The sequence below is a fragment of the Mycobacterium szulgai genome (assembly GCF_002116635.1).
GTDB lineage: Bacteria > Actinomycetota > Actinomycetes > Mycobacteriales > Mycobacteriaceae > Mycobacterium > Mycobacterium szulgai.
Window position 1 is genome coordinate 1 of record NZ_LQPW01000137.1, and the last position, 57,671, is coordinate 57,671.

A 57,671-nucleotide genomic window follows, 5' to 3' on the forward strand; every position below is an offset into this window, starting at 1 on the left:
CCTACAACGAACACACCGCCTGGGCACACCGCAGGACAGCCGCTGCTTGACGACTTACGAACCTGGGATGTCTAGTCGGGCGACGATGCGGGCCGAGACGGCCCGAGGTGGGGGTACCCCCAGCCGCGTAGCGGCGAGGGGGCAAGCCCGACAATCCAGCCCAGTCGGGCGCTAAAAGCCTTCGAGCCTGCACTCAGCGCTGGATTTCGGCGATTTAGCGCGGTGGACGCAGACTCGACGCACCGGCGACCGCACCGGCGACCCACTGGCCGCCAACCGGCCGCACACTGGCCAACCGGCGAGTACATCGGGAACACCCGCCCGTGCCAGCTAATATCGCTTGAGTGTCCGACGGCGAACAAGCCAAACCACGACGACGCCGCGGCCGGCGCCGCGGTCGTGGCGGCGCGGGTTCAGCCCAAAAACATACCGACACCCAACCGGCCGCGGACGCAGCTCCGGCCACCGCAACACCTGCCAATGCAACACCCGCCACCGTGAAGCCGCGCCGCGCGCGCTCGCGCCGCGGGCCCGAACGGATGCGAACCGTACACGAGACCTCGGCTGGCGGGCTGGTCATCGACGGTATCGACGGGCCGCGAGACGCCCAGGTCGCGGCGCTGATCGGGCGCGTGGACCGGCGCGGACGGATGCTGTGGTCGCTGCCTAAGGGCCACATCGAGCAGGGCGAGACGGCCGAGCAAACCGCCATCCGTGAGGTCGCCGAAGAAACGGGTATTCGCGGCAGCGTGCTGGCTGTACTCGGGCGCATCGACTACTGGTTCGTCACCGACGGCCGCCGGGTGCACAAGACAGTGCACCACTACTTGATGCGCTTCCTGGGCGGCGAGTTGTCCGACGAGGACCTCGAAGTCGCCGAGGTGGCCTGGGTCCCCATCCATGAACTCCCCGCCCGGCTCGCCTACGCCGACGAGCGCCGCCTCGCCGAAGTGGCCGACGAACTCATCGACAAGCTGCAGACCGACGGCCCGGCCGCGCTTCCGCCGCTGCCGCCGAGCCAACCGCGCCGCCGGCCGCAGACGCATTCCCGCACCCGCCACGCCGAGGGACCCGCATCGGGCTCGACGAACGGTCACGGGCCGGGGTCGTGACCGGGCTGCGAGTTCGGTGGGCCGGTTTATGGCGGTTGGCCGCGGTAATCGGCATGCTGGCCGGTTTCTCCGTGGTGTGCACCGCCCCGCCCGCCGCGGCCGGTGAGCCAAGCGCGACACCATTCGTCCAGGTCCGCATCGATCAGGTCACCCCCGACGTCGTCACCACCAGCAGCGAACCCGTGGTCACCGTCAGCGGCATGGTGACCAACATCGGCGACCGCCCGGTCCGCGACGTGATGGTCCGCCTTGAGCACGCCGCGGCGGTCACCTCGTCGGCGGCGTTGCGCACGTCGCTGGACGGCAGCACCGACCAGTACGAGGCGGCCGCCGATTTCCTCACGGTGGCTCCCGAACTACAGCGCGGGCAGCAGGCCGGCTTCACGTTGTCGGCGCCGCTGCGCTCGCTGTCCAAGCCGTCGCTGGCCGTCGACCAACCGGGGATCTACCCGGTTCTGGTCAACGTGAACGGAACACCCGACTACGGCGCGCCGGCCCGGCTGGACAACGCGCGGTTCCTGCTGCCGGTGGTCGGGGTGCCGCCCGACAAGGCAGGTAGCTTCGACACCGCCGTCGCACCCGAGACGACGAAGCCGGTGTGGATCACCATGCTCTGGCCGCTGGCCGACAAGCCCCGGCTGGCCCCGGGTGTACCCGGGGGCACCATCCCGGTCCGGCTGGTAGACGACGAGCTGGCCAACTCGCTGGCCAACGGCGGCCGGCTGGACACCCTGCTGGCCGCCGCCGAACTCGCCACCAGCCGCGACGTCGACCCCGACGGCGCCGTGGGGCGCGCGCTGTGCCTGGCCGTCGACCCCGATCTGCTGGTCACGGTCAACGCGATGACCGCCGGTTACGTCGTATCCAACTCCCCCGACGGCGCCGCTCAACTGCCGGGCACGCCCACCCATCCGGGCACCGGCCAAGCCGCGGCAGGTGTGTGGCTCAACCGGCTGCGCGCGCTGGCGCATCGGACCTGCGTGGCGCCGCTGCCCTATGCGCAGGCCGATCTGGACGCACTGCAGCGCGTCAACGATCCGCGGCTCAGCTCCATCGCCACGATCAGCACCAGCGACATTGTCGACCGCATCCTCGACGTCAGCTCCACCCGCGGCGCAACCCTGCTACCCGACGGCCCGCTGACCGTGCCCGCGGTCAACCTGCTCAGCGCCAACGAGAGCATGGTCGCGATCGCGGCCGCCGACTACACCACCCAGGACCCCACCGACCCTGGCATAGCCGGTCCCGACACCTCGCCGCGACGGCTGTCTCCGCAAGTGGTCCGGGTGCCGTTCGATCCGGCCGTCGGCGCCGCCCTGGCCGCGGCGGGGACCAACCCGATCATGCCCACCTATCTGGACTCCGCCCTATCGGTCCGGATCACCCACGACTCGGCCACCGCACGCCGCCAGGACGCCGTCGGGGCCATGATGTGGCGCAGCCTGACGCCCGACGCCGCACCGCGCACCCAGATCCTGATGCCACCGGGCACCTGGAATCTGCAGGGCGACGACGCGCAGGTGATCCTGACCGCGCTGGCCACCACCATCCGGTCCGGTCTGGCCGTACCGCGGCCGCTACCGGCGGTGATCGCCGACGGCAACGCTCGCACCGACCCGCCTACCCTGCCCGGGGACTATGACAGCGCACGCGGCCGGTTCAACGACGATGTCACCGCCCAGATCGCCGCCCAGAACGGGCGGCTGTGGAAGCTCACCTCGGCACTGACCGCCGACGAACGAACCGGGCTGACCGGCGTGCAGTACACCGCGCCGCTGCGCGAGGACATGCTGCGCGCGCTGAGCCAATCGGTACCGCCGGACACCCGCAACGGGTTGGCCCAGCAGCGCCTGTCGGTCGTCGGCACCACGATCAACGATTTCTTCGGCGCGGTGACGATCGTCAACCCGGGCGGTTCCTACACCCTGGCCACCGAGCACAGTCCGCTTCCGCTGGCGCTGCACAACGGCCTCGCCGTACCGATCAAGGTCAAGCTGCAGGTCGACGCTCCGCCCGGGATGACGGTCACCGACGTCGGCCAGATCGAGCTGCCGCCGGGCTACCTGCCGCTGCGGGTGCCGGTCGAAGTGAACTTCACCCAGCGGGTGGCCATCGACGTGGCACTCAAAACGCCGGACGGTACGGCGCTGGGTGCGCCGGTGCGGCTATCGGTGCACTCCAACGCCTACGGCAAGGTGCTGTTCGCGATCACGCTTTCAGCCGCGGCGGTGCTGGTGGCACTGGCCGGCCGACGGCTGTGGCACCGGTTCCGCGGCCAGCCCGACCGCGCCGACCTGGATCGCCCCGACCCGCCGCACGCCCGCCACGCCGAGCAGCCCCGGCCCATCGAGAGTCGGGTCAGCGAAGAGCACCGCGTATGAAACCGGCTCCGCGGCGGGTGCAACCACAGCGCTCGCCGCCGGTCCGGATCCCCGCCCGGCCACCCGGACCCGTCGCACCGCAACGCAAACCCGAGCTGTCGGACGCCGCGCTGGTGTCGCGGTCGTGGGGAATGGCATTTGCGACGCTGATCAGCCGCCTCACCGGCTTTGCCCGGATCGTGCTGCTGGCCGCGATGCTGGGTGCGGCGCTGGCCAGCTCGTTCTCGGTGGCCAATCAGCTGCCTAACCTGGTTGCCGCGCTGGTCCTGGAAGCCACGTTCACCGCGATCTTCGTGCCGGTGCTGGCCCGCGCCGAGCAGGACGACGCCGACGGCGGCGCGGCGTTCGTGCGCCGGCTGGTCACCCTGGCCACTACCTTGCTGCTGGCGGCGACGGCGCTGTCGGTGCTGGCCGCGCCGCTGCTGGTGCGGTTGATGCTGGGCCGCAGCCCGCAGGTCAACGAGCCGCTGACGATCGCCTTCGCCTACCTGCTGCTGCCACAGGTGCTGGCGTATGGGTTGTCGTCGGTCTTGATGGCAATCCTGAACACCCGCAACGTGTTCGGGCCGCCGGCGTGGGCGCCCGTGGTCAACAACGTGGTCGCGATCGCGACGCTGGGTGTGTACCTGGCCGTTCCCGGCAAGCTCTCGATCGACCCGGTCGAGATGGGCAATCCCAAGCTGCTGGTGCTCGGGATCGGCACCACTTTGGGCGTGTTCGCGCAGACCGCGGTGCTGCTGGTCGCGATCGGCCGGGAGCGCATCAGCCTGCGCCCGCTGTGGGGAATCGACCAGCGACTCAAGCGATTCGGGGCGATGGCCGCCGCGATGGTGCTCTATGTGCTGATCAGCCAGGTGGGCCTGGTCGTCGGCAATCAGATCGCCAGCACCGCAGCGGCATCCGGTCCGGCGATCTACAACTACACCTGGCTGGTGCTGATGCTGCCGTTCGGCATGATCGGCGTGACGGTGCTCACGGTGGTAATGCCGCGGCTGAGCCGCAACGCCGCGGCCAACGACACCGGCGCCGTGCTCGCCGACCTGTCGCTGGCCACCCGGCTCACCATGATCACCCTGATTCCGACGGTGGCGTTGATGACGGTCGGCGGGCGTGCGATCGGCAGCGCGCTGTTCGCCTACGGCCATTTCGGTGACGTCGACGCCGGGTACCTGGGCGCGGCGATCGCGCTGTCGGCATTCACATTGATCCCCTACGCCCTGGTGCTGTTGCAGCTGCGGGTGTTCTACGCCCGGGAGCAACCGTGGACCCCGATCGCGATCATCGTCGTCATCACCGCCGTCAAGATCGCCGGCTCGGTGCTGGCGCCACATCTGACGAGTGACCGCGAACTCGTCGCCGGCTATCTCGGACTGGCCAACGGGCTGGGCTTTCTGGCCGGCGCGATCGTCGGCTACCTGCTGTTGCGCCGTGCGCTGCGGCCCAAAGGTGGCCAGCTGATCCGCGTAGCCGAGGTACGCACCATCCTGGTGACGACCGCCGCGTCGCTATCGGCCGGCCTGGTCGCCTACCTGGCTGACCGGCTGCTGGGTCTGAGCGCGCTGACGGCCCACGGCGGCGGGATGGGTTCGTTGCTGCGGCTGCTGTTGCTGACAGCGATCATGGCGCCGATCCTGGTCGCGGTCATGCTGCGCGCGCAGGTACCCGAGGCGCAGGCGGCGCTCGCCGTCATCAAGGCTCGGATCGGCCGCCGGTCCCCGCCCAGCAAGGCCGCTGTGCCGGATGGATCGTCTCGCGGGAACCCGGTCACGTACCCTGAGCAGAGAAATTCGTCCCTGCCGGGGGCAAACACGGTCCCGAAGCCGATCCGGCGCCGACCTCCGGTAGCCAACGCCGGGATAGCGAAAGGACCGGAGGTGACCGACCGCCCACTGGACAGCGCTTCATCGCACTCCGGCCCTGAGCAGCCGCGGCCCGTTGCTGACGACTTCCAGCCCGACATTCCGCCCGATCGCCAACGGGGTCCGGCCTCACGTTCACCCGAGCAGCTCAACGGCGATTTCGCTCCCGACCCCCGGGGGCCCATCCCGTTTGACGCCCCGCGCGAGCGCGGACCCGAACCACCCAAGGACGACGTCAGCCTGGTCCCCGGCGGCCGCATCGCCAACGGCCGCTACCGGCTGCTGATCAGCCATGGCGGCACCCCGCCGTTGCAGTTCTGGCAAGCGCTGGACACCGCGCTGGACCGCCAGGTGGCGCTCACCTTCGTCGACCCGGACGGCACTCTGCCCGACGACGTGTTGCAGGAAATCCTGTCCCGCACCCTACGGCTCAGCCGGATCGACAAGCCCGGCATCGCGCGGGTCCTCGACGTCATGCACACCGGCGCCGGCGGCCTGGTCGTCGCCGAGTGGATCCGCGGCGGTTCGTTGCAGGAGGTCGCCGACACCTCCCCATCGCCGGTGGGTGCGATTCGGGCGATGCAGTCGCTGGCCGCGGCGGCCGATGCCGCCCACCGGGCCGGCGTCGCCTTGTCGATCGACCATCCCAGCCGGGTGCGCGTGAGCATCGACGGCGATGTGGTGCTGGCCTACCCGGCGACCATGCCCGACGCCAACCCGCAGGACGACATCCGCGGGATCGGCGCCGCGCTGTATGCCCTGTTGGTCAACCGCTGGCCGTTGCCGGAGTCAGGAACGCGCAGTGGCTTGGCACCGGCCGAACGCGATAGCGCCGGCAACCCCATCGAACCCACCGTCGTCGACCGCGACATCCCGTTCCAGATTTCCGCGGTCGCGGTGCGCTCGGTTCAAGAGGACGGCGGGATACGCAGCGCGTCGACGCTGCTGAACCTGCTGCAGCAGGCCACCGCGGTGGCCGACCGAACCGAAATCATCGGGCCGATCGACGAACCCCCGGCGCCGGCGGTCCCGCGCGAGCAGTCGGTCCGTAATCCTGCTTTGTTCGGCAGCCGCCGGCGCAACCTGATCATCGGCATCAGCGCGGCCGCCGCGGTCATCCTGGTCGCACTGCTGGTGCTGGCGTCGGTCCTCAACAAAATGTTCGACCTGGGCAACGGCCTCAACAAAGACCAACTCGGCCTCACCGCGCCCAGCTCGTCGACGTCGGGGTCACCCGGCACCTCCGCGCCGGCCGGCAACATCGTCAAGCCCACCAAGGCCACCGTCTTCTCCCCTGACGGGGAGGCCGACAACCCCGGCGACGCCGGGAACGCGATCGACGGCAACCCGGGCAGCGTATGGCAGACCGACACCTACACCGACGCCGTCCCGTTCCCCAGCTTCAAGAACGGGGTCGGGTTGATGCTGCAGCTGCCCAAACCGACCGTCGTCGGCGCGGTCAACATCGACATCTCCAGCACCGGAACAAAGGTGGAGATCCGCTCGTCGGCCAGCCCGAACCCGTCGAAGCTCAGCGACACCACCGTGCTGACTCCGGCCACCGCCCTCAAGCCCGGGCACAACACAATCCCGGTCAAGACCTCGTCGCAGACGTCTAATCTGCTGGTCTGGATTTCCACGCTGGGCACCACCGACGGCAAGAGCCGCGCCGACCTCTCCGAAATCACCGTTCAAGCAGCATCCTGAAGCGTGCGTACGGGTGAAGTGCCCGGCGGTGCCCGATTGGTTACTGTCCGGCGGTGGGTTTCGGGAGGGAACGCAGCGACGCGGAGTTACTGGCAGCCCATGTAGCCGGCGAACGCGACGCGTTCGGCCAGTTGTTCCTTCGTCATCACCGGCAGCTGTACCGCCTGGCCCGGCTCAGCAGCCGAACCCGGGAAGACGCAGACGATGCATTGCAAGAGGCCATGTTGGCGGCGCACCGCTACGCCGGCTCGTTTCGCCACGACGCGGCAGTCGGCAGTTGGCTGCACCGCATAGTGGTCAACGCCTGCCTGGACCGGCTGCGGCGGATCAAGGCGCAACCGACCACGCCGCTCGAGGATGTCTATCCGGTTCCCGATCGCACTGCCCAGGTTGAGACGGCCATTCTGGTGCAGCGAGCCCTGATGCGACTGCCCGTCGAGCAGCGGGCAACCGTGGTCGCCGTCGACATGCAGGGCTATTCGATCGCCGATACCGCCGCGCTGCTCGGGGTGCCCGAGGGAACGGTCAAAAGCCGATGCGCTCGCGGCAGGGCCCGTCTTGCTCAGCTACTCGGCTACCTGAACACCGGCGCGGCTTGCACCTGACGTTGTACGAGATCAGCGGGCATGGCGCTGGGCGTTAGGAGTTCAGATCCGCCACACTGGGGCTGATGAGCGCAGCCGACGACGAAGCGGATCCCCTGACGGTCGAACTCGTGGCCGACCTGCAGGCCGGCCTACTCGATAACGACACCGCCGCTCGGGTGCGCAATCGAATCCGCACCGACCCTCAGGCCGAAGCAACCCTGCGCGCCCTGCAACAGGTGCGCCACGATCTCGCCGCGGTAGGCGAGAGCCCGGCGCCGGACCCACCCCCCGACGTCGCTGAGCGGGTCTCCGCCGCGCTGACGTCCTTCGAGGCCGGCGCTGCCCACGCCGCCCGTCCCCGCATCCGTCCCGCCCGCGTCGTCGCCGCGGTCGCCGGATTGTGCGCGGTGGCCGCGGCGATCGGCTTCGGCACCCGGGCCTTGCTCAACGAGCCGGCGTCGCGGGCACCCAGCACACTCGCCACCGCACAACACATCACGGTGTCCACGCCTCCGCCCACGATTCCGCTGTCGAACACCGAGATCCTCGGGCTGCTCCACCGCCCGCCCGATTACGGCCCGTTGAGCAGCCCGGCGCTGCGCGCATCCTGCCTGAGCGGCCTGGGCTATCCCGCGGCCACTCAGGTGCTGGCCGCGCGCCCGATCGACATCAACGCGCGTCCCGGAGTGCTGCTGGTCTTGCCTGGTGACACACCCGGTGACTTGGCCGTGTATGCGGTGGCGTTGAATTGCAGCGCCGCCGACACCGGCTTGTTGGCCAGCACCACGGTCCCCCGCTCGTAATGTGGTGCAAGATGCCGGCGGGAACACCCACGCCTACCCTGGCGTTCGTAGACGTACATCCCGCACCTGAAAGGCCCGCATGACCGCCGACTCCGCCGCCAAAGACACCGTCCACGAGGTAATCGTCATCGGGTCCGGCCCCGCCGGCTACACCGCCGCCCTCTATACCGCCCGCGCCCAGCTGGCGCCGTTGGTCTTCGAGGGAACCTCGTTCGGCGGCGCCCTGATGACCACCACCGAGGTGGAGAACTACCCGGGATTCCGCGACGGCATCACCGGTCCAGAACTGATGGACCAGATGCGCGAGCAAGCGCTGCGATTCGGCGCTGATCTGCGGATGGAAGACGTCGAGTCGGTATCGCTGGAGGGCCCGATCAAATCGGTGGTCACCGCCGAGGGCGAGACCCATTACGCCCGCGCGGTCATCCTGGCTATGGGTGCGGCGGCGCGCTATCTGCATGTGCCCGGGGAGCAGGAACTACTCGGCCGCGGCGTGAGCTCGTGTGCCACCTGTGACGGGTTCTTCTTCCGCGACCAGGACATCGCGGTGATCGGTGGCGGCGACTCGGCAATGGAGGAGGCCACCTTCCTGACTCGGTTTGCCCGCAGCGTGACCCTGGTGCACCGCCGCGAGGAGTTCCGCGCTTCCAAGATCATGCTCAACCGCGCCGAGGCCAACGAGAAGATCACCATCCTCACCAACAAGGCGGTGGTCGCGGTGGACGGCGACACCACCGTCACCGGATTGCAGCTGCGCGACACGCTCACCGGCGAGGAAACCACCCTGCCGGTCACCGGTGTGTTCGTCGCCATCGGGCACGAACCCCGTTCGGAGTTGGTGCGCGACGTGATCGACGTCGACCCCGACGGGTACGTTCTGGTGCAAGGACGCACCACCGGCACGTCGCTGCAGGGCGTGTTCGCCGCCGGCGACCTGGTCGACCGGACCTACCGCCAGGCCGTGACGGCCGCGGGCAGTGGCTGCGCCGCTGCCATCGACGCCGAGCGTTGGCTGGCCGAGCACGAAACGTCCGGGGAAGCCGACAGTACCGACACGTTGATTGGAGCACAGCGATGACCGAATCCGAAAAGCCCGGCGGCACAATCGAAGTTTCCGACGCATCGTTCTCCACTGACGTCCTATCCAGCAATAAGCCTGTGCTGGTTGACTTTTGGGCAACGTGGTGCGGACCCTGCAAGATGGTTGCCCCCGTGCTCGAGGAGATCGCCGTCGAGCGCGGCGCCAACCTCACCGTCGCCAAGCTCGACGTGGACGCCAACCCCGAGACCGCCCGCGACTTCCAGGTCGTCTCGATACCGACCATGATCCTGTTCAAGGACGGCCAACCGGTGAAGCGCATCGTCGGAGCCAAAGGCAAGGCGGCGTTGCTGCGCGAGCTCTCCGACGTAGTTCCCGACCTCGCCTGAGTCCTTGATGGCGCCGGATCAGGCTCGCGGTTAGCCTGGCGTTTTCCCGATATCGGCGAGGATCTGCGACAATACCGATTAGCTGTCGTGAATTTGTCAGCGAAGTCAGTGAGTCCCGGAGGGCCCTTGGTATGCCGAGTCCGCGCCGCGAAGAAGGCGACGCGCTGCGCTGTGGTGACCGCAGCGCCGCTGTGACCGAGATCCGGGCCGCGCTGTCCGCACTGGGAATGCTGGACAATCCAGACGAGGACCTGAGCACCGGCCGGCACGTCGCCGTCGAGTTGTTCGATGAAGAACTCGACCAGGCGGTTCGGGCCTTTCAGCAGCATCGGGGCCTGCTGGTGGACGGCATTGTCGGTGAAGCCACCTACCGCGCATTGAAGGAAGCGTCCTACCGGCTGGGCGCCCGCACGCTGTACCACCAATTCGGTGCACCGCTCTACGGCGACGACGTGGCCACGCTGCAAGCCCGCCTGCAAGACCTCGGCTTCTACACCGGGCTGGTCGACGGCCACTTCGGGCTGCAAACCCACAACGCGCTGATGTCATACCAACGCGAATACGGGCTGTCCGCCGACGGTATCTGTGGGCCAGAAACGTTGCGCTCCTTGTATTTTCTGAGTTCCCGGGTCAGCGGGGGCTCGCCGCACGCGATTCGCGAGGAGGAGCTGGTCCGCAGTTCCGGTCCGAAACTTTCTGGTAAACGGATCATCATCGATCCGGGCCGTGGCGGCAGCGACCACGGGCTGATCACGCATGGGCCGGCCGGGCCCATCAGCGAAGCAGACGTCTTGTGGGACTTGGCAAGTCGGCTCGAAGGCCGGATGACCGCTATCGGCATGGAGACCTTTCTGTCGCGGCCCACCAACCGCAGCCCGTCCGACGCCGAACGTGCGGCCACCGCTAACGCCGTCGGCGCCGACCTGATGATCAGCCTGCGCTGCGAAACCCAGGCCAGCCCTTCGGCCAACGGCGTGGCCTCCTTCCACTTCGGCAACTCGCACGGCTCGGTCTCCACCATCGGCCGCAATTTGGCCGACTTCATTCAACGAGAAGTGGTGGCACGCACCGGGTTACGCGATTGTCGCGTTCATGGGCGGACGTGGGATCTGTTGCGACTGACCAGAATGCCTACCGTTCAGGTTGACGTCGGTTACATCACCAACCCGCGCGACCGCGGGATGCTGGTATCCACACAGACCCGTGACGCCATTGCCGAGGGCATCCTTGCCGCGGTCAAGCGGCTTTATCTGTTGGGCAAGAACGACCGCCCCACCGGCACATTCACTTTCGCCGAATTGCTGGCCCACGAATTGTCGGTCGAACGCGCCAGCAGGCTCAGCGGTTCCTAGTCCGCGATGGCCCCGGCTTCGTTGGCTTGCAAAGTATTACCGACCGAAGACGCCGCGCCCACCGGCTGCTGTAGTTGAGCGTTCTCCAGCAGACGTTCCAGGGCGGCTTCGACTTCTGCCTTCCACCCCAGCCCCTTGTCCAGCTCCAGCCGCAGCCGCGGGAAGTACCGATGTGGCGCCACCACAACGAAACCCGCGTCGATCAAGAAGTCCGCGTCGATGATGCAGTGCTCGACCGAACAATCGCCGAGCGATTCCAGTACCGGCCGAACGTCGGGGTCTGCCACCGACGGATCCTGCAACTCGGTAGCAGCCGCCGTGCGGCCGAATGCTTCCAGCGCCCGGACACCGCGGCGAACCAACTCATCGATGACGCGGGCAATGAGGCTGTGTGGCAGATCGTCGGCAGCTTGCCCGCGCTCGATGCCCATCGAAGTCAGCAACACCGCGTCCGCGGACACCGGCCCGGTTGGAAAGCGACGCGCCCGGGGTACCGCGCGAGGCGGCGCGTAGAGCACATACCCCAAACACGATGGCTCGACCTGGCTGCGCTCGTCGGGTACCGGTTTGGAAACCGCCCAAGCGACCTGCCCGCAGGATCCCCACTCCAGCATGACCATCGACAGCCACGCCTCTTTTTCGAATTCGGGATCGGCCAAGTGATCCTCTTTGCCAAGGGTGGCGGGATCGACCTCCCAGAAGACGCAACGGCGCGCATGCTTGGGAAGCTGCTCAAAGGCTTCGAGTCGCAGCGCTGTGATACGAGCTGACACTAGTCTCCTGGCCTCCGTGCGGTACTGGAACCCGGATCTCCCCCGGGCTGATGTGCACCAGCAGCCTCTCTAGGATAGGAGAGTTGGTCGCGATCGGGCCAGTGTTGGACTAGCCACATTGCCGCCGGCCCGGTCGCGCTGCCGAACCCGGCCCCAGCGAATTTTCCAAGCCGGTCTATTGGCCGCGCGGCCCTCGAAATGACTTGATGCACATCGGGTCTCCGTCGGATCGCAATACCGGTGGCAAACCTCGCGCCAACCGGGCGCCGTTGCAGTGTCACAGTGACGTAATTACAGCGTATGTCCGGTCAGGCCGTCGCCGAGCCGTTTCAGGACTTCCCCGCGGTCATCACTTCGATGATCCGTTGCAGATCGTCGACCGAGCCGAACTCGACCACAATCTTGCCCTTGCGTTTGCCAAGGCTGACCGTCACCCGGGTGTCGAACGCATTTGACAGTCGTTCGGCAACGTCTTGCAGGCCGGGCATCTGAATCGGCTTTCGTCGCGGCGCCGTCGGCGTGGCGCCTCCACGATCGGCCTCGTGGTTAGCCAGCGTGACCGCCTCTTCGGTGGCGCGCACCGAAAGGCCTTCGGCGACAATACGGCTGGCCAACTCCTCCTGCGCCTCGGCGCCGGCTTCCAACGACAACAAAGCGCGGGCGTGGCCGGCGGAAAGGACCCCGGCGGCAACCCGGCGCTGGACCGGGATTGGCAGTTTGAGCAACCGGATCATGTTGGTGATGAGCGGTCGCGACCGGCCGATGCGGGCGGCGAGTTCGTCATGGGTGACCCCGAACTCGTCGAGCAGTTGTTGATAGGCGGCTGCCTCTTCCAAGGGGTTCAGCTGTACCCGGTGGATGTTCTCGAGCAAGGCGTCGCGCAGTAGATTGTCATCGCCCGTTTCCCGAACGATGGCCGGGATGGTGGCCAAACCCGCTTCCTGCGCGGCCCGCCAACGACGCTCCCCCATCACGATCTGATAGCGCGCCCCGCTTGCGGATCGATCGACCGCCCGCACCACGATCGGTTGCAAGAGGCCGAACTCGCGGATCGAGTGGACCAACTCCGAGAGCGCCTCTTCGTCGAACACCTGGCGCGGTTGGCGAGGGTTGGCCTCGATATCGCCGGGCGCAATCTCGCGGTACACCGCGCCCATTGCGGTGGCATCGGGCAGCGGCCCGCCGAGTACAACGTCGGCAGCCGCGGCTCCCATCCGCGGGCCGAACGTCGCCGGCCCGTCACCCTCGGCCGGACCGGTCGGGATCAGCGACGCCAGTCCCCTGCCCAGCCCGCCCTTCCTGCTGCGTGACGGGTTCGTCATTGTGGTCCCCTCCCGGCTGGTCGATCGCGTTGAGCCAGTTCGCGGCTGGCGTCGAGATAGCTCATCGCGCCCCGCGAACCGGGATCGTAATCGATGATCGTCATGCTGTAGCCCGGCGCCTCTGACACCTTGACGCTGCGCGGAATAACGGTGCGCAGCACCTTATCGCCGAAGTACCGGCGCACCTCCTCGGCCACCTGATCGGCGAGCTTCGTCCGGCCGTCGTACATGGTGAGGATGACGGTGGTGACGTCGAGTTGAGGATTGAGATGTGCCTTCACCATCTCGATGTTTCGCATCAGCTGTGACACACCCTCAAGGGCGTAGTACTCGCACTGGATCGGAATCAGCACCTCCGGGGCGGCTACCAATGCATTGATGGTGAGCAGTCCGAGTGACGGCGGGCAGTCCACGAACACGTAGTCGAAGTCGAAGTTCTCGAGCTCGGCCAAGGCGGTGCGGAGACGGTTCTCGCGCGCGACCATGCTGACTAATTCGATCTCGGCGCCGGCCAGGTCGATTGTGGCCGGCACACAGAACAGCCGCTCGCTGTGCGGGCTGCGTCGCAACGCCTGCTGCAACGAGACCTCGCCGAGGAGCACCTCATACGACGACGGCGTGCCCGACTTCCGGTCGGTGATACCCAACGCTGTGCTTGCGTTGCCCTGTGGATCCAGGTCGATGACGAGTGTCTTGAGTCCCTGCACGGCAAGGGCGGCAGCCAGGTTCACCGCCGTGGTCGTCTTGCCCACGCCGCCCTTCTGGTTCGCGACGGTGAAGACCCGCCGCTGCCGCGGCCGCTGCAATGGTTCGTGGGTGGTGTGCAGCACCCGCATCGCACGTTCGGCGGCGGCCCCGATCGGGGTGTCCAATTCGGTCGATGTTTCACGTGAAACATTCACCGTGGGATTGTGCGCCGTCCCGGGCGCCGACGCCACTCCGCCCGGTGTCGGTGCGGTCACACGCACCGGCTGCTGCACGGACCTTGGCGGGGGTGTTGGACCGCCTCCCGTAACGGCTGGCACGTGTCCGACCGTGGGCGCAAAGCCGACGGCGGCTGTTGCGGCGGCAGGGCCAGGTATCGATGTCATGCCGTACCCCTGTTCCCCGACGGCGCCGGTTTGTGTCGCGTCTGCCGTCCGCGCCGGGCTACCACCACGGTTGCGGGCGGATGCAAATAGTTCGCGCCACATGTCACCACCCTGACATCCACGGCCCCCGAAGCGGCCATCACACGCCGGTGTTCCCGGACTTCGTCGGGAGCGCGCTCCCCCTTCATCGCAAGCATTCGCCCGTCGTGCCTTAGCAACGGCATACTCCACTTCGTCACTTTGTCCAATGCGGCCACGGCCCGCGACACTGCGGCGTCCCTGCCGCCGATCTGCTCCCGGACTCGCGGATCCTCGGCCCGGCCGCGGACCACGTCAACCGCCAGACCGAGCTCGGTCACCGCCTCTTGCAAGAACTCGCTGCGCCGCAGCAGCGGCTCCAACAGAACTATCCGGAGATCCGGTCGGGCGATCGCCAAGGGGATGCCGGGGAGGCCGGCGCCGCTGCCGATGTCCACTACCCGCTCGCCCTCGTCGAGCAGCTCGCCAATCGCAGCACAGTTCAATAGGTGGCGCTCCCATAGCCGGTCAACTTCCCGGGGTCCGAGAAGGCCGCGCTCTACCCCCGGACCCGCCAGCAATTCGGTGTATCGCTGTGCCAAGTCGAGTTGTGGTCCGAACACCGCGGCAGCCGCATCGGGCACGGCGGGGGCATTCTCGCCCACACCCACCCGATCGCAACTCCCGCCATGTTTCACGTGAAACATCCTCCGCTCGTCCGGGTTCGCGACCCACGTGAACTACACAGCTGTAACTCCGCGTGACCTCATCAGCGCTCGGTCACGACCGGATCACAAGCTAGTCACGAAGGACGACTACGCGGCGCGACGGCTCAGCACCCTCGCTCTCGCTATGCACACCGGGCACTGCGGCAACCGCGTCATGGACGATCTTGCGCTCAAACGGCGTCATCGGCGACAGCTCCTCGCGCTCGCCGGTCTCGGCGACCCGCCGCGCGACCTTGTCGCCCAACGCCGCGAGCTCCTCGCGCCGCCGCCGGCGCCAGCTCGCGATGTCGAGCATCAGCCTGCTGCGCACGCCGGTCTTCTGATGTACCGCCAAGCGGGTGAGTTCTTGGAGAGCGTCGAGTACCTCTCCCCCGCGGCCCACCAATTTGTTCAGGTCGTTACTGCCGTCAATGCTCACTACCGCACGACTGCCTTCGACATCGAGGTCGATGTCGCCGTCGAAGTCGAGCAGATCCAGCAGCTCTTCCAGATAGTCGCCGGCGATCTCGCCTTCGGCCACTAACCGCTCTTCCAAGTCGTCGCCCTCGTCCGAATCCGCCGCACCGGCATCGGCCGCGGCGGTGTCGTCGCCGGCTTCCGGAGTCTCTGCTTCACCGTCGAGATCGTTTTTCAGTTCGGTGGTGTCGGCCTCGGTCATAGCTTTCTCCCCTCATCCACGGGTCGGTAGGTCGCGGTATTCGCGATGTTCTTCTGGGGCGCGGTACGACTAACCCCGGTAAGGCTGTGACGCGCTGTTCAACGTTTGCGCTTCTTCGGTCGGGCTCCGGGCCGCGGGGTGCGGTTGACGGCACTGCTATTACTCGCACCCGGACTCGGCTTTTCGGACTCGGTCGCCTGTGCCGCGGAATCGGCTGACTCCGGTTGCGCCTCGCCGTCGCTCTCGGCGGCGGAGCCATCGCCGTTCGCCGGTGCCGGCTTGGTAGCTCGCTTCGGCTTGACCCCCGGAGCCGGCGCGTTAGCCGCCCGGCGTTGGATGGCTTCCTGCTTCTTGGCTTCTTCCTCTTTTTCGATCATGCCGAACACGTAGTGCTGCTGACCGAACGTCCAGATGTTGTTGGAGAACCAGTACAAGATGATCGCCAGCGGCAGGAACGGCCCGCCCACCACCACACCCAACGGGAACACATACAGCGCCAGTTTGTTCATCATCGCGGTCTGCGGATTGGCCGCCGCCTCCGGACTCTGCCGGGCAATCGACGCGCGACTGTTGAAGTAGGTTGCGATGCCGGCCAGGACCATTACCGGCACCCCGACCGCGATCACCGCGGGCCGGCTGAAATCCACAAATGCGTCCAGCCCGCCGCGCTGCGTCATCGACGCACCGATCGGCGCCCCGAACAAGTTGGCGTCCAGGAAGTGCCCCACATCGGCCGGGGTGAAGGCGTAGTTGCCCGTGAGGCGGTTCTGCACCACCGACATTTGCTGCTGACCGATGCCCCCGGTGGTCCGGTTGAACGAACGCAACACGTGATACAGCCCAAGGAAAACCGGGATCTGCGCAAGCATCGGCAGGCACCCGAGGATCGGGTTGAAGCCGTGTTCGCGCTGCAGCTTCTGCATCTCCAGCGCCATGCGCTGACGGTCCTTGCCGTACTTCTTTTGCAGCGCCTTGATTTGCGGTTGCAGTTCCTGCATCTGCCGGGTGGTGCGGATCTGGCGCACGAACGGCTTGTACAGCAGCGCCCGCAGGGTGAAGACGAGGAACATCACCGACAATGCCCAGGCGAAGAAATTCGACGGCCCCAGCAGCAGCGCGAACAGCTTGTACCAAAGCAGCATGATCCAGGACACCGGGTAGTACACGAAGTCAAGGCTGAAAAAATCAAACAAGAGACTTGCTCTCCCCTCGCAGCGCTGGGCTGTCCCAGCTGGCGTCTTCACGGTCGTCCCGGTCCGCAACAGTCCCGGCAGCGTGCCCGTCGGCCCGGCACTCATGGCGCTCGCGGCGCTCCGGTATCGGGTCCCATCCTCCCCGATGCCACGGTCCGCACTTGCCCAGCCGGACAAAGGTCAGCCAACTCCCCCGGATCAACCCGTACTCGGTGAGGGCATCGACGGCGTACTGACTACAGGTCGGAATGAAGCGGCACGACGCCGGGCGCAGCGGTGAGATCATGTGCCGGTAAAGCTGGATCAGAAAGATCAACCCACGCGCGATCTTCCGGCCGGCGACCCGGACCACGCTCCCAGGGTTTCCCGCCGAGGCCATCACCGCTCGCTGCCCGCCAGTTCGAAAGCGCGCCGCAAGCCGCTTCGTAATTGTTGTTCCAGCCATGCCGAGGACACGTGCCGGCTGCTGGGCAGCGCGCGGATCACCACCTGATCGCGCGGATGCAGCGAGTCCAACATGGGGCGGGCAACGTGCCGCAACCGACGGGCGACCCGATGGCGTTCGACGGCGGACCCCACCGGCTTGGCAATGATCAGACCGACCCGCGGGCCCCGACCCTTGTTGAGATTTTCCTCGCGCTCGCTGCCGCGCCGGACATGGACGATGACGTCAGGTTGCACCGTACGCATCCCGTACTTCACCGTCGCGTCAAACTCGGTGGACCGCCTCATGCGGTTGCGTGCACAAAGCACCGCTAAGAAACCCGTGTTGCGATCAGGCAGTTAAAGCGCGGCGACCCTTACGGCGCCGACCGGAGACGATGGCCCGCCCGGCACGGGTGCGCATCCGCAACCGAAAACCATGAACGCGGGCTCGGCGCCGGTTGTTCGGCTGGAAGGTCCGCTTGCCCTTGGCCACAACGTTCTCCTCGGTGTGTCTGGCATAACCATCCGGCCGCCGCATAACGCTTGGCAACTCGCCGGTCGGAGGTGGTCTCGCAAACTGGCCGGCGCGGTCCCCTGATAACTTCACCCGGGTCGCAGCCGCATCGCCGACTTTCGGGCGACTGTTTGAGGGTACTGACGAGGCTTGTCCTGGTCAAACCTCGCCCACATCAAGCGCCTTAGCCGCCCAACGAAAAAGAACCCAGTCGAATACAAAACAACGGTTGGCAGCCGCACCGAAAACTGTTAGCTTCGGGCGGGTGTAGTTTGCAAGCCGCTTCGGATTTGGATCGGCTGTCGACAATGAAGCGAGGATGGCGGATCGACTAGCTGCCCAGACAACCAGGTGGTTGTCTCCAGCCACGGAGATCGCAAGCCGTTGCCGGTAGGCTGCGGCACGTTTTCCGACCGACCCTTTCCACATCTGTGGATAACCATGTGGACAGTTGCTTCGTCGTCGTCGAGCGAGAAATCAGGGAGATGCGTCGTTGACCGATGACCCCGGTTCCGCTTTTGCCACAGTATGGAGCGCGGTCGTCTCCGAACTCAACGGGGAGTCCAGCAACGGCGCCACCCTAACCACTCCACTGACTCCTCAGCAAAGAGCATGGCTCAACCTCGTCCAACCACTCACGATCGTCGAGGGGTTTGCTCTGCTGTCGGTTCCCAGCAGCTTCGTCCAAAACGAAATCGAACGTCATCTGCGCACTCCGATCACCGATGCGCTGAGCCGTCGGCTCGGCCATGAGATCCAGCTCGGGGTACGCATCGCTCCACCCCAATCCGACGACGACAACGCACTCCCCCAAGACAGCACCTTCGCGCCGTCGGACACCTTCACGACAACCGACGCCTTCTCCCCGCCCGACGAAAACGGATCGGATAAGGACGCCGACGAAGCCGACGAGGTCGGCGGACAGCCGGCTTGGCCGACGTATTTCACCGAGCGGCCGTCGAACAACGACTCCGCGACAGCCGGCGGCACCAGCCTCAACCGTCGCTACACCTTCGACACCTTCGTAATCGGCGCCTCCAACCGGTTCGCCCACGCGGCCACCCTGGCGATCGCCGAAGCGCCGGCGCGTGCGTACAACCCACTTTTCATCTGGGGTGAATCCGGTCTCGGCAAGACCCATCTGCTGCACGCGGCGGGTAACTACGCCCAGCGGCTATTCCCCGGCATGCGGGTCAAGTACGTCTCCACCGAGGAATTCACCAACGACTTCATCAACTCGCTGCGCGACGACCGCAAGGTCGCCTTCAAGCGCAGCTACCGCGACGTCGACGTCCTGCTGGTCGATGACATTCAGTTCATCGAAGGCAAGGAAGGTATCCAGGAGGAGTTCTTCCATACCTTCAATACGTTGCACAACGCCAACAAGCAGATCGTCATCTCCTCAGACCGCCCGCCCAAACAGCTCGCCACCCTCGAGGACCGGCTACGTACCCGCTTCGAGTGGGGTCTGATCACCGACGTACAGCCGCCCGAGCTGGAGACCCGCATCGCCATCCTGCGCAAGAAAGCACAGATGGAACGTCTCGCGGTGCCCGACGATGTCTTGGAACTCATCGCGTCCAGCATCGAACGCAACATCCGCGAACTCGAGGGTGCCCTCATCCGGGTCACCGCGTTCGCCTCGCTGAACAAGACGCCGATCGACAAGGCGCTGGCCGAGATCGTGCTGCGCGACCTCATCGCCGACGCCAGCACCATGCAGATCAGCGCGGCGACCATCATGGCTGCAACCGCCGAATACTTCGACACCACCGTCGAAGAGTTACGCGGCCCCGGCAAGACCCGGGCGCTGGCCCAGTCACGACAGATCGCAATGTATTTGTGCCGCGAACTCACCGATCTTTCGCTGCCCAAGATCGGCCAGGCCTTCGGCCGCGATCACACCACCGTCATGTACGCCCAGCGCAAGATTCTGTCCGAGATGGCCGAGCGTCGCGAGGTCTTCGATCACGTCAAAGAGCTCACCACTCGCATCCGGCAGCGCTCCAAGCGCTGACCCAAGCACCTTCCCACGCCTTCCAGCGCACGTTCTCGCTCATCTTTTTTCAAAAAACTTCTCTCCCGCATGTCACACCAGCCACACCGCCGCGTTGTGCGCAGCCCTGTGTACAGAGCACGCAGAATCACGTGGAAGCTTTGCGCTTCCGTGCACACATGTGATTCATCCCCACTGGCCCAACACGCACCACACAACTGTCCAGGCTGTCATCCACAACCCCGTCCGGTCACCTAGCAGCGCCGAGACGCGCCTGTCCCCAGAATCCACACCCCTTAATACTGTTATTGAGATCTCTTCGTTGTTTCTTCTTTGCAAAACGGCGCTGGGGACACCGCATGCACAGTGCGTTTAGTGAGCCCGGCTGACGGTGCTTGTCAGCGTGAGTGATTAGCTTTCAACTTGGCGCGAGAAGCTCTACGGTTGGTGTTCGACTGCCGTTACGGTCGTCGATGCGCTGGCGGGGGCGCTGGCCGATCGCTTTGACGGATTTCGAACTCACTGTTAGGTGAAGGGACGCAATGGACGCGGCTACGACCCGAGCTGGTCTCACCGACTTGAAGTTTCGTTTGGTGCGAGAGTCCTTTGCCGATGCGGTGTCGTGGGTGGCGAAGAATCTGCCCACCAGGCCCGCGGTGCCGGTGCTCTCCGGAGTGCTGCTGACCGGTTCGGACGAGGGCCTGACGATTTCCGGCTTCGACTACGAGGTGTCGGCCGAAGTACAAGTCCCTGCCGAAATCGCCTCTCCGGGAAGTGTTTTGGTGTCCGGACGGTTGTTGTCGGACATCACCCGGGCGTTGCCCAACAAACCCGTCGACTTCTACGTTGACGGCAACCGCGTCGCGTTGACCTGCGGCAGCGCCCGGTTTTCGCTGCCGACAATGGCCGTTGAGGATTACCCGACGCTGCCCTCGCTGCCCGAGGAGACCGGGTCGTTACCGGCGGAGTTGTTCGCCGAGGCGATCGGCCAGGTCGCCATCGCGGCCGGGCGCGACGACACGTTGCCCATGCTGACCGGCATTCGTGTCGAAATATCCGGGGAGACGGTGGTTTTGGCGGCCACCGACAGATTCCGGCTGGCGGTCCGCGAGCTGACCTGGACTGCGCTGTCACCCGACATCGAGGCCTCGGTTCTGGTGCCGGCCAAGACACTCGCGGAGGCAGCCAAAGCCGGCACCGACGGCGGCGACGTTCGGTTGTCCTTGGGATCTGGACCGGGCGTCGGCAAAGAAGGCCTACTTGGCATCACCGGCAACGGCAAGCGCAGCACCACCCGGCTTCTCGACGCCGAGTTCCCGAAGTTTCGACAGTTGTTGCCGGCCGAACACACCGCGGTGGCCAGCATTGACGTCGCCCAGCTGACCGAAGCGATCAAGCTGGTTGCCCTGGTGGCCGACCGCGGCGCACAGGTGCGAATGGAGTTCGCCGACGGCATGCTGCGGCTGTCGGCCGGCGCCGACGATGTGGGGCGTGCCGAAGAGGACCTCGCGGTGGACTACGCCGGTGAACCGTTGACCATCGCGTTCAATCCCACATATCTGACCGACGGGCTGGGCTCGCTACATTCCGAGCGGGTGTCGTTCGGTTTCACCACTCCGGGCAAGCCGGCGTTGCTGCGCCCCGCGTCAGCCGAGGATTCGGTGCCCACCGGCAGCGGCCCGTTCCCCGCGGTGCCCACGGACTACGTTTATCTGTTGATGCCGGTTCGGTTGCCCGGATAGGTGTATGTACGGCATTTAGGACTGCGCGATTTCCGGTCCTGGGCCCACGCCGACCTCGAACTACCTGCGGGGCGGACGGTGTTCGTCGGCCGGAATGGCTTCGGCAAAACGAATCTTCTTGAGGCGCTGTGGTATTCGACGACATTGAGTTCGCATCGGGTTGGTACTGACGCGCCGTTGATTCGCGCGGGTGCCGAGCGTGCTGTGATCTCGACCATCGTTGTCAACGAGGGTCGCGAATGCGCGGTCGACCTGGAGATCGCGGCGGGGCGGGCCAACAAAGCCCGGTTGAACCGGTCACCGGTGCGTAGCACCCGCGAGGTAGTCGGGGTGCTACGCGCGGTGTTGTTTGCTCCGGAGGATCTGGCATTGGTTCGCGGAGATCCCTCTGATCGGCGCCGCTATCTCGATGATCTGGCGACGGTGCGCCGCCCGACGATCGCCGGGGTGCGCGCTGATTACGACAAGGTCCTGAGGCAGCGCACGGCGCTGCTGAAGTCCGTGTCCGGCGCGCGCTACCGCGGCGACCGCGGGGCGTTGGAAACACTCGACGTTTGGGACAGCCGGCTGGCTCAGCATGGGGCCGAATTAATGGCCGCACGTATCGATTTGGTGAATCAGCTGGCACCCGAAGTGGAGAAGGCTTATCAGGTGCTGGCGCCGGAATCACGCGCGGCCGCCATCGCGTATCGCGCCAGCACGGACATTGCAGGTGCTGGAACCGACCGCGAACTGCTGGAGGCAGCGTTGTTGACCGCGCTGGCCGCCCGGCGCGACGCCGAGCTGGAACGCGGAGTGTGTCTGGTCGGTCCCCACCGTGACGATCTGGAATTACGGCTGGGTGATCAACCCGCGAAAGGTTTTGCCAGCCATGGGGAATCCTGGTCCATGGCGGTAGCGCTGCGGTTGGCGGCCTACGAGTTGTTACGTGCCGACGGCAGCGACCCGGTGTTATTACTCGACGATGTGTTCGCCGAGTTGGACACCAAGCGTCGGCGTGCGCTGGCGACGGTCGCCGAATCGGCCGAGCAGGTATTGGTGACCGCCGCGGTGTTAGAGGATATTCCCGAAGGCTGGGACGCACGACGGGTGCACGTCGAGCTGCGGGACGGCGAATCCGGGCGGGTTTCGGAGGTGCGGCAATGACAGACAACAAAGACGTCGGCCAGAACCCGGGTGAGGCGAACGAGCTGCGCGGCATCGACTTGGTGAGACGCACGCTCGAAGAAGCCCGCGCCGCGGCCAGAGCCCGCGGCATGGATGCCGGCCGAGGTCGGGCGGGGCCCGGGGCACCCCGCCGCGTCGCGGGCCAGCGCCGCAGTTGGTCTGGACCTGGACCTGACGCTCGTGATCCGCAACCTCTGGGCCGGCTGGCGCGGGATATGGCAAAAAAGCGTGGCTGGTCCACGCACGTTGCCGAGGGCATGGTGTTCGGCCAGTGGGGAACGGTCGTCGGGCAGCAGATCGCCGACCATGCCATCCCGACCGCCCTCAACGACGGGGTGCTCAGTGTGACGGCCGAATCGACGGCGTGGGCCACGCAGTTGCGTATCATCCAAGCCCAGCTGCTGGCCCGCATCGCTGCCGCCGTTGGCAACGGTGTGGTCACGTCGCTGAAAATCACCGGTCCGGTCACCCCGTCCTGGCGCAAAGGGCCGCGGCACATCGCCGGCCGAGGGCCCCGCGACACCTACGGCTAGAACCTTAAAACGGGTTGAACGGGCCCGGAACGAGGGACGTCTCAGAGCCACGAGGACGAATCAGAGCCGTTTCTCGAACGTCCGGACGCGACTGGAATGAAGAAATCAAGCGCACGGCGCAATCAGATAGGTGGAAACGCGCCCACAAAATCGGTGCTGACGGTCGATCACGGTAGAGTGGTGTGATGCGACCGCTGCGGTGACTGAACCGCTCGCATGCAACCCCAAGGAGAGCATTCCGAACGTGGCTGCCCAAAAGAAGAAGGCACAAGACGAATACGGCGCTTCGGCGATCACCGTTCTTGAAGGCCTCGAGGCCGTCCGCAAACGCCCGGGCATGTACATCGGGTCCACCGGCGAGCGTGGTTTACACCACCTCGTCTGGGAGGTGGTCGACAACTCGGTAGACGAGGCCATGGCCGGCTACGCAAACCAAGTCGATGTGCGCCTACTCGACGACGGCAGCGTCGAAGTCGCCGACAACGGGCGAGGCATCCCGGTCGCCATGCACGCTACCGGTGCCCCAACCGTCGACGTGGTGATGACCCAACTGCACGCCGGCGGCAAATTCGGCGGCGAGAACAGTGGCTACAACGTCAGTGGTGGTCTGCACGGCGTCGGGGTGTCGGTGGTGAACGCGCTGTCGACCCGGCTCGAGGTCGACATCAAGCGTGACGGCCACGAGTGGTCGCAGTTCTACGACAAGGCCGTGCCGGGCACGCTCAAACAGGGTGAAGCCACTAAGAAGACCGGAACGACGATTAGGTTCTGGGCCGACCCGGACATCTTCGAGACCACCGAATACGACTTCGAGACCGTGGCACGCCGGCTGCAGGAAATGGCATTCCTGAACAAGGGCTTGACCATCAACCTCACCGACGAGCGAGTTGCCCAGGACGAGGTTGTCGACGAGGTCGTCAGCGACACCGCCGAGGCACCCAAGTCCGCCGAAGAAAAGGCGGCCGAATCCAAAGGGCCGCATAAGGTTAAGCACCGCACTTTCCATTACCCCGGCGGGCTGATCGACTTCGTCAAGCACATCAACCGGACCAAGAGCCCGATCCAGCAGAGTGTCGTCGCCTTCGACGGCAAGGGTGAAGGGCACGAGGTCGAGATCGCGATGCAGTGGAACGGCGGCTATTCGGAGTCGGTGCACACCTTCGCCAACACCATCAACACCCACGAGGGCGGCACCCACGAAGAAGGGTTCCGCAGCGCACTGACATCGGTGGTGAACAAGTACGCCAAAGACAAGAAGCTGCTCAAGGAGAAGGACGCCAACCTCACCGGCGACGACATTCGCGAGGGCCTGGCCGCGGTCATCTCGGTGAAAGTTGCCGAACCGCAGTTCGAGGGCCAGACCAAGACCAAACTGGGTAACACCGAGGTCAAGTCGTTCGTACAGAAGGTCTGCAACGAACAGCTGACCCACTGGTTCGAGGCCAACCCGTCGGAAGCCAAAACCGTCGTGAACAAGGCGGTCTCGTCGGCACAGGCGCGTATCGCCGCCCGCAAGGCACGAGAGTTGGTGCGTCGCAAGAGCGCTACCGATCTCGGTGGGCTGCCCGGCAAGCTGGCCGACTGCCGCTCCACCGATCCGCGCAAGTCGGAATTGTATGTGGTGGAAGGGGACTCGGCCGGCGGCTCCGCCAAGAGCGGCCGCGACTCGATGTTTCAGGCGATACTTCCGTTGCGCGGCAAGATCATCAACGTCGAGAAGGCCCGCATCGACCGGGTGCTGAAGAACACCGAAGTCCAGGCGATCATCACCGCGCTGGGTACCGGAATTCACGACGAGTTCGACCTCGCCAAACTGCGCTACCACAAGATCGTGCTGATGGCCGACGCCGACGTTGACGGCCAACACATCTCGACGCTGTTGTTGACGTTGTTGTTCCGGTTCATGCGCCCGCTCATCGAGAACGGGCACGTCTTCCTGGCGCAGCCGCCGCTGTACAAACTGAAGTGGCAACGCACCGAGCCGGAATTCGCTTACTCCGACCGCGAACGCGACGGTCTGCTAGAGGCGGGGCTGAAGTCCGGCAAGAAGATCAACAAAGAAGACGGCATTCAGCGCTACAAAGGTCTGGGCGAGATGGACGCGAAGGAGTTGTGGGAGACCACGATGGATCCGTCGGTGCGAGTGCTGCGCCAGGTCACCCTCGACGACGCCGCCTCGGCCGATGAGCTGTTCTCCATTCTGATGGGTGAGGACGTGGACGCGCGCCGCAGCTTTATCACCCGTAATGCCAAGGACGTTCGCTTCCTAGACGTTTAACCAGTCCGCCTTCGATCAAAACGAGGAATAGATGACTGACACGACGTTGCCGCCTGGTGACGACTCGGTCGACCGCATCGAACCGGTTGACATTCAGCAGGAAATGCAGCGCAGCTACATCGATTACGCGATGAGCGTGATCGTCGGGCGGGCGTTGCCTGAAGTGCGCGACGGGCTCAAGCCGGTGCACCGCCGGGTGCTGTATGCCATGTACGACTCCGGGTTCCGCCCGGACCGCAGCCACGCCAAGTCGGCGCGCTCGGTCGCTGAGACGATGGGTAACTACCACCCGCACGGCGACGCGTCGATCTACGACACCTTGGTACGCATGGCCCAGCCGTGGTCGCTGCGTTATCCGTTGGTCGACGGGCAGGGCAACTTCGGCTCGCCGGGCAACGACCCACCAGCCGCCATGAGATATACCGAGGCCCGGCTGACTCCGCTAGCCATGGAGATGTTACGCGAAATCGACGAGGAGACAGTCGATTTCATCCCGAACTACGACGGCCGGGTACAGGAACCGACGGTACTGCCCAGCCGGTTCCCCAACCTGTTGGCAAATGGGTCCGGCGGCATCGCGGTCGGCATGGCGACCAACATCCCGCCACACAACCTGCGCGAGCTCGCCGAAGCGGTGTTCTGGTGCCTGGAGAACCACGACGCCGACGAAGAGGCGACATTGGCCGCCGTCATGGAGCGGGTCAAGGGTCCTGACTTTCCGACCTCCGGGTTGATCGTCGGGTCGCAAGGCATCGCCGATGCTTACAAGACTGGCCGCGGCTCCATCCGGATGCGCGGAGTCGTTGAGGTAGAAGAAGATTCGCGCGGCCGCACCTCGCTGGTGATCACCGAGCTGCCGTATCAGGTCAATCACGACAACTTCATCACCTCGATTGCCGAGCAGGTTCGCGACGGCAAGCTGGCCGGCATTTCCAACATCGAGGATCAGTCCAGCGACCGAGTCGGCTTGCGCATCGTCGTCGAGATCAAGCGCGACGCGGTGGCAAAGGTTGTGCTGAACAACCTCTACAAGCACACCCAGCTGCAGACAAGTTTCGGCGCCAACATGCTGTCGATCGTCGACGGGGTACCGCGCACGCTGCGCCTCGACCAGATGATCCGCTACTACGTCGCACATCAACTCGACGTCATTGTCCGGCGTACTACCTACCGGTTGCGAAAAGCCAACGAGCGGGCCCACATCCTGCGCGGTCTGGTCAAAGCGCTCGACGCACTCGACGAAGTGATCGCCCTGATCCGGGCGTCGGAAACCGTCGACATCGCCCGACAGGGCCTGATCGAGCTGCTCGACATCGACGAGATTCAGGCGCAGGCCATCCTCGACATGCAGTTGCGGCGGCTGGCCGCCCTGGAGCGCCAGCGCATCGTCGACGACCTGGCCAAGATCGAGGCCGAGATCGCCGATCTGGAAGACATCCTGGCCAAGCCGGAGCGGCAGCGGAAGATCGTGCGCGACGAACTCGCCGAGATCGTCGAAAAGCACGGCGACGACCGTCGTACCCGGATCATCGCGGCCGACGGCGATGTCAGTGACGAGGACCTCATCGCGCGCGAGGACGTGGTCGTCACCATCACCGAAACCGGCTATGCCAAGCGCACCAAGACCGATCTGTACCGCAGCCAAAAGCGCGGCGGTAAGGGTGTGCAGGGCGCCGGCCTCAAGCAGGACGACATCGTCCGGCACTTCTTCGTCTGCTCCACCCACGACTGGATCCTGTTCTTCACCACACAGGGCCGGGTGTATCGGGCCAAGGCCTACGAATTGCCGGAAGCACTGAGAACGGCGCGGGGTCAGCACGTGGCCAACCTGCTGGCCTTCCAACCCGAGGAGCGCATCGCCCAGGTCATCCAGATCAAGAGCTATGAGGATGCGCCCTATCTGGTGCTGGCCACTCAGAACGGTCTGGTCAAGAAGTCCAAGCTGACCGATTTCGACTCGAACCGCTCCGGCGGAATCGTGGCCATCAACCTGCGCGGCGAAGACGAGCTGGTGGGCGCGGTGCTGTGTTCGGCCGAGGAGGACCTGCTACTGGTCTCGGCCAATGGGCAGTCCATCAGGTTCTCGGCGACCGACGATGCGCTGCGGCCGATGGGCCGCGCCACCTCCGGCGTGCAGGGCATGCGGTTCAACGCCGACGACCGGCTGCTGTCGCTGAACGTGGTGCGCGAAGGCACCTACCTGCTGGTCGCCACGTCCGGCGGGTACGCCAAGCGCACCGCCATCGAGGAGTACCCGGTCCAGAACCGCGGCGGCAAGGGCGTATTGACGGTCATGTACGACCGGCGGCGGGGCCGGCTGGTCGGGGCGTTGATCGTCGATGACGACAGCGAGCTGTACGCGATCACCTCTGGCGGCGGCGTCATCCGTACCGCGGCGCGCCAGGTCCGCAAGGCCGGACGGCAGACCAAGGGCGTCCGGTTGATGAACCTGGGTGAGGGCGACACATTGTTAGCCATCGCACGCAATGCCGAGGAAAGCGCCGAGGAAAACGTCGACGGCGAGGACGAGTCCAGTAGCTAACCGGCGACGGGAAAACCCGGGCAACTAGACTCAGCCACTTGAGTACATACGTTAGGAGCCCGGGGTGACTTCACCGAACGAGGCGGGCGCCCCAAATCGGGGCGACAACCCGAATGGGGATGGCTCGGTCGATCGTGCCGGTGCACACCGGGCCGCGACCGGCCCCGGCCGCATACCCGATGCCGCAGACTCACCGCCGTGGCAGCGCGGTGGTGCCCGGCCGGCTCAACAACCGCAACGTCAAGCCGCCGATCCACCCACCGATGTGCGGGCGACGTCCAGCATCGATGCCCGGCTGAACCGTTTCATTTCGGGCACGTCGACACCGGCGGCCAGCCAACCAGGACCGCCGGCTAAGCAGGAACCCGAGGCCGTGCCGGCGCGCAGCGAAAACCCGCCGGCTGAGGCCTATGCCAGCGAATTGCCCGACCTGTCCGGACCCATGCCGCGCGCGTCGGCACCACGGAAGGCGGAGACGGCGACGGCATCGGGCGGGGGCCGAACCGCGACCGCCGAAGCCCGCGAGGGCCGCGAATCCCGGGTTCAGGTGTCGTCCCGGCGTGCGCGGGGGCCGGTGCGGGCCAGCATGCAGATTCGGCGGATCGATCCGTGGAGCACGCTGAAGGTCTCGCTGTTGCTCTCGGTTGCGTTGTTCTTCGTCTGGATGATCGCCGTGGCGTTCCTTTACCTGGTGCTGGGCGGCATGGGTGTGTGGTCCAAGCTGAACAGCAACGTCGGCGACCTGCTGAACAACACCAGCGGCAGCAGCGGCGAACTGGTCTCCAGCGGCACCATTTTCGGCGGCGCGGTGCTGATCGGCTTGGTCAACATCGTGTTGATGACGGCGATGGCCACCATCGCCGCGTTCGTCTACAACCTGACGACTGATCTGATCGGCGGTATCGAAGTGACACTGGCCGACCGCGACTAGCGTTTTGGGAGTCGGGCGGCGATTGCGGTAATCTCGTCGCTCGGCCGTAAGCCATTACGGGCCTATAGCTCAGGCGGTTAGAGCGCTTCGCTGATAACGAAGAGGTCGGAGGTTCGAGTCCTCCTAGGCCCACGACCATGAACCCGTTGAGACGTCGCGTCAAGATTGCATTGCCGCTGGCAGCGATCGCTGCGGTGGCGCTGGTAGTGCGATCGCGGCGCGACGTCGAAGTTTGGCACATGGCCGAAGACGCACCCTCGGATCCCATCGTGAATCACCCAGAGGGGCCTTAGCTCAGTTGGTAGAGCACCGCCTTTGCAAGGCGGGTGTCAGGGGTTCGATTCCCCTAGGCTCCACAACTCCGAAATTTTCGGTGCGCGGCTCGCGCTAACCCGGTGTCCCGTCTATGCCCGGTGCACCGGCCGTCCCGCCGATGCCAGCGATCCCGTTAATGGCAGTCCCGGTACCGCTGGAGAAGCCCAGACCGAACTTGCCGCCCTTCCCACCGGCGCCGGACCCGCCTCCCGTGCCGGCTGTCCCGCCGCCGCCCGCAGAACCGTGTGCGCCGGATTGGCTGAAAAGACCTCCAGACCCGCCGACGCCGCCGACACCAGCCACGCCGCCGTCGCCCCCGTTGCCACCGGCTCCGCCGTTGCCGCCGTAGCCGCCGTTGCCCCCTGTGGCTGCGCCGGTGGCGCTTGGAGCATTGCCGTTGCCGCCGTTGCCGCCGTCACCACCCACACCACCAGCACCGCCGCCGCCCCCGGCTCCGCCGTTGCCGCCCAGACCGCCGGCACCACCGGTCCCGAACAGGTGCGAAGCGGAGCCGCCGGCGCCACCCGCTCCGCCAGCACCACCGCCCCCGCCGAACCCGCCGTCAGCGCCTAGGCCGCCGCGACCAGCAGCACCGCCGATCCCCTGGGCGTCTCCTTTGGCGGTGCCACCGAGACCGCCGTCGCCACCGGAACCGCCATTGCCCCCGGACCCGCCGGAGCCGCCATCGCCACCGGCCCCGCCTTGCCCGCCGTTGCCGGATAGCAAGCCGCCGGCGCCCCCGTGACCTCCGGTACCACCCATGCCGCCGCTTCCGCCCAACGCACCGGCCCCGCCGCCACCACCCGAACCGCCCTTACCCCCGATTGCAAAGGTGCCGTCGCCTTCCCCGGCATCTCCGCCGTTACCGCCGTTGCCCCCGGGGATCGCGCCACCGGCGCCGTTGCCGCCGGAACCGCCGGCGCCGTCGCTAGTTGGACTCGCGGCGCCGCCGTTGCCCACGCCGCCCTTCCCACCGTCCCCACCGAAGCCGCCGGAACCTCCGTCCCCGCCGTTGCCTCCCAGCCCAATACCGGTATGACCGGCTGTAAAGCCGCCCGTTCCACCGCTGCCGCCGGTGCCGCCCGTTCCGTCTGGACCGCCGTTACCGCCCGTAGCGCCGGCACCGGCCGCAGCCGTAACGTTGTCGACGCTCAGGATCTGGTTGTTGCCGTTTCCGCCGACCAGACCGTGGGGCCCTGCGGTTGGGTTGATGGCGTTCACCCCGGCCAGGCCGGTGCCACCTTTACCGCCTGCGCCGCCGTCGCCAACCAGCCCGACGGCATTGCCGCCGTTACCGCCAGCGCCGGGGTTGCCGCCGTTGACGCCCGCCATCGCGGCCCCGCCGATGCCGCCCCCGCCGCCGTTGCCGTTGAGCCATCCGCCCGCACCGCCATTGCCGCCGGCCGCGCCGGCTCCACCAACTCCGCCGAGGCCGCCATTGCCCCACAACCCGGCGGCGCCCCCCGCGCCACCGGCAACGCCAACGGCCGTACTGTCCCCACCCTTACCGCCGTTGCCGTAGAGGATGCCGCCGGCTCCGCCTTGCTGGCCCACTCCGGCGATGGTCTGCCCGTCTGCACCATTACCTATCAACGGGCGACCAAACAGTGTCTGGGTGGGCGCATTTATCGCGCCGAGTAGGTTCTGTTCCACGGTCTGCAGCGGCGAGGCGCTAGCGGCTTCAGCGCTGGCATACGAGCCGGCGCCGGCGACCAAGTTCTGCAGAAACCGCTCACCATAGGCCGCAGCCTTGGCGCTCAACGCCTGATATTCCTGGCCGTGCGCACCGAACAACGTCGCGATCCGCGCGGATACTTCGTCGGTGCCGGCGGCCAGCACGCCCGTGGTGGGCAACGCCGCAATTGTGTTGGCTGCCTTGATCATTGAATCGACAGCGGCGAAATCCGAAGCTGCCCCCAGCAGGGCCTGCGGGGTAACGCTGATAAATGACATTCCGCACCTCCGCAAGAGCTGTGCTCCACGGCTACCGTCCGGTCGCCGGTGGTGTCAGCAGGAACGCATCGTAAGCCTATCCTGGTGCGGAATCGTTGCGTTTGCGCAAACTTTGCCCGGCCGGCTCAAACCCGGTAGCAGTTCAGCACTTCGGCGTCCGCGGGCCACGCGGCCACAACGATTACGGACGCGGCTGCACCTCGACGCTCGGCGGCAGCGGCGATGGGTCCTTACGAACCGAGCGCCGCACGATGCTGAAGGCGATGGCGCCGCCGCCCACCACGGCAACGGCGGCTCCGGCGATCACCCACGGCCGTTTACTGCGGCGCTGCTTGCGCCGCGCATCCTGAATCACCTGCGGCAAGCTGGCCACCACTTCCTGCGCGGCGGCCAGCTCAGCGGCGATGGTGTCCTGGGCGGCCGCGATCTCGCGCGCCAACCGGCCTTCGCGGTAGCGGCGGCGCAGCTCGGATGCGGTGGAATGCGCGGACTGAACGCTGAGCCCGACCACGCCCCGGGTGACATCCACCGGTCCCACCGCCGAGTAGGTCAGGCCGCGGGTCAGTCGCTCCCGTGGGGTCAACCGGGTTTCCGCCTTAGCGCTCATCTGCCGCCTTTCGCTCTGGTCAATTACCTAGCACACCATAAAGACGCCCGCGTGCCTATGGTGCGAACGCCGCACCCGGTGTGGTCGCGTCCAGAGGTAATGGCAGACTGTGATCCCGTGACTAACAGCCCCATTCAGACCGCAACCGCCACGCTGCACACCAATCGCGGAGACATCAAGGTCGCCCTGTTCGGAAACCACGCGCCCAAGACCGTCGCCAACTTCGTGGGCCTGGCGCAGGGCACCAAGGAGTACTCGACCCAGAACGCGTCGGGCGGCCCCTCGGGTCCGTTCTACGACGGTGCGGTCTTTCACCGGGTGATCCGGGGCTTCATGATTCAGGGCGGCGACCCGACTGGCACCGGCCGCGGCGGCCCGGGCTACAAGTTCGCCGACGAGTTCCACCCCGAGTTGCAGTTCGACCGGCCCTACCTGCTCGCGATGGCCAACGCCGGCCCGGGCACCAACGGCTCGCAGTTCTTCATCACCGTCGGTCCGACCCCCCACCTGAACCGGCGCCACACCATCTTCGGTGAGGTCACCGACGCGGATTCGCAGCGCGTCGTCGAAAGCATTTCCTCTACCGCCACCGATGGCAATGACCGGCCGACTGAGCCGGTGGTCATCGAATCGATCACGATTTCCTAGGCAAGCTTCACCGCTTAGTACCCCCGGCATAGCCGGCGTCGGTGAGGGCATCGAGCACTTGCAACGGATCGGTACCCAGATCCCATCGGGACAGGATGAACAGTCCCCCGCCCACCGTTTCGATCTCGAGCAAGCGGACCGTGCGCCCATGGCGGCGGAACTCGGTGATCCGGATGATCTTGATTTGACGCCGTTGCAATAACTGCGTCCGCAGCCACCCGCCGATGGCCAAACCATTGGGCGTAATTGCCAGCTTCGGTCGGGCGCGCCACGATGCGCCGGCAAACAAGATCAGACCCAGTGCGGCAATTCCGGCCAGCACGCGCCCGGGCGGGTCTGTGACTAGAGTCACAGCGGCGATAGCCATCACAACACCGACGGCGCCGCAACCAGCGATTCCCGCCGCAGGGGGCGCCCACTCAGTTTGCTGCATGCGCTATCTAGACCCTCCCACCACTGCGGATACAACTATCCACAGACGCTATCAACAGTGGGGATAAATCACACGCGTGTGATTGGGTGGCCCAAAGGTTGCTGGCGCAGTAACAATCCGACCGCAAGATGAATTCATTACGCCCGCGTCAACCGTCAGTGCCACCGCATCGTGAGCAACAATCCGGTGATCATGAAAGCGAACGCGATCGCGTAGTTCCATGGGCCGAGTTCGGCCATCCAATGCAAGGCCGTCGGGGCATTGCTGCCGACCGCCGCCAGCTGAAACACCATCAGCCAGACGAGCCCGATCAGCATCAGACCGATGAACAGGGCGACGAACCACACACTCGAGGGTCCGGCCTTGACTTTCACCGGCGTGCGGCTGACCGCGCCGACGGTGAAATCATTCTTCTTACGGACCTTGGACTTGGGCATCTGCTACCTCTGGTTACGGTTGCTGCTGGCGGTATAGCTTGGCTACGAGACTAACCCAACCGGCCCGCCTACCAGGAAACGGAGACACCGTGCGCAACCCGGCAAACGACAAGCGCCGCTCGCCGTGGCGCTTCGGCGTCCCCCTGGTGTGCGTGCTGGCCGGGCTGCTGTTGGCCGCGACGCACGGGGTGTCCGGCGGCGCCGAAATCCGCCGCAGCGATGCACCGCGCCTGGTGGACCTGGTTCGTCAGGCGCAGTCGTCGGTCAGCCGGCTCAACGCCCAGCGCGAAGCACTGACCAAGAAGATCGACGCCACACACGGCCGGTCGTCTGACACCGAATTGGCGGCCATGTTGAGACGATCCGCCGAGCTGGCCGGCGAGGCGGATATGAACCCGGTGCACGGACCCGGCCTGGTAGTGCGCCTTGATGACGCACAACGCGACGCAAACGGCCGCTTCCCGCGCGACGCCTCCCCCGACGACCTGGTGGTACATCAGCAGGACATCGACGGCGTCATGAATGCGTTGTGGAGTGCGGGCGCCGAGGCGATTCAGATGCAGGATCAGCGCATCATCGCCACCTCGGTGGTGCGTTGCGTCGGCAACACGCTGTTGCTGAACGGCCGTACCTACAGCCCGCCGTACACGATTACCGCCATCGGCAACGCCGGCGCCATGCAAAGCGCACTCGCCGCGTCGCCACTGGTCACGCTCTACAAGCAGTACGTGGTCCGCTTCGGGCTGGGCTATCGCGAAGAGGTCAAGTCCGACGTACAGATCGCCGGCCACTCCGGGCCCGTCCAGCTGCACTTCGCCAAGCCTGCAGGGCCCATCGGATACTGAGGGCGCTAATCCGTGACGGTACCCTGTCACGATGCGGATCCTCGTCGTCGACAACTACGACAGTTTCGTGTTCAACCTGGTGCAATACCTTGGCCAGCTGGGCGTCGAGGCCGACGTGTGGCGCAACGACGACAACCGGCTCGCCGATGAGGCCGCCGTCGCCACCCAGTTCGACGGCGTTCTGCTCAGCCCGGGTCCGGGCACGCCGGAGCGTGCGGGCGCATCGATCAACCTGGTCCGCGCCTGCGCGACGGCGCGCACGCCACTGCTCGGGGTCTGCCTGGGACATCAGGCAATCGGGGTGGCCTTCGGCGCCACCGTGGACCGCGCGCCGGAGTTGCTGCACGGCAAGACCAGCAGCGTCCATCACACGAATGTCGGTGTGTTGCACGGACTTCCGGATCCATTCACGGCAACCCGGTACCATTCGCTGACGATCCTGCCGGAGTCGTTACCGGCCGAACTCGAGGTCACCGCCCACACCCGCAGCGGTGTGATCATGGCCGTGCAGCACACCACACTGCCTATCCACGGTGTCCAGTTCCATCCCGAATCCATCCTCACCGAGGGTGGACATCGGATGCTGGCGAACTGGCTCGCGTACTGCGGATGGGCGCGCGACGACACGCTGGTGCGCCGGCTGGAAAACGAAGTCCTCACGGCGGTTCGGCCACACATTCCGGCCCCGACGGGCCCGGCCGGGGCTACTGACCGAACTTCAGCGTGATGATGCCGTCGCGGTTCACTCCGGAACCGGCCGGCGGGTTCTGGTAGACGATCCTGTTGTGCTGGGAGCCGCCGGCGTCCACGTCCGCGCCTTTGTCCAGCACCCCGGTCCAGCCCAGCGCGCGTAACCGCGGCTCGGCATCGGTCCAGAACATGCCGGACAGATCGGGCATCACGAACTGGTTGCCCTTGGAAACCTGCAGTTCGATCACCGAATCGACCGGAACCATGGTGCCGGCCGGCGGGTTGGTGCCGATCACGTCGCCGGCCGGTTTGGGGCTATCCACCGACGCCTGGCTGAACTTGGTGAAGCCGTAGACGTTGAGATTGTTCTGCGCCATTTCGACGGTCTGGCCCGCGACATCGGGGATCTGCTTGGTCTCCGGTCCAGAGCCGACGATGATCGTGATGACGTTGGTGATCGCCGAGGTCTGATTGGCCGGTGGGTTGGTGCCGATCACCTTGCCCGCCAATTCCGGGGTCGACGGCGAATTGGCCTGCTTGAATTTGCCGAATCCCGCCGCGGTGAGCTTCTTGACAGCCTCGGCGTAGGTCAGTGACGAGACGTCGGGCAGCTCGCGCTGCTCGGGCCCGGTGGAGACGTTGATCGTGATCTCGTCGCCCGCGCCCACCGACGAGTTGGCGCCCGGGTCGGTGCCGATGACGTGGTCAGGCGGAATGGTCGAGTCCGGCTTCTGCAACGTCCGGGTCTTGAAGCCCTTGTTCTGCAGGGCGGCGATCGCGTCGGCCGACGCCTGCCCGCGCACGTCGGGCACCTGGATGTTGCGGGTGTTGCCGCCGAAGGTGTTGATGGCGATGAAGACGGCGACGGTCAGGACCGCCAAAATCGCGACCACGGCGACCCACCGGCCCACCGAACCGACGTTGCGATCGCGGCTACCGTCGTCATACGGCTGCCGGGGCAGCGGATCGGTGCGCGGGCCACTGAGGCTTCCGCCCGACGAAGACAACATCGAGCGCCGCTCGGCGCCAGTGAGCACCTTGGGCGCCTCGGGCGGCTCGCCGCTGTGCACCCGAATCAGGTCGGCGCGCATCTCCGCGGCAGTCTGGTAACGGTTCTCCGGGTTTTTGGCCAGCGCCTTGAGCACGACGGCGTCCAGATCGGCCGAGATGCCCTCGTGGCGTTCCGACGGCGGGATCGGGTCTTCCCGTACGTGCTGGTAGGCCACCGATACCGGCGAATCACCGGTGAATGGCGGCTCGCCGGTCAGAACCTCGTAGAGCACGCAGCCCAGCGAATAGACATCCGAGCGTGCGTCGACTGGGTCGCCGCGGGCCTGCTCCGGGGACAGATACTGGGCCGTCCCGATCACTGCCGCGGTTTGGGTGACGCTGTTGCCGCTGTCAGCGATCGCGCGTGCAATGCCGAAGTCCATCACCTTGACCGCGTTGGTGGTGCTGATCATGATGTTGGCCGGCTTGACGTCGCGGTGGATGATGCCGTTCTGGTGGCTGAAGTTCAGCGCCTGACAGGCGTCGGCGATTACCTCGATCGCGCGTTTTGGGGGCATCGGGCCCTCGGTGTGCACGATGTCGCGCAAGGTGACGCCGTTGACGTATTCCATGACGATGTAGGGCAATGGCCCGGCGGGCGTCTCGGCTTCACCGGTGTCGTAAACCGCCACGATCGCGGGGTGGTTCAAGGCCGCGGCGTTTTGTGCCTCACGCCGGAAGCGCAGATAGAAGCTCGGATCGCGGGCCAAGTCGGCACGCAGCACTTTGACCGCGACGTCGCGATGCAGTCGCTGGTCGCGGGCGAGGTGAACTTCGGACATGCCCCCGAAACCGAGGATGTCGCCCAGCTCATAGCGGTCGGACAGGTGCCGAGGGGTGGTCATCGCGTTATCTCGTATCGGGCCAGCGACGCGGGATGCTGCAGTGTCAGTGGGGCGTCGGCCGGGCTCAGCTTCTGACGTCCAGGAATACCCGCTTCTTCGCCATCCGTCCAATTGAACGCCGGGCCCTGTCCCGACGGCGTCTTTGTCGCCGGAGGACCACCGGTATCGGTGACCGTCGGCGGCTGTTGTTGTTGCGGGTTGTCGGCGCCGGAATTGATGACGATCAGCACGGCGATGATGATCGCCAGCGCACCCAGCACCCCGGCCGCCCACAGCAGAGCGCGCTGCCCCGACGAAAAGGTGCGTCGCGCTGGCGGCGGCCGCCGGCCCGTCGTCGCCGGGCGCGACCGGCGTTGCGGTGGCGTCCGGCTGGGCGTCGCGGCGACCCGAGCCGGGGTGGCCGAGGGGATGGCGGCCGGGGCGGCCCGGCCGGCCGGTGGGCTCTGGCTGGGCCTGGGCGGCCGGCGTCCGGCCCGCACCGCGGCTACCGCGTCGGCGAACGGTCCACCACTGCGATACCGCTGAGCGGGATTCTTGACCAGCGTGATCTCGATGAGCTCGCGCACGTTAGGTGGCAGGTCCGGCGGCAGCGGCGGCGGGGGCTCCTTGATGTGCTTCATCGCAACCGTCAAAGCACCGTCGCCGGTGAACGGCCGCTTGCCCGAAACCACTTCGTACCCAACGACTCCCAGCGAGTAGACGTCGCTGGCCGGGCTCGCGTCCTGGCCCAGCGCCTGCTCGGGTGCGATGTATTGCGCGGTGCCCATCACCATGCCGGTCTGGGTTACCGGTGCGGCGTCGACGGCCTTGGCGATCCCGAAGTCGGTGATCTTGACCTGGCCGGTGGGGGTGATCAGGATGTTGCCGGGTTTGACGTCGCGGTGCACCAGGCCGGCGGCGTGCGCAACTTGCAGCGCGCGGCCCGTCTGCTCGAGCATGTCCAGCGCGTGCCGCAATGACAGCCGGCCGGTGCGTTTGAGGACTGAGTTCAGCGGTTCACCGTTAACCAGCTCCATCACCAGGTAAGCGGTGCGGCCCTCGCCGTCCATCTGGCTTTCGCCGTAGTCGTGCACGCTGGCGATACCCGGGTGGTTGAGCATCGCGGTGGTACGCGCCTCCGCGCGGAATCGTTCGATGAACTCGGGGTCCGAGGAGAACTCGTTCTTGAGCACCTTGACGGCAACCCGCCGGCCCAGCCGGCTGTCCACAGCTTCCCAGACCTGGCCCATGCCGCCGGTGGCGATGAGCCGCTGCAGGCGGTACCTGCCCGACAGCGTCACTCCAACTCTCGGACTCATGCACCCCCCTGCAGTGCGGCTTCGATGACGGCCCGCCCGATCGGCGCGGCGAGCGCACCCCCGGTCGCGGAGAGGCGATCGCCCCCGTTCTCCACCAGCACCGCGACGGCAACCTTCGGGGCCTGCGCGGGCGCGAAGGCGATGTACCACGCATGCGGTGGGGTATGGCGGGGGTCGGTGCCGTGCTCTGCGGTACCAGTCTTGGATGCGATCTGCACGCCGGGGATGGCCCCTTTCTGCTGTGCGACTTTCTCGGCGCCGACCATCAGCTCTGTTAGCTTAGCGGCGACCTGCGGCGACACCGCGCGGCGCTGCTGATATGGAGCGGTGGTGCTGATGTTGGCCAAATCCGGTCCCTTGAGGCTATCGATCAGGTAAGGCCGCATCGCAATCCCGCCGTTGGCGATGGTCGCGGCTATCTCCGCGTTTTGCAGCGGAGTCAATGCGACGTCCTTCTGTCCGATACTGGACATACCCAATGCGGCGGCGTCCGGGATGCGTCCGACTGTCGATTCGGCGACCTGCAGCGGGATGGGGCTGGGTGAGGTGTCCATACCGAATGCCTGCGCCATGCTGCGCAGCGCGTCGGCTCCGGTGAGGATGCCGAGCTGGACGAACGCCGTATTGCACGATTTGGCGAAGGCTTCGCTCAGCGACACGGTCGGATTGGCCCCGCACGGCTTGCCGCCATAGTTTTCCAGCATGGCGGTGCTGTTGGGCAGCGGAATTGTTGCTGCCGCGGTCAGCTGCTCGGTGTCGTTGGCACCGGCCGCCAGGGCGGCCGCGGTGGTGATCACCTTGAAAGTGGAGCCGGGTGGGTAGGTCTCGGAGATGGCGCGGTTGATCAGCGGGTTGTCCGGGTTGTCGCGCAGTGCCTGCCAGGCTTGTGCCTGCACGTCAGGATTGTGGGACGCCAGCAGGTTGGGATCGTAGGACGGCGAGGACACCATCGCCAGGATCTTGCCGGTGGACGGCTCTAGCGCGACCACCGCGCCCTTGCAGGGCGGACCGCCGCAGCCCTGCTGCATCGCGTCCCAGCCGGCCTGCTGGATGCGGGGGACGATCGTGGTGTCGACATTGCCACCGCGTGGGTCGCGACCGGTGAAGAAGTCAGCCAGCCGGCGGCCGAACAGACGCTCATCGGACCCGTTCAGCACCGGATCCTCGGCCCGTTCCAGCCCAGCGCTGGAATAGCGCAGCGAATAGAAGCCTGTCACCGGGGCATACACCGCGGGGTTGGGATAAACCCGCAGAAAACGGTAATGACTGTCGGTGGCCATCGAATAGGCCAGCAGCTGACCGCCGGCGGTGATCTGCCCGCGCTGACGGGAGTACTCGTCGAGCAGGACCCGCTGATTGCGGGGGTCCGCACGTAGCCCGTCAGCCGTGAAGACCTGCGTATAAGTGGCGTTGAGCAGCAGCAACACGATCAACGCCATCACGGTCACCGAGATCCGGCGCAGCGAGGCGTTCATACCTTCTGGATCACCTCGGTGCCGGCCGCCGCGATCGGCGACGTATTTCGTGGTCGGGTGCGCAATGGGCGCCGGGCACTGTCGGAGATGCGGGCCAGGATGGCCAGCAGCACATAGTTGGCCAGCAGCGACGATCCGCCGTAGGACATCCAGGGTGTGGTCAGCCCGGTCAGCGGGATCAGCTGGGTGACGCCGCCGACCACGATGAACAGCTGAATGGCCAGCGTCGATGCCAGGCCGGCGGCCAGCAGCTTGCCGAAGCTGTCACGGCTCGCGATCGCGGTGCGCATCCCCCGCACGATGACGATCGTGTAGAGCATGAGAATTGCTGCCAGCCCCACCAATCCGAGTTCCTCGCCGAATGCGGCGATGATGAAATCCGTCGATGCCGCCGGCACGGTATCGGGCTGGCCGTTGCCCAGCCCGGTGCCGAAGATGCCGCCGGTGGCGAAGCTGAACAGCGATTGCACGCTTTGATAGCCGGCGCCGTCCGGGTCAGCGAACGGATCCAGCCAGGTCTGCACCCGCACCCGGACATGGGCGAATAGGTAGTACGCCACCACACTTCCCGCAGCGAACAACACCAAGCCGATGAGGACCCAGCTGAATCGCTGCGTGGCCAGGTAAACCACCACCAGAAACGATGCGTACAGCAATAGCGACGTACCGAGGTCCTTCTCGAAGACCATCACGCCCACCGAGATCACCCAGGCCGCCAGGACCGGCGCGAGGTCGCGGGGGCGGGGCAGCGTCATGCCCATCAGGTGCTTGCCGACGCTGGTGAACAGGCCGCGCTTGGTCACCAGCACGGCTGAGAAGAAGATCAGCAGCAGAATCTTGGAGAACTCGGCGGGCTGAATTGAGAAGCCGGGCAAGCGAATCCAGATCTTGGCGCCGTTCTGTTCGGACAGCGACCGCGGCAACAGCGCGGGGATGGCGAGGAACACCAGGCCGGTCAGGCCGCAGATGTAGCCGTACCGGGCGAGCTGGCGGTGGTCCTTGAGGAACGTCACCACCAGCGCGAAAGCGGCGACGCCGACCAGCGTCCACAACATCTGCTGGTTCGCGCTGGGATGACCGTGCCGGCCTACCTCGGTGTCGACCAGGTCGAGCCGGTGGATCATCACCAGGCCGAGCCCGTTGAGCAGGGCCACCACCGGCAGCAGCAGCGGATCGGTGTACGGAGCAAAACGTCTGATAGCCAGGTGCGCGAATCCGAACAGCGTCAAGAAGGCCAACCCGTAGCTGAACAGGTCCCAGTGCAAGCCGCGCTCCTGGTTGGCCTCAACGATCAGCAGCGCCGCAATGGTGATCACCGCCGCGAAGCACAACAGCAGCAACTCTGCGTTGCGCCGCGTCGGCAGCGGAGGTGTCACCGTTACCGGTGGCTGCAGCTGCGTGGTCATGCCGCCGCCCGGCAATCAATGCCCGGCTGCGGTGGGGGTGGGGGAAGCGCGGTGACTGTCGACGAACTAGTGGTGGGCGACGTCGTGGGTGACGTAGGCGAGGCCGGGGAGGTGGTGCTGGGGCTCGGGCCCGAAGCGGTTGGGGTTCCGCTGGAAGAGGGGGTTGGAGTAGTGGTGGACGCTGGCGAAGAGGACGGGCTGGGAGTCTGCGGGCCGGTGGTCGCCGGGGCGGTTGTTTCGGGCGGCGACGTGGCCCGCGGCGCCGGACAGGGCGGCAATAGAGAGTTGGCGGCCAATTCCCGCAACTGCCCAATGGCGTCATCCAGGGTGCCGGTCGGAAGCCCGGCCTGAACCTGTGCGCGTTCCGGCGGACGCAGATCCTCCAGCTTCATCAGGTGGCAGTCCAGGTGGCCTCCGGATTGGCCGTAGCTGACCTGCGACAGCTCGTTGCGTGCGTTGAGGCAGCCCAGCAGGTAGGGCTCGTGCAGCGACATGCCTAAGAGCGAACCCTGAATGCCGCGCATGATTGCGACCGTGCCGTTGTATTCGGCGACGTAGTAGTTGTTGCGGATGACCGTGCGCCCGATGAATAGTCCGGCGACCACGACGAGCACCACCAGGGCAACCACCAGCCCGATTCGCCGCCGCGACCACCGGGGCCGGCTGAACGTCTCGATCTGTGGCGGGACGCGTTTGGCGACTTCTTTGCGGGGGCTGATGGCCGAGGCCCGACCCGCAGCGGTGTTGGGCAGCGTCAGTTGGTCGTCGTCACCGGAGACCGCGCCGGCCAGGATCGGTTGCGTCTGGCCGTACTCGTAGTCGACGACGTCGGCGACCACCACGGTGACGTTGTCCGGGCCGCCACCGCGCAGCGCCAATTCGATCAGACGGTAAGCGCTTTCGGCCACGTCCGGAATCTGTAGCGCCTCGGCGATGGTCTCGTCGCTCACCGGGTCGGACAGCCCGTCGGAACACAACAGGTAGCGATCGCCGGCGCGCGCTTCGCGCATGGTCAGCGTGGGTTCGACTTCGTGGCCGGTCAGCGCCCGCATGATCAACGACCGCTGCGGATGGCTGTGCGCTTCTTCGGCGGTGATTCTGCCCTCGTCGACCAGGGTTTGGACGAAGGTGTCGTCCTTGGTGATCTGGGTGAGCTCGCCGTCGCGCATCAGGTAGCCGCGCGAGTCCCCGATGTGTACGAGGCCAAGCCGGTTGCCCGCGAACAGGATCGCGGTGAGCGTGGTCCCCATGCCCTCGAGATCGGGTTCCATCTCGACCTGAGCGGCGATGGCCGAATTGCCGGCGCGGACGGCGGCGTCGAGCTTGGCCAGCAGATCTCCGCCGGGCTCGTCGTCATCGAGATGGGCCAGGGCCGCGATCACCAACTGGGAGGCCACCTCGCCGGCGGCGTGACCGCCCATCCCGTCGGCGAGGGCCAACAGGCGCGCGCCGGCATAGACAGAGTCTTCGTTGTTCGCACGTACCAAGCCGCGGTCGCTGCGGGCGGCGTAGCGCAAAACTAGGGTCACGGGCGCCGCTCTCCCCCGCTAGCGGGGGATGCCCCCACCGCATCGCTGCGTCCCCCGCAAGCGGGTGGTACACCCACCGCATCGTCGCCAGCGCGGGTCACGGGCGCAACTCGATTGCTGTCTTGCCGATTCGAACCGGCGTGCCTATCGGAACTCGTACCGCAGTCGTCACCTTCGCCCTGTCAAGGTAAGTGCCGTTGGTCGATCCTAAGTCCTCGACGTACCATTCCGAGCCGCGCTGAGACAGCCTGGCGTGCCGCGTCGAGGCGTAATCGTCGGTCAATACCAACGTCGAGTCGTCAGCGCGTCCAATCAACACCGGCTGCCCGCTTAGCGTGATGCGGGCGCCGGTGAGCGCCCCTTCGGTTACCACCAGATAGCGCGCCACGTCGCGGCTCCGGCGCGACGGCAATAGCGTGCCGCGCAGAGCCAGCCCGCGGCGCACCATGACGGCCCCGGTCGGTGCGTAGATATCGGTACGCAAAATCCGTAGCACCGACCAGATGAAGATCCACAACAGCATTAGAAATCCGGCGCGCGTCAGCTGCAGTACCAACCCCTGCATCTGGCGTCCTTTCCGTCCTGGCGCTGTCCACCCCGCGCCCGTCACGAGCGAGCACATCAGCAAAGTCACGATACTTTGATGGTGATCGACGTGGCGTCAAGCCCGGCAGCTTTGAGCCCAGCGGGTTCAGTGAATCCGGACGATGATCTCGGAATGGCCCAAGCGGATCACATCGCCATCAGCCAATTGCCACTCCTGCACCGGCGCGTTATTGACCGTGGTGCCGTTGGTGGAATTCAAGTCCGATAGCAGCGCGACCTGCCCATCCCAGCGGATTTCGAGGTGACGGCGTGAGACGCCGGTGTCGGGCAACCGGAACTGCGCGTCCTGCCCGCGCCCGACGATGTTGGAGCCGTCGCGCAACTGATAGGTGCGACCGCTGCCGTCGTCGAGCTGGAGGGTGACCGAAAGTGCCGAGGACCCGTAGCCGCCCTGCCCGTAGCCGCCGTAGCCACCGCCCTGGCCGTACTCGGGCGCCGGCGGCTGACCGTAATCGGGTGCGGCCGACTGACCGTAGTCGTAGTCACTGCGGGCCGGCTCCGCATATCCGCCCTGCGGAGCGTATCCGCCGGGCGCCGCGGTTTCGGCGTATTGGGTGTAGTCGCCGCCCTGGCCGTAGTCCTGGCGACCGTATCCCCCGCCACCCTGCTGGTAGCCCTGGTCGTACCCGCCGCCCTGATCCGGGTAGGACGGCTGCGGCTCCGGAGCTGCCGGGGGCGCCGCATAGCTCTGTTCCTGGCGCGCCGGCTCGCGGCCGTAGTCGCCGTAACCGCCGCCGTAGCCGGGCTGGCCACCGCCTTGCGGGGCGCCCTGTGGAGATCCTTGTGGCGAGCCTTGGGGAGAGCCTTGGGGAGAGCCGTAGCCACCGCCTTGGCGGTAGCCCTGGTCATAACCCTGGTCGTAGCCTTGTCCGCCATACCCGGGCGGCGGCCCCGCGGGCGGTCGTTGTTCATACGACGGCTGGTAGCCACCCTGCTGGCCTGGGTCTTGGTAGCCGCGCTGGTCGGAGTAGCCACCTTGATCGGGGTAGCCGCCCCGTTGATCCTGGTAGCCGCCGTGTCCCGGGTCTTGGTAGCCGCGCTGGTCGGAGTAGCCGCCCTGGTCGGGGTAGCCGCCGCGCTGGTCGGAGTAGCCGCCTTGATCGGGGTAGCCGCCGCGCTGGTCTTGGTAGCCGCCCTGGTCGGGGTAGCCGCCCTGGTCCTGGTGTGGCGGTGGCGGCGGGTAACCCTGCTGCGGCGGGTAGCCGCCCTCCGGGGGGTACCCCGGTGCGCCTTGCGGGCCCGGGCCACCGCGCGGGTCCTCCTGGGGACGCGCGTAGCGCTCGTCGTAGTACTCGTCGGGTCGCCCCTGCCCCTGACCGCGGTAGCTCGGATTGTCAGTCATCGGTCGTACTCCTGGTTCTGCGCCATACGCATGATTTGATTGTGGCCGGGCGAAATCGGTGACTGTCGGGCGGGGCTCGACGTCGGGGTTAACCGCCCCGCGGGCGCGGAGCTGGCCAGTGTGTAGGTTCGGTGACTGCTCGAATCGGACGACCACCTCACCATACGTTTGCCACCCCTGTTCTTGGATATAGTCCGCCAGGTATCGAGCAAAAGCGCTCGACGTGAGATCCGGGTCAGCGCCCAACTTCTCGAAGTCGTGCACACTGAGGGTAATGATGTATTCGTTGGGCGCCAAAAGGCGATTTCCCTGCAGCGAGCGCACGCCGTCGGCCGCTTCGCGGCGCAACAGTGCTTCAACCTCCTGCGGCACGATCGACCCGCCGAACATCCGGGCAAACGCATCTCCTACGGTCGCCTCGAGTTTGCGCTCGATGCGCTGAACAAGCCCTTTCTGGCTACCCATTTTTCAGCGCTCGCCCCACTCGTCCTGGATTTCACCGGCGCAAGGCAAACGACTCGCCCGCGTGTCGTGTCAATAAGCATGCTATCGGGACACTGCGACGATGCGGCACCGTGAGAATCCTGAGAATCGGATCGAAACTGTTCAGAGACCTCTGCCCGGTGTGCTGCCGTGCTATGCCCGCCAGAGCGGCTGGGGCGCGCGGCCACTACAGTGGTATGGTCCTCCGGTTGTTCGGGCGAGTGGCGGAATGGCAGACGCGCTGGCTTCAGGTGCCAGTGTCCTTCGGGACGTGGGGGTTCAAGTCCCCCTTCGCCCACCATTGTGATGACGCGAGACATCGAGGACAGATCTCGCGTCATAGTGAACACCTTCAGTTGTTGGCTGGGGGTGTTTTCTGTTTTTGGGGTTGGTAGTTGCGGGTGGTGTCGAGGGTGAGTTCGCGGATGAGGTGGCCGTTGGTGGTGGCGATGATGCGGATGTTGAGGTCGGCGATGAGCATGAGGACCGCGGTGTTGGCCCAGCGGTGGCCGATGCCGATGTGGTGGAGGCGTCCGGCGTGGCGCAGGGTGATCTTGCCGTAGTTGTCGACGTGGTCGGTGCGGACTCGCCAGTGGATGCCGGCGGGGGTGTTGGCGGGTCCGGCGGGGGGTCGGGCGCGGTAGGCGTGTTGGGGGGTGTGGCGGTGGCAGGAGCGGTGTGGCCGGGTGGTGTTGTAGTAGTGGGTGAAGGTGTCTAGCTGGGCTTGGAGGTCGGCGAGGCTGGTCGCTGGGGGTTGGCGGGTGAGCCATTTTTTGAGGGTTTGGTGGAAGCGTTCGATGCTCCTATGTTTGTCAAGCTGCGGTCGATTGGATGTTGGTGCCGGGTGAGTTGTTTTGTGGTCGTGGGAGGTTGGCGTAGAACCCTCGGGCGATGTAGCGCTTGCGGCAGGGGATGATTTCTCTTTTGCTGAGTCCTTCGTTGGTCCGTCGTTCGACGTAAGCGCGGGTCGGCTCGTGATGGCGCAGTCGCACGATGGCGACGATGTAGAGCGCGCTGTTGGCTTGGCGGTCGCCGCTGCGGCAGAGGCGGTGGCGGCCGGTAGTTCGTCCGCTGCTGGCGGGTTGAGGGGCCACGCCGCAAAGTTCCGCGAAGGCCTTTTCGTTACGGATGCGTTCGGGGTTGTCCCCAGCGGTGACGAGGAACTGGCCGGCCAGCTCTGTACCGACGCCGAAGAGTTTGACGAGCTCAGGTGCGGTGGCGTGGACGACGGTCTCGATCTGTTGGTTGTGTTTGTGTGTATCAACGGCGCCGATGACAGTCTCGGCTTCAGTTGGGATCATGGAATTCGCTCCTCCGTTAGGGCCAATCTGACGGGTGGGCGAACCGGCCGGGCGGAGCGACAGGTCTGTGACGGGGCTTCTAGTCCAAGCTCCTATCAGGTCAGATCCGTCTGGCCGGTGCGCGCCGAGGCACTGCACCAGCCCGGTCGACAAATCGAACGCAGGACACCGTGGTCATACCTTGGCCGGGGTCAGACCCGGGCCGGTGCAGCGCCAGGTCCAAGTCTTCACAGACTTTCCCGCAGGTCTGTGGGTGGTAGGGCCGGGAGTTCTTGAAGACGATGCCGAGGGTGGCTAGTTCTGTTTGTAGGGCGGTGCGGCCGCCGGGGCCGGTGGCGTGGCGGGCGGTGAAGACCATGCCAGTGTCGGTGAGTACGGAGGCGGGTAGGCCGTGGGCGGCGAAGGCGTCGCGGAAGCAGTCGCGCACGGCCATGGCGGTGAACACGGGTCGGGCGGTGCAGGTGAGGGCTTTGCGGGAGTGGTCGTCGATGATGTCGAGGATCTCGATGGGGGTCCCGGGGGTGGTTGTGGTGTCGGGACTGGCCAGGTGCCAGTGGGTGATGTCGGCTTGCCAGCATTCGTTGGGTTGTTCGGCCTGGAAGCGGATGTAGCTGGGCTGTCCTCTATGTCGGGAGACACCTGTCCTCTATGTCAATGAATCACATACCCCTTCGCCCACCATCTTCATGAGTTACCGAAAACCCCGGCCATCGGGCCGGGGTTTTCTGCTGCTTGCGCCGAGATTGCCGCGATGGTTGTGGGTGGACCCTCGATCACGACCCCCACGGCAATCTCGGCGACGGCTCATACCTGAGGTCGATCCTCTATATGCGAAGCGTCGCTGCATATGGCGTACTACGCTGCCTTTACCCGAGAGCGGAAATGGCCGCGCGACCTTTCTTGCACGACGCGACGATTGGGAGGATGTCACATAGCTGGTCGAATTGCTGATGCGCCAGGCAATGGCGCAAGCGGTCTTGGAAGTCACGCTGACCTGAGATCGCTGCCCCAGTCGGCAGTGATTCGTCCCCCGCGGTCATGAGCGAAGGCTCGGTCCTCTCACCCACGCCGTATGTCTTCAGCGGCAAGACGCAGACGACGCACGGCATGGTGCTGGGCAGGTTCCTGCCGCCCCATGCCGGACACGTATACCTTTGCGAGTTCGCGCGTCGCTGGGTAGACGATCTGACGATCATCATCTCGGTACAGGCCGGCGACCCGTTTTCGGGCACTCAACGCCTGGCCTGGATGCAGGAGTTGTTCCCCTTCGATCGCGTGGTCTATCTCGCCAGCGAGAACCCACAACAACCGTCGCCGCACCCGCCCTCCTGGGACGTGTGGAAGGTATGGCTGGAGGAAGTGCTGCCAAGGCGACCCGACTTCGTCTTCGCGTCCGAGCCCTACGGCGCCGAGTTCGCCAAAATCTTCGGGGCGCGCTTCGTTTCGGTCGATCAGCCTCGCTCCATCGTTCCGGTCAGCGGCACCTGCATCCGCGCCGACCCGTTCGCCAACTGGCAGCACATCCCTCGCTGTGTGCGGCCCGCCTTCGTGAAGCGGGTCAGCGTCCTAGGACCCGAATCCACCGGAAAGAGTGCCCTCGCACGGGCGCTCGCCGAAAAGCTCGGCACGAAGTGGGTTCCGGAGTGGGCGAGGGTACGGGAAGCCCTGGCCGCCGATGCTCCGGCGGGACTGGACTGGGCCGAAATCGTTCGCGGACAAATCGCTTCGGAGGAAGCCCTGGCTCGCGACGCCGATCGCGTGCTCATCTGTGACACCGATCCGCTGGCGACCGCGATGCGGGTCGAGTTGCTGCTGGGCAGCTGCCCCCAGGAGCTTCGCGAAATAGCCAGGCGCCCTTACGATCTCACCCTCCTCACCGCGCCGGACACCGATGCCGGCGACTTCTTCGAGCATTGCGAGCGCGCACTTCGCGCAGCGGGCCGACGCTTCGTGGTGGTCAGCGGCAGCACGGAAGAACGGATTGCGACGGCTTTGCACGCTGTCGAAAAGCTGGCGACTTCCGGGCAGCCATGCCGACCGTGAACCAAGACCAAGCCAGCTATCCCGACAAGATTGACGCCAGGCTGTGGCGGATAGCCGGAGTGTGCGTCCTGGGCTCCTTCATGAACCTGCTGGACACCACTGTGGTCACCGTCGCGCAACGCACCTGGGTGGCCACCTTCGGCTCGAGCCAAGCAGTCGTCGGCTGGACCATCACGGGTTACACGCTGGCCCTGGCCGCTGTTATCCCGTTATCGGGCTGGGCAGCCGACCGCTTCGGCACCAAACGAATCTTTCTCGGCTCAGTTCTCGCCTTCACCCTGGGCTCGCTGCTGTGCGCGGTAGCGCCGAACATCACCCTGCTGATCGCGGCCCGAGTGGTGCAGGGCATCGGCGGGGGTCTGCTCACCACGCTCACCCTCACCATCGTGAACCGTGAGGCAGGCCCAAAACGGGTCGGCCGGGTGATGGCCGTGTTGGGGATCCCGGTCGTGCTCGCCCCGGCCTTCGGTCCCGTCGTGGGCGGCTGGCTCATCGACAGCTACAGCTGGCAATGGATTTTCTGGGTAAATCTGCCGGTCGGTGTCGCCGCAATCGGCCTTGCCGCGATGGTGTTGCCGAGCGATGACCCGGCACCGCAGGAGACCTTCGACGTCATCGGAATGCTGCTGCTGTCGCCGGGCCTGCCGGCCCTGCTGTACGGGATGTCAGAAATCCCCAGCCGCGGCACCATGGCTGACCGTCATGTGTGGATACCGGTAGCCACCGGCACGGCGTTGATCGTCGGGTTCGTGTTCCATGCCCTTTACCGCACCGACAAGCCGCTCATCGATCTGCGTCTGTTGACCAACCGGGCGTTCACACTCACCAACGCCGCGATGTTTTTCTACATCGTCTCGACTTTCGGTGCCTCGGTGCTGTGGCCCAGCTACTTTCAACAGCTGCTCAACTACACGCCCCTGCAGGCGGGAATGGGCGTGGTTCCCCGAGGGATCGGCGCCGCGGTGACGATGCCGCTGGCTGGAATGTTGATGGACAGACGCGGTGCGCGCGGAATTTTGTTCATCGGCGTCACGCTCATCGTCGCGGGCATGGGCGTCTTCGCATATGGCGTAGTCGGCCGGCAAGAGGCCCTGCCGGCTCTGTTGACCGGTCTGACGATGGTCGGGCTGGGTATGGGCGCCACCAGGATGCCGCTGGTCGCGGTAGCAATGCAGACGCTGGCGCCGCATCAGATGGCGAGAGGTTCGACGCTAATCAAGGTCAACCAGCAGGTGGCCGCCGCGGTGGGGACGGCGCTGATGTCGGTGATTTTGACCAGCCAGCTCAACCGCGAAAGCGCTGCCGGCGCGAACCCGGCCGACCTCTCGCACGCTTACGGCGTGGCGTTTGTGACCGCGATCGTGCTCGCGGGGTTGACCTTCATACCGCTGGCCTTCATGTACAAGCGGCCGGAAGCCACCACCCCACGGCACACCGAGCAGCGCAGCGGGCAGTCATCCACTGGTGTGCGCTAAGCCCAGCCGCCGTGGCGCCTTTAGCGTGCCGGCTGAACAGCGCGCCGTTATCCTCATCGTCGACAAACGAAGGAGCCACAGAGTTGGACATCGATCCCGCCGCCACCGCGTGGCTACTGGCCAGCACCGCCCTCGTGCTGCTGATGACGCCCGGGCTGGCAATCTTCTACGGCGGCATGGTGCGAACCACCGGCGTGCTCAACATGATCATGATGAGCTTCATCTCCATACCGCTGGTCACCGTGGCGTGGCTGCTGGTCGGCTACACGCTGGCGTTCTCCGACGGCGGCGCGGGCGGTTTCGTCGGCGGATTGGCCCACGTCGGCATGCGGGGGATCGGCCCGGAGACCGCGCACGGAACGGTGCCCGAGCTGCTCTACGCCACCTTTCAGCTGACCTTCGCGATCATCACCGCTGCCCTGATCAGTGGTGCGATCGCGGACCGTGCCAAGTTCGCGGCCTGGATCGTGTTCGTGCCGATCTGGGCCGTGGCGGTGTATTCCGTTGTGGCGCACTGGGTATGGGCCCCGACCGGCTGGCTGTCGAAGATGGGTGTGCTCGACTACGCGGGCGGACTGGTCGTCGAAATCGTCTCGGGCTCCTCGGCGCTGGCTTTGGCAGTGGTCCTGGGCCCGCGTATCGGTTTCAAGACCGAGGCCATGCGACCGCACAACCTGCCGTTCGTCTTGCTCGGGGTGGGCCTGTTGTGGTTCGGCTGGTTCGGGTTCAACGCCGGTTCGGCGATGGCCGCGAACGGATTGGCGTCGGCGATCTTCCTCAATACCCTGGTCGCGGGATGCCTGGGCATGCTGGGCTGGCTTTCGGTGGAACAGTTCCGCGACGGCAAACCCACCACCTTTGGGGCCGCCTCGGGAGTGGTCGCCGGCCTGGTGGCGATCACGCCATCGTGCGGCGAGGTGAACACCCTCGGCGCCGCGGTCGTCGGACTGGCGGCGGGAATCGTCTGCTCATTCGCGATCCTGGTGAAGTTCAAGTTGAACTACGACGACTCGCTGGACGTCGTGGGCGTGCACTTCGTCGGCGGTGTGGTCGGCGTGCTGTTGATCGGACTGTTCGCCACAGCGGTGATGACGCACGGGCCGAGGGGACTGTTGTACGGCGGCGGATTGGGCCAACTCGGCAAGCAGTCCCTGGCGATGGCGGTAGTGGGCCTGTACGCATTCGCGGTGACCTACGTGCTGGCCATGCTGATTCAGCGTTTCATGGGTTTCCGGGTCAGCCGCGAGGACGAGATCAGCGGCGTCGATCTGACCCAGCACGCCGAAACCGCGTATGCCGAGGGCGTCGAGGGGCATCAAGTGCTGCGCCGCCCCATACTCGGTGAGCGCGACGCAGCTCGCCCGCGCTCAGATATCGACGAAGACCTCTGAGTGCCGTGAGCGCGCCGCGCAGCGGCTGGAATGGTTTCCATCACCCACCAAGGCGGCTAGTCTGGCCCTGTTAGGCAAGGCGACCCTAAGCAGCTGAGGCTGCCCACCGGTGTCGCATGGGGAGGGATCCAGCCGATGACGTCTGTCGACGCGCTGCTTGTGCGGGGACTTATATGACGGCCCCGATCTGGATGGCGTTACCGCCGGAGGTGCATTCCGCGCTGCTCTCCAGTGGTCCGGGGCCAGAGTCGTTGCTGGCCGCTGCGGCGGCATGGCAGTCGATGAGCGCCGAGTACGCAGCGGCGGCGGCCGAACTGCTCACGTTGCTGGGCGCCGTGCAGGCCGGTTCGTGGCAGGGGCCAAGCGCCGAGCAGTATGTCGCTGCACACGCGCCCTACCTCGTCTGGCTTGCACAAGCGCAGGGCAAGAGCGACGCCGCCGCGGCCCAGCACGACGCTGCTGCGGTGGCCTACACGACGGCGCTGGCGATGATGCCGACGCTGGCCGAGTTGGCGGCCAACCACGTCGTCCACGGCGTGCTGATCGCGACCAACTTCTTCGGAATCAACACGATCCCGATCGCGCTCAATGAGGCCGACTACGTTCGCATGTGGGTGCAGGCGGCCACCACGATGAACACGTATCAGGCTATGTCTGCCGCCGCACTGGGCGGGGTTCCGCCGACGACGCCGGCCCCGATGGTGTTTAAATCCGATGTCGGCGAGGCGGCCGGAAGCAGTCAACTCACCGCCGCGGCACCTGCAGCCGGTTCGGGCGGTCAGTTGAATTTGGCGGACATCATCAGCCAGTTGTTGCAGGGATACCTCAACTATGTGCAGCAGATATTCGCGCCGATCGTCAATTTTCTGCAGGATCCGCTGGGCAACAGCGTGCAGCTGATTACCGACTTCCTGACCAATCCGGCTCAGGCGCTGGTGGTCTGGGGGCCCTTCTTGTTCGCCGTCGCCTACCAGGTCGTCACCTGGATCGCCGCCTCGGTCACCTACCCCCAGCTGCTGCTGGACCCGTTGTTGGGAATGACGCTCGCCGTGGTGATCGGAGTGGGTCAGCAACTGCTGGAGCAAGTCCCGGTTGCCGTCGCGGCGGCCGGTGACGGCGCCGCTGTGTTTGCGACGGGAGCTAGCCATACGTCGGCGTTACCGGTTGCCGGACTTGCCCCGACGGTGACCGGCACCAGTGCCGCGCCGACGGCCTCGGCTGCGGGTAGCACGGGAACGGCGTCGACGTCGGCAGCGCCGGCAGCACCGGCCGCGACGGTGCCCTACGCCGTTGCCGGTTTGGATCCCGGCGAGGGCTTTACCCCCACAGTCGGCGGCCGCACCGGTGCCAAGGCGCCGGCGGTAGGCGTTCCCGCGGCGGCTGCCGGAGTTTCGGCGCGGGACAAACGGCGTGCGCGTCGCCGGCGGAAGGACACCATGCCCGAGCACCAGTACGCCGACGAATTCATGGACTACCCCGGCGCCCGGCCGGTCGAGGACCCACTCGTCACGTCATCAACCCATGGAGCTGGGCCGATGGGCTTCGGCGGGACCGCCGCCAAGGGCGACTCCGACGCGGCCGGACTGCTCGCCGTGCCCACCGGCTCTTTCGGCGGCCCACCCACCAGCCCGGTGTTGCCAGGTACCTGGGACGCCGACGGGAGTGCGCGGGACTAGTGCGGCTGAGTCTGCGCCCAGCCGCGGATCTCGGCGGTAACGGGGTCGGTGATGTCGTTGAATTCCGGATGCTTCTTGAGCACCGTGTCGACCATCGAGCACACCGGGACTATGCGCTTTCCATCCTTTCGGGTGGCATCGAGCGCCTCTTTGAGCAGAATGCTCGCCAGCCCGCGTCCGCCGAAGGCCGGATCGACCTCAGTGTGGTAGAAAACGCGCTGGTCGCCGCGGTCTGCGTAATCGGCCAGACCTACCGTTTTGCCGTCGACGGACACGGTGAACTTCTGGTGTTCGGCGCTGACGGTGGCTTCCGCACCGGTCTTGTCGGCTGTCATAGGGACTCCTTCCGGTTCGATGGCGGCGGCACCTTTCGAGGCCGCAGCCGCGTGGTGGGCAGTGGCGGGGCGGGTAGTCGGGCGACCGAACCCTGATATCCCCGAACGGCGCCGAAGCGGTCCTCGGAACCGCCCTCGGCGTCCTGCCACTGCTGGCGGTAGTTGACGATGTCGTCGTGGTTGCGCCCCACGAAGTTCCACCACATCACCAGCTCCTCGGCGAAAGGGGCGCCGCCCAAGAGCAGCGCCCGCGCGGGGCGGCCTCCGACGTTGTGCAGATGCAGGGTGTGGTGGCCAGGAGCCTGGTAACCAAGGCAGCCGACCGTCAGCGCAATCCCACCCATCTCAACGTCACCGACATCGCACAGCACCCCGTGTTCGAACGTCGGGTCGATGTCGATATCCAGCCTAGCGTTCGCACCCAGATCGACCTGGGCACCGAGCAGTGGGCTGAATGTGTGGACCGGCGATCGGCTTCCGGCCAGGTCGCCAAGGAATATCCGGGCCTGCCCACCAGCCAGCACAACCGGTTCAGGCGCGTAGTGCGCGAAGTCGCGTCCAGTGTTGCGGGCGGTGTCGGGCAGGGCCACCCACAACTGCACCCCGTGCAGGACGGAGTTCGGGTCTGACTCGATCGAGACCTCGGAGTGGCAGATACCCGCGCCCGCGGTCATCAGATTCAGTTCACCGGGCCGCACTATCGCGTGCACCCCCGCGCTATCGCGGTGTTCTACTTCCCCGCGGAACAACCAGCTGACCGTCTGCAACCCGGTGTGCGGATGCGGCGCGACGTCCATCCGTGCTGACACCGGACCGTAGTGGTCGATAAAACACCAGGCACCGATCAGCGAGCGTTTCCGCTGGGGAAGGGTGCGTTGCACCCGAAGCGCTCTGGGTCCGCCCAGCGGAACTTCGCGTGGTTGCAGCACCTCGATGCCCGCAGTGCCAGCGGCACTGCATGCCACTTCGACCGGTGCGGCTTCGAGGTTGCTCATCATCGCCCCTTCGTCAGCGCCGACGTGTCGTCGTGGCTCGGTTCAGCGCCGTTACCGCGACCCTACCCGGGGCCGCCCAACCGGCGCTCGCGCCGGGAACTGCGAAAAGGCCCTGAATTGCGTCGATGTAATTCGCTCGGCGGTGTGGCGGCAGTGCCGAATCGCCCCGGTTATTGTGCGCGGATCAACGAAATCGCTCTCCCGTGGGAAACTGCTGCGCTACTCTTCACCCATAAAGCGCGTTGTTGCTCGCAATGATGGAATGTTGAGAAATCTTATTGATCTTTATAAAAGGTCCATTTGGAAACTCAATGCCTGCGCAACGGCGATTTTTGGGGAAAGTCAAGGACCAGGCAATACAGCCACGGTGCCGTTTGAAGGGAATTGGCAGTGATTGAGCGACCTCACGCCGCGCCCGAACTTCACCCTGGGACGGGCGCCGGCCCAGTTTTGGGTGGTTGGCGCCCGGGTACCGCGCCGGCCGCATTCGCGCCACCCGACATTGCCCAACTCCTCGAGTACGTGCGGCATCCGGTGCATGTTGTCCGCGACAATCCGACCGGGCAGTTCGGCTTGGCTATGGGTGGTGAGCTGGTAGCGGCCGAGGCCTCGGATGTGTCTTTACTGGGGACACTGCCGCCGATATATCCCGAATGGTTGGGCGATCGAGCGTTCTGTGAAACGCACGGCGTTCGTTTTCCCTATGTCAGCGGCGCCATGTCGCACGGTATCGCGACACCGGAACTGGTGGCGGCCATGGCAACGGCGGGCATGCTCGGCTTTTTCGGTGCGGGGGGCCTCTCCTATGCCCGAGTAGAGCGCGGGCTGGCCGATATCGAGGCCCGGCTGGCGGGCACTAAGGGTCGGGCGTGGGGCGCGAATCTAATCCACACACCCAACGAGGTGGCGCTAGAGGCGAGCCTTGCCGAGCTGTTCATCGCGCGTGGCGTCCGCATCGTCGAGGCGTCGGCATTCATGAAGCTCACACCCGCGGTCGTGCACTACGCGTTGTCCGGTCTGTCGACCGACCCGGCCGGCAACATCGTGCGCAAGCACCACGTCATGGCCAAGGTCTCGCGCCCCGAGATCGCCCGCATGTTCATGGAACCCGCGCCATCGGAGTTGGTTTCGGCACTCGCGTCCGCAGGCAAGCTGACCGCGCGCGAAGCAGAGCTATCGCGGCATGTGGCGGTGGCAGAAGACATCACCGTCGAGGCCGATAGCGGCGGGCATACCGATAACCGCCCGTTACCTGCACTTTTCTCCGAAATTGCGCTGCTGCACGCCAAGCTGGCACAGCAACACCAGCTGCGCCGCCGCGTTCGTGTCGGCGTTGGTGGCGGTCTGAGTACGCCGCGATCGATCGCCAGTGCGTTCGCGATCGGGGCCGCATATGTGCTGACCGGTTCGATCAACCAATCCTGCGTCGAGTCGGGGCTGTCCGCGCGGGCGCGCACGATGCTCGCCTCCGCCGGAGTTGCCGACGTGATGATGGCGCCCGCCTCCGACATGTTCGAGTTGGGCGTGAACCTGCAGGTGCTCAAGCGCGGCACCATGTTCGGTCCTCGCGCCAGGAAGCTCTACGAGTGGTATGCCGGCAATCCGAGCTTGGCCGCGGTGGTAAGCAAGCACGGCGCAGAATTGGAGAAGATTCTCGGGACGAGTGTCGACGACGTGTGGGCGCAAACGCAGCAATATTGGGCGCAGCGCGACCCCGCGGTGCTTGAACTGGCGGGGCGAGACCCGAAATATCAGTTGGCGCTGGTATTCCGTTGGTACCTGGGTAATGCAACACGATGGGCGATCGAGGGGGAACCCGGCCGGGAGCTCGATTACCAGATTTGGTGCGGCCCGGCCATTGGTGCATTCAACAGCTGGGTGGCGGGCAGCTATTTAGAGCAGTGGGAACATCGCACGGTAGAGCAAGTGGCGCTCAACCTGCTCGAAGGTGCCGCCCGTATTAGCCGGGCCCAACAAGTCAGGGCTTGCGGGGTTCCGGTGCCGGCGACAGCATTCTGTTACATTCCACGCCCTTTGTCGCTGTGAACGAAATAATCCCGGTTCAGCGATCCACATTCCGAACGTTGCAGCTTGCGCAAACGACCCTTGCAGTCAACGTAAACATTTCTGCGCGCAATTTCCGGTCGACACCGTGCATCGAGATCAGCTTGTTGCACATACGTCTAGTGTGCACGCCGCAGCGCTGATAGGATCCGGACCGGCGCTCGAAACTGTCACGAATTTGTGGAGTTAAACGCCAGGGTTTATTCGCTTTGATTGGCTGGCGCGTTTACATCTATGTAATTCGCGTGACAAATGCAAAGGTGAAATGCGGTGCCCAAACATCCCCCAGTCGCTGTAGTAGGTGTGAGCGCACTGTTTCCCGGGTCTGCAGAGGCCGAGCGGTTTTGGCGCAACATCACCGATGGCGTCGACCTGTTCTCCGACGTACCTGCTTCGCACTGGCGTATCGACGACTATTACGACCCGGCGCCGAGCACACCGGACAAGATGTATGCCCGCCGGGGTGGCTTCTTGCCCGATGTCGAGTTTCCGCCGATGGAATTCGGAATCCCGCCCAACGTCGTTTCGGCTACCGACACGGCCCAGCTGCTTGCGCTAAGAGCCGCCCAGCAAGTGCTGGAGGACGCTACCGGTACGGACTTCTCTCACATCGATCGCGATCGCGTCAGCGTGATACTCGGTGCGGCCGGCGCAACTGAACTGTTCGCTCACATGAGTGGTCGTCTCCAGCTTCCGGTCTGGGAGCGAACGCTGCGCGCCGCCGGGGTGTCCGAACGGGAGATCAGCGTATTCAGTGAGCGCATCGCGGCCGGCTATGCAGAGTGGCAGGAGAACACCTTCCCCGGGCTTTTGGGCAACGTCATCGCCGGACGAATCGCCAACCGTTTCGACCTCGGCGGTACGAACTGCGTCATCGATGCGGCATGCGCCAGCTCGCTCGCCGCGCTCGAGGTCGGGCTCCATGAGCTCTACCTCGGCGAGTCCGATCTGGTGATCACCGGCGGCGTCGATGCCTTCAACGACATCGCCATGTTCATGTGCTTTGCGAAGGTCACCGCCTTGTCCCCGACCGGTGACTGCCGTCCGTTCTCCGACAAAGCAGACGGCACCATGCTGGGCGAGGGGCTTGCGATGTTCGCGCTCAAACGGCTCGATGATGCCGAGCGCGATGGTGACCGGATCTATGCGGTGATCCGCGGCATCGGGGCCTCCTCTGACGGGCGGGCTAAGAGTATCTACGCGCCCAGTCCGGCTGGACAGGCCAAAGCTCTGCGCCGCGCCTATGCCGCTGCGGGCTATGGTCCCGACACGGTCGGCCTCGTGGAGG

The 57,671-nt window shown here is 65.9% G+C and carries 49 protein-coding genes, 3 tRNA genes and 3 pseudogenes (1 of these 55 running past the window's edge); 28 read left to right on the forward strand and 27 right to left on the reverse strand.

Annotation, left to right across the window (positions count from 1 at the left end; genetic code table 11):
• Nucleotides 1–344 precede the first annotated feature (344 nt).
• The 8 genes from AWC27_RS19540 to cwlM all read left to right on the forward strand — a co-directional run bounded on the left by AWC27_RS19540 (nt 345) and on the right by cwlM (nt 11,229).
• Nucleotides 345–1,112: an NUDIX hydrolase gene (locus AWC27_RS19540; RefSeq protein WP_085672006.1), complete on the forward strand. Its 768-nt coding sequence runs from the start codon at nt 345–347 to the stop codon at nt 1,110–1,112.
• A 53-nt stretch (nt 1,113–1,165) separates the two neighbouring features.
• A complete protein-coding gene (locus AWC27_RS19545; RefSeq protein ID WP_425437496.1) occupies nt 1,166–3,493 on the forward strand; it encodes a hypothetical protein in 2,328 nt (775 codons plus the stop codon).
• Nucleotides 3,490–7,059, forward strand: a complete 3,570-nt coding sequence (murJ, locus tag AWC27_RS19550) for a murein biosynthesis integral membrane protein MurJ (protein ID WP_085672008.1) — start codon at nt 3,490–3,492, stop codon at nt 7,057–7,059. Before AWC27_RS19545 ends, murJ begins: the two co-directional genes overlap by 4 nt.
• A 53-nt stretch (nt 7,060–7,112) precedes the next feature.
• Nucleotides 7,113–7,664 carry an RNA polymerase sigma factor SigM gene (gene sigM, locus AWC27_RS19555; protein ID WP_085672009.1) on the forward strand — a complete coding sequence of 184 codons (552 nt, stop codon included), beginning with the start codon at nt 7,113–7,115 and terminating at the stop codon, nt 7,662–7,664.
• Between the two features lie 65 nt (nt 7,665–7,729).
• Entirely contained in the window at nt 7,730–8,449 is a 720-nt protein-coding gene (locus AWC27_RS19560) for a hypothetical protein (protein ID WP_085672010.1), read from the forward strand.
• Nucleotides 8,450–8,528: 79 nt separating this feature from the next.
• Nucleotides 8,529–9,527 carry a thioredoxin-disulfide reductase gene (gene trxB, locus AWC27_RS19565; RefSeq protein WP_085672011.1) on the forward strand — a complete coding sequence of 333 codons (999 nt, stop codon included), beginning with the start codon at nt 8,529–8,531 and terminating at the stop codon, nt 9,525–9,527.
• Entirely contained in the window at nt 9,524–9,877 is a 354-nt protein-coding gene (gene trxA, locus AWC27_RS19570; protein WP_085672012.1) for a thioredoxin, read from the forward strand. The genes trxB and trxA overlap by 4 nt, the downstream gene beginning before the upstream one ends.
• Nucleotides 9,878–10,008: 131 nt before the next feature.
• Entirely contained in the window at nt 10,009–11,229 is a 1,221-nt protein-coding gene (gene cwlM / locus AWC27_RS19575; RefSeq protein WP_085672013.1) for an N-acetylmuramoyl-L-alanine amidase CwlM, read from the forward strand.
• On the opposite strand, the gene AWC27_RS19580 is transcribed toward cwlM, so the two are convergent.
• From AWC27_RS19580 to rpmH, 9 genes are all read right to left on the reverse strand, one after another.
• A complete protein-coding gene (locus tag AWC27_RS19580; protein ID WP_085672014.1) occupies nt 11,226–12,002 on the reverse strand; it encodes an acetyltransferase in 777 nt (258 codons plus the stop codon). The two genes, cwlM and AWC27_RS19580, sit on opposite strands and share 4 nt — an antisense overlap.
• A 329-nt stretch (nt 12,003–12,331) precedes the next feature.
• On the reverse strand, nt 12,332–13,324 hold the full coding sequence (locus AWC27_RS19585) for a ParB/RepB/Spo0J family partition protein (protein ID WP_085672015.1): 993 nt from the start codon (nt 13,322–13,324) through the stop codon (nt 12,332–12,334).
• A complete protein-coding gene (locus tag AWC27_RS19590; RefSeq protein WP_085672045.1) occupies nt 13,321–14,286 on the reverse strand; it encodes a ParA family protein in 966 nt (321 codons plus the stop codon). Before AWC27_RS19590 ends, AWC27_RS19585 begins: the two co-directional genes overlap by 4 nt.
• Before the next feature lie 125 nt (nt 14,287–14,411).
• On the reverse strand, nt 14,412–15,140 hold the full coding sequence (gene rsmG / locus AWC27_RS19595) for a 16S rRNA (guanine(527)-N(7))-methyltransferase RsmG (protein ID WP_085672016.1): 729 nt from the start codon (nt 15,138–15,140) through the stop codon (nt 14,412–14,414).
• A 91-nt stretch (nt 15,141–15,231) separates the two neighbouring features.
• Nucleotides 15,232–15,819 (reverse strand): Jag family protein, encoded by a 588-nt coding sequence (locus tag AWC27_RS19600; RefSeq protein ID WP_085672017.1) that lies wholly within the window; start codon nt 15,817–15,819, stop codon nt 15,232–15,234.
• A 98-nt stretch (nt 15,820–15,917) separates the two neighbouring features.
• Complete coding sequence (gene yidC, locus AWC27_RS19605) at nt 15,918–16,961, reverse strand: membrane protein insertase YidC (protein ID WP_245847309.1); 1,044 nt, start codon at nt 16,959–16,961, stop codon at nt 15,918–15,920.
• Between the two features lie 43 nt (nt 16,962–17,004).
• Nucleotides 17,005–17,391 (reverse strand): membrane protein insertion efficiency factor YidD, encoded by a 387-nt coding sequence (gene yidD, locus AWC27_RS19610; protein ID WP_085672019.1) that lies wholly within the window; start codon nt 17,389–17,391, stop codon nt 17,005–17,007.
• Nucleotides 17,391–17,765: a ribonuclease P protein component gene (rnpA, locus tag AWC27_RS19615; RefSeq protein WP_085672020.1), complete on the reverse strand. Its 375-nt coding sequence runs from the start codon at nt 17,763–17,765 to the stop codon at nt 17,391–17,393. The genes yidD and rnpA overlap by 1 nt, the downstream gene beginning before the upstream one ends.
• Nucleotides 17,766–17,787: 22 nt before the next feature.
• Nucleotides 17,788–17,931, reverse strand: coding sequence for a 50S ribosomal protein L34 (rpmH, locus tag AWC27_RS19620; protein WP_068111553.1), 144 nt, complete (start codon nt 17,929–17,931; stop codon nt 17,788–17,790).
• A gap of 514 nt (nt 17,932–18,445) precedes the next feature.
• Between rpmH and dnaA the strand changes: the two genes are divergently transcribed.
• The 9 genes from dnaA to AWC27_RS19665 all read left to right on the forward strand — a co-directional run bounded on the left by dnaA (nt 18,446) and on the right by AWC27_RS19665 (nt 29,497).
• The gene (gene dnaA, locus AWC27_RS19625) at nt 18,446–19,969 is read left to right on the forward strand and encodes a chromosomal replication initiator protein DnaA (protein ID WP_085672021.1); all 1,524 of its coding nucleotides are present in this window, start codon (nt 18,446–18,448) and stop codon (nt 19,967–19,969) included.
• Between the two features lie 521 nt (nt 19,970–20,490).
• Nucleotides 20,491–21,690, forward strand: a complete 1,200-nt coding sequence (gene dnaN, locus AWC27_RS19630; RefSeq protein WP_083112578.1) for a DNA polymerase III subunit beta — start codon at nt 20,491–20,493, stop codon at nt 21,688–21,690.
• Complete coding sequence (gene recF / locus AWC27_RS19635; protein WP_085672022.1) at nt 21,691–22,836, forward strand: DNA replication/repair protein RecF; 1,146 nt, start codon at nt 21,691–21,693, stop codon at nt 22,834–22,836. It abuts the gene before it with no gap.
• Nucleotides 22,806–23,390 carry a DUF721 family protein gene (locus AWC27_RS19640; RefSeq protein WP_372516907.1) on the forward strand — a complete coding sequence of 195 codons (585 nt, stop codon included), beginning with the start codon at nt 22,806–22,808 and terminating at the stop codon, nt 23,388–23,390. Before recF ends, AWC27_RS19640 begins: the two co-directional genes overlap by 31 nt.
• Nucleotides 23,391–23,634: 244 nt before the next feature.
• Nucleotides 23,635–25,668, forward strand: a complete 2,034-nt coding sequence (gene gyrB / locus AWC27_RS19645; protein WP_085672046.1) for a DNA topoisomerase (ATP-hydrolyzing) subunit B — start codon at nt 23,635–23,637, stop codon at nt 25,666–25,668.
• A gap of 31 nt (nt 25,669–25,699) precedes the next feature.
• Nucleotides 25,700–28,210, forward strand: coding sequence for a DNA gyrase subunit A (gene gyrA / locus AWC27_RS19650; RefSeq protein WP_085672024.1), 2,511 nt, complete (start codon nt 25,700–25,702; stop codon nt 28,208–28,210).
• A 64-nt stretch (nt 28,211–28,274) separates the two neighbouring features.
• Nucleotides 28,275–29,141, forward strand: a complete 867-nt coding sequence (locus AWC27_RS19655) for a DUF3566 domain-containing protein (protein WP_085672025.1) — start codon at nt 28,275–28,277, stop codon at nt 29,139–29,141.
• A gap of 58 nt (nt 29,142–29,199) precedes the next feature.
• Nucleotides 29,200–29,273, forward strand: a tRNA-Ile gene (locus AWC27_RS19660).
• Nucleotides 29,274–29,424: 151 nt separating this feature from the next.
• Nucleotides 29,425–29,497: transfer RNA gene (locus AWC27_RS19665), tRNA-Ala, on the forward strand.
• 31 nt (nt 29,498–29,528) lie between these two features.
• Here the strand turns inward: AWC27_RS19665 and AWC27_RS19670 are convergent.
• Both AWC27_RS19670 and cwsA read right to left on the reverse strand, forming a co-directional pair.
• Nucleotides 29,529–31,409, reverse strand: coding sequence for a PE family protein (locus tag AWC27_RS19670; RefSeq protein ID WP_085672026.1), 1,881 nt, complete (start codon nt 31,407–31,409; stop codon nt 29,529–29,531).
• Between the two features lie 181 nt (nt 31,410–31,590).
• A complete protein-coding gene (gene cwsA / locus AWC27_RS19675) occupies nt 31,591–32,016 on the reverse strand; it encodes a cell wall synthesis protein CwsA (RefSeq protein WP_085672027.1) in 426 nt (141 codons plus the stop codon).
• 99 nt (nt 32,017–32,115) lie between these two features.
• Between cwsA and AWC27_RS19680 the strand changes: the two genes are divergently transcribed.
• Nucleotides 32,116–32,664, forward strand: a complete 549-nt coding sequence (locus tag AWC27_RS19680) for a peptidylprolyl isomerase (RefSeq protein WP_085672028.1) — start codon at nt 32,116–32,118, stop codon at nt 32,662–32,664.
• A gap of 7 nt (nt 32,665–32,671) precedes the next feature.
• Here AWC27_RS19680 and AWC27_RS19685 read toward each other — a convergent pair whose 3' ends face one another.
• Nucleotides 32,672–33,097: a PH domain-containing protein gene (locus AWC27_RS19685; RefSeq protein WP_085672029.1), complete on the reverse strand. Its 426-nt coding sequence runs from the start codon at nt 33,095–33,097 to the stop codon at nt 32,672–32,674.
• Nucleotides 33,098–33,252: 155 nt separating this feature from the next.
• Entirely contained in the window at nt 33,253–33,534 is a 282-nt protein-coding gene (crgA, locus tag AWC27_RS19690) for a cell division protein CrgA (RefSeq protein ID WP_085672030.1), read from the reverse strand.
• An 89-nt stretch (nt 33,535–33,623) separates the two neighbouring features.
• Here crgA and AWC27_RS19695 point away from each other — a divergent pair, with 89 nt between their 5' ends.
• Entirely contained in the window at nt 33,624–34,379 is a 756-nt protein-coding gene (locus AWC27_RS19695; RefSeq protein ID WP_085672031.1) for a DUF881 domain-containing protein, read from the forward strand.
• A gap of 31 nt (nt 34,380–34,410) precedes the next feature.
• Nucleotides 34,411–35,106, forward strand: a complete 696-nt coding sequence (locus AWC27_RS19700) for an aminodeoxychorismate/anthranilate synthase component II (RefSeq protein WP_085672032.1) — start codon at nt 34,411–34,413, stop codon at nt 35,104–35,106.
• Here the strand turns inward: AWC27_RS19700 and pknB are convergent.
• The 8 genes and pseudogenes from pknB to AWC27_RS19735 all read right to left on the reverse strand — a co-directional run bounded on the left by pknB (nt 35,084) and on the right by AWC27_RS19735 (nt 45,085).
• Nucleotides 35,084–36,964, reverse strand: coding sequence for a Stk1 family PASTA domain-containing Ser/Thr kinase (gene pknB / locus AWC27_RS19705; RefSeq protein WP_085672033.1), 1,881 nt, complete (start codon nt 36,962–36,964; stop codon nt 35,084–35,086). The two genes, AWC27_RS19700 and pknB, sit on opposite strands and share 23 nt — an antisense overlap.
• The gene (locus AWC27_RS19710) at nt 36,961–38,262 is read right to left on the reverse strand and encodes a serine/threonine-protein kinase (protein ID WP_085672034.1); all 1,302 of its coding nucleotides are present in this window, start codon (nt 38,260–38,262) and stop codon (nt 36,961–36,963) included. The genes pknB and AWC27_RS19710 overlap by 4 nt, the downstream gene beginning before the upstream one ends.
• Nucleotides 38,259–39,737, reverse strand: coding sequence for a D,D-transpeptidase PbpA (gene pbpA, locus AWC27_RS19715; protein WP_085672035.1), 1,479 nt, complete (start codon nt 39,735–39,737; stop codon nt 38,259–38,261). Before pbpA ends, AWC27_RS19710 begins: the two co-directional genes overlap by 4 nt.
• Complete coding sequence (locus AWC27_RS19720) at nt 39,734–41,143, reverse strand: FtsW/RodA/SpoVE family cell cycle protein (RefSeq protein WP_085672036.1); 1,410 nt, start codon at nt 41,141–41,143, stop codon at nt 39,734–39,736. The genes pbpA and AWC27_RS19720 overlap by 4 nt, the downstream gene beginning before the upstream one ends.
• Nucleotides 41,140–42,672: a PP2C family protein-serine/threonine phosphatase gene (locus tag AWC27_RS19725; protein WP_085672037.1), complete on the reverse strand. Its 1,533-nt coding sequence runs from the start codon at nt 42,670–42,672 to the stop codon at nt 41,140–41,142. Before AWC27_RS19725 ends, AWC27_RS19720 begins: the two co-directional genes overlap by 4 nt.
• A gap of 1 nt (nt 42,673) precedes the next feature.
• Nucleotides 42,674–42,773: pseudogene (locus AWC27_RS33270) on the reverse strand (hypothetical protein); the annotation flags it as partial.
• Nucleotides 42,770–43,237, reverse strand: coding sequence for an FHA domain-containing protein FhaB/FipA (locus tag AWC27_RS19730; protein WP_085672038.1), 468 nt, complete (start codon nt 43,235–43,237; stop codon nt 42,770–42,772). The gene AWC27_RS19730 and the pseudogene AWC27_RS33270, both read right to left, overlap by 4 nt.
• A 126-nt stretch (nt 43,238–43,363) precedes the next feature.
• Nucleotides 43,364–45,085, reverse strand: coding sequence for an FHA domain-containing protein (locus AWC27_RS19735; RefSeq protein ID WP_085672039.1), 1,722 nt, complete (start codon nt 45,083–45,085; stop codon nt 43,364–43,366).
• A 233-nt stretch (nt 45,086–45,318) separates the two neighbouring features.
• Here AWC27_RS19735 and AWC27_RS19740 point away from each other — a divergent pair.
• A tRNA-Leu gene (locus AWC27_RS19740) sits at nt 45,319–45,404 on the forward strand.
• Nucleotides 45,405–45,455: 51 nt separating this feature from the next.
• On the opposite strand, the gene AWC27_RS32845 is transcribed toward AWC27_RS19740, so the two are convergent.
• Nucleotides 45,456–45,584 carry a hypothetical protein gene (locus AWC27_RS32845; protein WP_264078792.1) on the reverse strand — a complete coding sequence of 43 codons (129 nt, stop codon included), beginning with the start codon at nt 45,582–45,584 and terminating at the stop codon, nt 45,456–45,458.
• Nucleotides 45,585–45,608: 24 nt separating this feature from the next.
• On the opposite strand from AWC27_RS32845, the gene AWC27_RS33275 reads away from it, so the two are divergent.
• Nucleotides 45,609–45,821: a hypothetical protein gene (locus tag AWC27_RS33275; RefSeq protein WP_372516837.1), complete on the forward strand. Its 213-nt coding sequence runs from the start codon at nt 45,609–45,611 to the stop codon at nt 45,819–45,821.
• Here AWC27_RS33275 and AWC27_RS33280 read toward each other — a convergent pair.
• From AWC27_RS33280 to AWC27_RS19755, 3 genes and pseudogenes are all read right to left on the reverse strand, one after another.
• Nucleotides 45,816–45,902 (reverse strand): annotated as a pseudogene (locus AWC27_RS33280) (integrase core domain-containing protein); the annotation flags it as partial. The gene AWC27_RS33275 and the pseudogene AWC27_RS33280 sit on opposite strands and share 6 nt — an antisense overlap.
• A gap of 13 nt (nt 45,903–45,915) precedes the next feature.
• A pseudogene (locus AWC27_RS19750) lies at nt 45,916–46,350 on the reverse strand (transposase); the annotation flags it as partial.
• 154 nt (nt 46,351–46,504) lie between these two features.
• Complete coding sequence (locus tag AWC27_RS19755) at nt 46,505–47,011, reverse strand: DDE-type integrase/transposase/recombinase (protein ID WP_085672040.1); 507 nt, start codon at nt 47,009–47,011, stop codon at nt 46,505–46,507.
• A gap of 431 nt (nt 47,012–47,442) precedes the next feature.
• Here AWC27_RS19755 and AWC27_RS19760 point away from each other — a divergent pair, with 431 nt between their 5' ends.
• The 4 genes from AWC27_RS19760 (at nt 47,443) to AWC27_RS19775 (ending at nt 52,989) form a co-directional block, all read left to right on the forward strand.
• Complete coding sequence (locus AWC27_RS19760) at nt 47,443–48,447, forward strand: AAA family ATPase (RefSeq protein WP_245847303.1); 1,005 nt, start codon at nt 47,443–47,445, stop codon at nt 48,445–48,447.
• Complete coding sequence (locus AWC27_RS19765; protein ID WP_085672041.1) at nt 48,435–49,922, forward strand: DHA2 family efflux MFS transporter permease subunit; 1,488 nt, start codon at nt 48,435–48,437, stop codon at nt 49,920–49,922. Before AWC27_RS19760 ends, AWC27_RS19765 begins: the two co-directional genes overlap by 13 nt.
• An 83-nt stretch (nt 49,923–50,005) precedes the next feature.
• Entirely contained in the window at nt 50,006–51,313 is a 1,308-nt protein-coding gene (locus AWC27_RS19770; RefSeq protein WP_085672042.1) for an ammonium transporter, read from the forward strand.
• Between the two features lie 173 nt (nt 51,314–51,486).
• Nucleotides 51,487–52,989 carry a PPE family protein gene (locus AWC27_RS19775; protein ID WP_085672043.1) on the forward strand — a complete coding sequence of 501 codons (1,503 nt, stop codon included), beginning with the start codon at nt 51,487–51,489 and terminating at the stop codon, nt 52,987–52,989.
• On the opposite strand, the gene AWC27_RS19780 is transcribed toward AWC27_RS19775, so the two are convergent.
• Complete coding sequence (locus AWC27_RS19780) at nt 52,986–53,324, reverse strand: GNAT family N-acetyltransferase (protein ID WP_085672044.1); 339 nt, start codon at nt 53,322–53,324, stop codon at nt 52,986–52,988. The two genes, AWC27_RS19775 and AWC27_RS19780, sit on opposite strands and share 4 nt — an antisense overlap.
• Entirely contained in the window at nt 53,321–54,319 is a 999-nt protein-coding gene (locus tag AWC27_RS19785) for a pirin family protein (protein WP_085672049.1), read from the reverse strand. Before AWC27_RS19785 ends, AWC27_RS19780 begins: the two co-directional genes overlap by 4 nt.
• A gap of 390 nt (nt 54,320–54,709) precedes the next feature.
• On the opposite strand from AWC27_RS19785, the gene AWC27_RS19790 reads away from it, so the two are divergent.
• Together AWC27_RS19790 and AWC27_RS19795 are read left to right on the forward strand one after the other, a co-directional pair.
• Nucleotides 54,710–56,365: a PfaD family polyunsaturated fatty acid/polyketide biosynthesis protein gene (locus AWC27_RS19790; RefSeq protein WP_211281674.1), complete on the forward strand. Its 1,656-nt coding sequence runs from the start codon at nt 54,710–54,712 to the stop codon at nt 56,363–56,365.
• A gap of 288 nt (nt 56,366–56,653) precedes the next feature.
• Nucleotides 56,654–57,671: part of a type I polyketide synthase coding region (locus AWC27_RS19795; protein WP_139837101.1), annotated on the forward strand (this coding region is incomplete at its 3' end). Its footprint extends 2,313 nt past the window's final position; the window shows 1,018 of its 3,331 annotated nt.

Excerpts from the sequence above, each read along its gene's own strand:
- AWC27_RS19545 (WP_425437496.1), top strand. The coding sequence starts at position 1,166 with ATGCTGGCCGGTTTCTCCGTGGTGTGCACCGCCCCGCCCGCCGCGGCC.
- murJ (WP_085672008.1), top strand. The coding sequence starts at position 3,490 with ATGAAACCGGCTCCGCGGCGGGTGCAACCACAGCGCTCGCCGCCGGTC.
- AWC27_RS19560 (WP_085672010.1), top strand. The coding sequence starts at position 7,730 with ATGAGCGCAGCCGACGACGAAGCGGATCCCCTGACGGTCGAACTCGTG.
- trxB (WP_085672011.1), top strand. The coding sequence starts at position 8,529 with ATGACCGCCGACTCCGCCGCCAAAGACACCGTCCACGAGGTAATCGTC.
- trxA (WP_085672012.1), top strand. The coding sequence starts at position 9,524 with ATGACCGAATCCGAAAAGCCCGGCGGCACAATCGAAGTTTCCGACGCA.
- cwlM (WP_085672013.1), top strand. The coding sequence starts at position 10,009 with ATGCCGAGTCCGCGCCGCGAAGAAGGCGACGCGCTGCGCTGTGGTGAC.
- AWC27_RS19585 (WP_085672015.1), bottom strand. The coding sequence starts at position 13,324 with ATGACGAACCCGTCACGCAGCAGGAAGGGCGGGCTGGGCAGGGGACTG.
- rsmG (WP_085672016.1), bottom strand. The coding sequence starts at position 15,140 with ATGTTTCACGTGAAACATGGCGGGAGTTGCGATCGGGTGGGTGTGGGC.
- AWC27_RS19600 (WP_085672017.1), bottom strand. The coding sequence starts at position 15,819 with ATGACCGAGGCCGACACCACCGAACTGAAAAACGATCTCGACGGTGAA.
- yidC (WP_245847309.1), bottom strand. The coding sequence starts at position 16,961 with ATGCTGCTTTGGTACAAGCTGTTCGCGCTGCTGCTGGGGCCGTCGAAT.
- yidD (WP_085672019.1), bottom strand. The coding sequence starts at position 17,391 with ATGGCCTCGGCGGGAAACCCTGGGAGCGTGGTCCGGGTCGCCGGCCGG.
- dnaN (WP_083112578.1), top strand. The coding sequence starts at position 20,491 with ATGGACGCGGCTACGACCCGAGCTGGTCTCACCGACTTGAAGTTTCGT.
- gyrA (WP_085672024.1), top strand. The coding sequence starts at position 25,700 with ATGACTGACACGACGTTGCCGCCTGGTGACGACTCGGTCGACCGCATC.
- AWC27_RS19670 (WP_085672026.1), bottom strand. The coding sequence starts at position 31,409 with ATGTCATTTATCAGCGTTACCCCGCAGGCCCTGCTGGGGGCAGCTTCG.
- cwsA (WP_085672027.1), bottom strand. The coding sequence starts at position 32,016 with ATGAGCGCTAAGGCGGAAACCCGGTTGACCCCACGGGAGCGACTGACC.
- AWC27_RS19680 (WP_085672028.1), top strand. The coding sequence starts at position 32,116 with ATGGCAGACTGTGATCCCGTGACTAACAGCCCCATTCAGACCGCAACC.
- AWC27_RS19685 (WP_085672029.1), bottom strand. The coding sequence starts at position 33,097 with ATGCAGCAAACTGAGTGGGCGCCCCCTGCGGCGGGAATCGCTGGTTGC.
- crgA (WP_085672030.1), bottom strand. The coding sequence starts at position 33,534 with ATGCCCAAGTCCAAGGTCCGTAAGAAGAATGATTTCACCGTCGGCGCG.
- AWC27_RS19700 (WP_085672032.1), top strand. The coding sequence starts at position 34,411 with ATGCGGATCCTCGTCGTCGACAACTACGACAGTTTCGTGTTCAACCTG.
- pknB (WP_085672033.1), bottom strand. The coding sequence starts at position 36,964 with ATGACCACCCCTCGGCACCTGTCCGACCGCTATGAGCTGGGCGACATC.
- AWC27_RS19710 (WP_085672034.1), bottom strand. The coding sequence starts at position 38,262 with ATGAGTCCGAGAGTTGGAGTGACGCTGTCGGGCAGGTACCGCCTGCAG.
- pbpA (WP_085672035.1), bottom strand. The coding sequence starts at position 39,737 with ATGAACGCCTCGCTGCGCCGGATCTCGGTGACCGTGATGGCGTTGATC.
- AWC27_RS19720 (WP_085672036.1), bottom strand. The coding sequence starts at position 41,143 with ATGACCACGCAGCTGCAGCCACCGGTAACGGTGACACCTCCGCTGCCG.
- AWC27_RS19730 (WP_085672038.1), bottom strand. The coding sequence starts at position 43,237 with ATGCAGGGGTTGGTACTGCAGCTGACGCGCGCCGGATTTCTAATGCTG.
- AWC27_RS19735 (WP_085672039.1), bottom strand. The coding sequence starts at position 45,085 with ATGGGTAGCCAGAAAGGGCTTGTTCAGCGCATCGAGCGCAAACTCGAG.
- AWC27_RS32845 (WP_264078792.1), bottom strand. The coding sequence starts at position 45,584 with ATGCTCATCGCCGACCTCAACATCCGCATCATCGCCACCACCAACGGC.
- AWC27_RS19760 (WP_245847303.1), top strand. The coding sequence starts at position 47,443 with ATGAGCGAAGGCTCGGTCCTCTCACCCACGCCGTATGTCTTCAGCGGC.
- AWC27_RS19765 (WP_085672041.1), top strand. The coding sequence starts at position 48,435 with ATGCCGACCGTGAACCAAGACCAAGCCAGCTATCCCGACAAGATTGAC.
- AWC27_RS19775 (WP_085672043.1), top strand. The coding sequence starts at position 51,487 with ATGACGGCCCCGATCTGGATGGCGTTACCGCCGGAGGTGCATTCCGCG.
- AWC27_RS19780 (WP_085672044.1), bottom strand. The coding sequence starts at position 53,324 with ATGACAGCCGACAAGACCGGTGCGGAAGCCACCGTCAGCGCCGAACAC.
- AWC27_RS19785 (WP_085672049.1), bottom strand. The coding sequence starts at position 54,319 with ATGAGCAACCTCGAAGCCGCACCGGTCGAAGTGGCATGCAGTGCCGCT.